This is a genomic window from Streptomyces sp. NPDC007863 (genome assembly GCF_040633895.1).
Lineage (GTDB): Bacteria > Actinomycetota > Actinomycetes > Streptomycetales > Streptomycetaceae > Streptomyces.
In genome coordinates, this window is record NZ_JBEYEI010000010.1 from 225,793 (window position 1) to 283,306 (window position 57,514).

50 protein-coding genes (2 of these 50 running past the window's edge) are annotated in these 57,514 nt (G+C 69.8%); 36 read left to right on the plus strand and 14 right to left on the minus strand.

From position 1 onward, the window contains the following. From ABZ621_RS17995 to ABZ621_RS18005, 3 genes are all read right to left on the minus strand, one after another. Nucleotides 1–292: the beginning of a branched-chain amino acid ABC transporter permease gene (locus ABZ621_RS17995; RefSeq protein ID WP_360605484.1), read on the minus strand. Its footprint begins 599 nt before the window's first position; only the first 292 of its 891 coding nucleotides appear in the window; the start codon lies at nt 290–292; the stop codon falls past the left edge of the window. Further along, on the minus strand, nt 289–1,116 hold the full coding sequence (locus tag ABZ621_RS18000; protein ID WP_360605628.1) for an ABC transporter ATP-binding protein: 828 nt from the start codon (nt 1,114–1,116) through the stop codon (nt 289–291). The genes ABZ621_RS17995 and ABZ621_RS18000 overlap by 4 nt, the downstream gene beginning before the upstream one ends. Before the next feature lie 65 nt (nt 1,117–1,181). Next, nucleotides 1,182–2,051 (minus strand): ABC transporter ATP-binding protein, encoded by an 870-nt coding sequence (locus ABZ621_RS18005; RefSeq protein ID WP_360605486.1) that lies wholly within the window; start codon nt 2,049–2,051, stop codon nt 1,182–1,184. A 360-nt stretch (nt 2,052–2,411) separates the two neighbouring features. On the opposite strand from ABZ621_RS18005, the gene ABZ621_RS18010 reads away from it, so the two are divergent. Continuing rightward, nucleotides 2,412–4,316, plus strand: coding sequence for an alkyl sulfatase dimerization domain-containing protein (locus ABZ621_RS18010; RefSeq protein ID WP_360605488.1), 1,905 nt, complete (start codon nt 2,412–2,414; stop codon nt 4,314–4,316). 21 nt (nt 4,317–4,337) lie between these two features. Here ABZ621_RS18010 and ABZ621_RS18015 read toward each other — a convergent pair whose 3' ends face one another. Further along, complete coding sequence (locus ABZ621_RS18015) at nt 4,338–5,561, minus strand: TetR/AcrR family transcriptional regulator (protein WP_360605490.1); 1,224 nt, start codon at nt 5,559–5,561, stop codon at nt 4,338–4,340. 112 nt (nt 5,562–5,673) lie between these two features. Then, entirely contained in the window at nt 5,674–6,936 is a 1,263-nt protein-coding gene (locus ABZ621_RS18020) for a helix-turn-helix domain-containing protein (protein WP_360605492.1), read from the minus strand. A 152-nt stretch (nt 6,937–7,088) separates the two neighbouring features. Between ABZ621_RS18020 and ABZ621_RS18025 the strand changes: the two genes are divergently transcribed. From ABZ621_RS18025 to ABZ621_RS18055, 7 genes are all read left to right on the plus strand, one after another. Continuing rightward, entirely contained in the window at nt 7,089–8,417 is a 1,329-nt protein-coding gene (locus ABZ621_RS18025; protein WP_360605494.1) for an MFS transporter, read from the plus strand. Nucleotides 8,418–8,514: 97 nt separating this feature from the next. Beyond that, nucleotides 8,515–9,702, plus strand: a complete 1,188-nt coding sequence (locus ABZ621_RS18030; protein WP_360605496.1) for a lipid-transfer protein — start codon at nt 8,515–8,517, stop codon at nt 9,700–9,702. Between the two features lie 3 nt (nt 9,703–9,705). Then, nucleotides 9,706–10,161 (plus strand): MaoC family dehydratase N-terminal domain-containing protein, encoded by a 456-nt coding sequence (locus ABZ621_RS18035; protein ID WP_360605498.1) that lies wholly within the window; start codon nt 9,706–9,708, stop codon nt 10,159–10,161. Continuing rightward, nucleotides 10,158–10,553 (plus strand): MaoC/PaaZ C-terminal domain-containing protein, encoded by a 396-nt coding sequence (locus ABZ621_RS18040; RefSeq protein ID WP_360605500.1) that lies wholly within the window; start codon nt 10,158–10,160, stop codon nt 10,551–10,553. Before ABZ621_RS18035 ends, ABZ621_RS18040 begins: the two co-directional genes overlap by 4 nt. A gap of 26 nt (nt 10,554–10,579) precedes the next feature. Beyond that, nucleotides 10,580–11,383, plus strand: a complete 804-nt coding sequence (locus tag ABZ621_RS18045; RefSeq protein ID WP_360605502.1) for an SDR family oxidoreductase — start codon at nt 10,580–10,582, stop codon at nt 11,381–11,383. A gap of 37 nt (nt 11,384–11,420) precedes the next feature. Next, nucleotides 11,421–12,578, plus strand: a complete 1,158-nt coding sequence (locus tag ABZ621_RS18050; RefSeq protein ID WP_360605504.1) for an acyl-CoA dehydrogenase family protein — start codon at nt 11,421–11,423, stop codon at nt 12,576–12,578. An 89-nt stretch (nt 12,579–12,667) separates the two neighbouring features. Then, on the plus strand, nt 12,668–13,786 hold the full coding sequence (locus ABZ621_RS18055; protein WP_360605506.1) for a CaiB/BaiF CoA-transferase family protein: 1,119 nt from the start codon (nt 12,668–12,670) through the stop codon (nt 13,784–13,786). 67 nt (nt 13,787–13,853) lie between these two features. On the opposite strand, the gene ABZ621_RS18060 is transcribed toward ABZ621_RS18055, so the two are convergent. Then, nucleotides 13,854–15,026, minus strand: coding sequence for a thiolase family protein (locus ABZ621_RS18060; protein WP_360605508.1), 1,173 nt, complete (start codon nt 15,024–15,026; stop codon nt 13,854–13,856). Between the two features lie 176 nt (nt 15,027–15,202). On the opposite strand from ABZ621_RS18060, the gene ABZ621_RS18065 reads away from it, so the two are divergent. The 9 genes from ABZ621_RS18065 to ABZ621_RS18105 all read left to right on the plus strand — a co-directional run bounded on the left by ABZ621_RS18065 (nt 15,203) and on the right by ABZ621_RS18105 (nt 25,596). Continuing rightward, a complete protein-coding gene (locus tag ABZ621_RS18065; RefSeq protein ID WP_360605510.1) occupies nt 15,203–16,360 on the plus strand; it encodes an acyl-CoA dehydrogenase family protein in 1,158 nt (385 codons plus the stop codon). Nucleotides 16,361–16,394: 34 nt separating this feature from the next. Next, on the plus strand, nt 16,395–17,159 hold the full coding sequence (locus ABZ621_RS18070; RefSeq protein ID WP_360605512.1) for an SDR family NAD(P)-dependent oxidoreductase: 765 nt from the start codon (nt 16,395–16,397) through the stop codon (nt 17,157–17,159). A gap of 31 nt (nt 17,160–17,190) precedes the next feature. Further along, nucleotides 17,191–17,964, plus strand: a complete 774-nt coding sequence (gene fabG / locus ABZ621_RS18075) for a 3-oxoacyl-ACP reductase FabG (protein ID WP_360605630.1) — start codon at nt 17,191–17,193, stop codon at nt 17,962–17,964. Between the two features lie 53 nt (nt 17,965–18,017). Further along, a complete protein-coding gene (locus ABZ621_RS18080) occupies nt 18,018–19,559 on the plus strand; it encodes an AMP-binding protein (protein WP_360605514.1) in 1,542 nt (513 codons plus the stop codon). Between the two features lie 14 nt (nt 19,560–19,573). Continuing rightward, nucleotides 19,574–20,356 (plus strand): enoyl-CoA hydratase-related protein, encoded by a 783-nt coding sequence (locus tag ABZ621_RS18085; RefSeq protein ID WP_360605515.1) that lies wholly within the window; start codon nt 19,574–19,576, stop codon nt 20,354–20,356. 29 nt (nt 20,357–20,385) lie between these two features. Continuing rightward, the gene (locus ABZ621_RS18090; protein ID WP_360605517.1) at nt 20,386–21,507 is read left to right on the plus strand and encodes an acyl-CoA dehydrogenase family protein; all 1,122 of its coding nucleotides are present in this window, start codon (nt 20,386–20,388) and stop codon (nt 21,505–21,507) included. Beyond that, nucleotides 21,504–22,502, plus strand: coding sequence for an acyl-CoA dehydrogenase family protein (locus ABZ621_RS18095; protein ID WP_360605519.1), 999 nt, complete (start codon nt 21,504–21,506; stop codon nt 22,500–22,502). Before ABZ621_RS18090 ends, ABZ621_RS18095 begins: the two co-directional genes overlap by 4 nt. Next, complete coding sequence (locus tag ABZ621_RS18100) at nt 22,499–24,370, plus strand: alkyl sulfatase dimerization domain-containing protein (RefSeq protein ID WP_360605522.1); 1,872 nt, start codon at nt 22,499–22,501, stop codon at nt 24,368–24,370. Before ABZ621_RS18095 ends, ABZ621_RS18100 begins: the two co-directional genes overlap by 4 nt. Nucleotides 24,371–24,609: 239 nt before the next feature. Continuing rightward, complete coding sequence (locus ABZ621_RS18105) at nt 24,610–25,596, plus strand: alpha/beta fold hydrolase (RefSeq protein ID WP_360605524.1); 987 nt, start codon at nt 24,610–24,612, stop codon at nt 25,594–25,596. A 92-nt stretch (nt 25,597–25,688) separates the two neighbouring features. Here the strand turns inward: ABZ621_RS18105 and ABZ621_RS18110 are convergent, their stop codons facing one another. The 5 genes from ABZ621_RS18110 to ABZ621_RS18130 form a co-directional block, all read right to left on the minus strand. After that, complete coding sequence (locus ABZ621_RS18110) at nt 25,689–27,395, minus strand: AMP-binding protein (RefSeq protein ID WP_360605526.1); 1,707 nt, start codon at nt 27,393–27,395, stop codon at nt 25,689–25,691. An 84-nt stretch (nt 27,396–27,479) separates the two neighbouring features. Next, a complete protein-coding gene (locus ABZ621_RS18115) occupies nt 27,480–28,244 on the minus strand; it encodes a crotonase/enoyl-CoA hydratase family protein (protein ID WP_360605528.1) in 765 nt (254 codons plus the stop codon). Nucleotides 28,245–28,287: 43 nt separating this feature from the next. Further along, entirely contained in the window at nt 28,288–29,196 is a 909-nt protein-coding gene (locus ABZ621_RS18120) for an acyl-CoA thioesterase domain-containing protein (RefSeq protein ID WP_360605530.1), read from the minus strand. 12 nt (nt 29,197–29,208) lie between these two features. After that, nucleotides 29,209–30,375, minus strand: a complete 1,167-nt coding sequence (locus ABZ621_RS18125) for a thiolase family protein (protein ID WP_360605532.1) — start codon at nt 30,373–30,375, stop codon at nt 29,209–29,211. Nucleotides 30,376–30,412: 37 nt separating this feature from the next. Beyond that, on the minus strand, nt 30,413–31,570 hold the full coding sequence (locus ABZ621_RS18130) for an acyl-CoA dehydrogenase family protein (protein WP_360605534.1): 1,158 nt from the start codon (nt 31,568–31,570) through the stop codon (nt 30,413–30,415). A gap of 190 nt (nt 31,571–31,760) precedes the next feature. On the opposite strand from ABZ621_RS18130, the gene ABZ621_RS18135 reads away from it, so the two are divergent. The 5 genes from ABZ621_RS18135 to ABZ621_RS18155 all read left to right on the plus strand — a co-directional run bounded on the left by ABZ621_RS18135 (nt 31,761) and on the right by ABZ621_RS18155 (nt 36,956). Continuing rightward, a complete protein-coding gene (locus tag ABZ621_RS18135; RefSeq protein ID WP_360605536.1) occupies nt 31,761–32,111 on the plus strand; it encodes a zinc ribbon domain-containing protein in 351 nt (116 codons plus the stop codon). Nucleotides 32,112–32,194: 83 nt separating this feature from the next. After that, the gene (locus ABZ621_RS18140) at nt 32,195–33,058 is read left to right on the plus strand and encodes a 3-hydroxybutyryl-CoA dehydrogenase (protein WP_360605538.1); all 864 of its coding nucleotides are present in this window, start codon (nt 32,195–32,197) and stop codon (nt 33,056–33,058) included. A 171-nt stretch (nt 33,059–33,229) separates the two neighbouring features. Further along, complete coding sequence (locus tag ABZ621_RS18145; RefSeq protein ID WP_360605540.1) at nt 33,230–34,687, plus strand: aldehyde dehydrogenase; 1,458 nt, start codon at nt 33,230–33,232, stop codon at nt 34,685–34,687. Nucleotides 34,688–34,716: 29 nt separating this feature from the next. Next, nucleotides 34,717–35,793: a zinc-binding dehydrogenase gene (locus tag ABZ621_RS18150; protein WP_360605542.1), complete on the plus strand. Its 1,077-nt coding sequence runs from the start codon at nt 34,717–34,719 to the stop codon at nt 35,791–35,793. Nucleotides 35,794–35,897: 104 nt separating this feature from the next. Further along, on the plus strand, nt 35,898–36,956 hold the full coding sequence (locus ABZ621_RS18155; protein WP_360605544.1) for a TIGR03617 family F420-dependent LLM class oxidoreductase: 1,059 nt from the start codon (nt 35,898–35,900) through the stop codon (nt 36,954–36,956). 9 nt (nt 36,957–36,965) lie between these two features. On the opposite strand, the gene ABZ621_RS18160 is transcribed toward ABZ621_RS18155, so the two are convergent. Beyond that, nucleotides 36,966–38,870 carry an alkyl sulfatase dimerization domain-containing protein gene (locus ABZ621_RS18160; RefSeq protein WP_360605546.1) on the minus strand — a complete coding sequence of 635 codons (1,905 nt, stop codon included), beginning with the start codon at nt 38,868–38,870 and terminating at the stop codon, nt 36,966–36,968. Between the two features lie 2,093 nt (nt 38,871–40,963). Between ABZ621_RS18160 and ABZ621_RS18165 the strand changes: the two genes are divergently transcribed. Then, the gene (locus ABZ621_RS18165; protein WP_360605548.1) at nt 40,964–41,737 is read left to right on the plus strand and encodes an AfsR/SARP family transcriptional regulator; all 774 of its coding nucleotides are present in this window, start codon (nt 40,964–40,966) and stop codon (nt 41,735–41,737) included. Between the two features lie 35 nt (nt 41,738–41,772). On the opposite strand, the gene ABZ621_RS18170 is transcribed toward ABZ621_RS18165, so the two are convergent. After that, nucleotides 41,773–42,774, minus strand: coding sequence for a DUF2156 domain-containing protein (locus ABZ621_RS18170; protein ID WP_360605550.1), 1,002 nt, complete (start codon nt 42,772–42,774; stop codon nt 41,773–41,775). A 257-nt stretch (nt 42,775–43,031) separates the two neighbouring features. On the opposite strand from ABZ621_RS18170, the gene ABZ621_RS18175 reads away from it, so the two are divergent. The 11 genes from ABZ621_RS18175 to ABZ621_RS18225 are packed head-to-tail and all read left to right on the plus strand — an operon-like array spanning nt 43,032 to nt 53,177. Beyond that, nucleotides 43,032–44,627, plus strand: coding sequence for an aldehyde dehydrogenase (locus ABZ621_RS18175; RefSeq protein ID WP_360605552.1), 1,596 nt, complete (start codon nt 43,032–43,034; stop codon nt 44,625–44,627). Nucleotides 44,628–44,657: 30 nt separating this feature from the next. After that, a complete protein-coding gene (locus tag ABZ621_RS18180) occupies nt 44,658–45,794 on the plus strand; it encodes an acyl-CoA dehydrogenase family protein (protein ID WP_360605554.1) in 1,137 nt (378 codons plus the stop codon). A gap of 9 nt (nt 45,795–45,803) precedes the next feature. Then, nucleotides 45,804–47,096 (plus strand): aminotransferase class III-fold pyridoxal phosphate-dependent enzyme, encoded by a 1,293-nt coding sequence (locus ABZ621_RS18185; protein ID WP_360605556.1) that lies wholly within the window; start codon nt 45,804–45,806, stop codon nt 47,094–47,096. Nucleotides 47,097–47,103: 7 nt separating this feature from the next. Beyond that, entirely contained in the window at nt 47,104–47,604 is a 501-nt protein-coding gene (locus ABZ621_RS18190; protein ID WP_360605558.1) for an SRPBCC family protein, read from the plus strand. After that, a complete protein-coding gene (locus ABZ621_RS18195) occupies nt 47,604–48,086 on the plus strand; it encodes a hypothetical protein (protein ID WP_360605560.1) in 483 nt (160 codons plus the stop codon). The genes ABZ621_RS18190 and ABZ621_RS18195 overlap by 1 nt, the downstream gene beginning before the upstream one ends. Then, the gene (locus ABZ621_RS18200; protein WP_360605562.1) at nt 48,083–48,634 is read left to right on the plus strand and encodes a flavin reductase family protein; all 552 of its coding nucleotides are present in this window, start codon (nt 48,083–48,085) and stop codon (nt 48,632–48,634) included. Before ABZ621_RS18195 ends, ABZ621_RS18200 begins: the two co-directional genes overlap by 4 nt. Beyond that, on the plus strand, nt 48,634–49,593 hold the full coding sequence (locus ABZ621_RS18205; RefSeq protein ID WP_360605564.1) for a VlmB-like protein: 960 nt from the start codon (nt 48,634–48,636) through the stop codon (nt 49,591–49,593). The genes ABZ621_RS18200 and ABZ621_RS18205 overlap by 1 nt, the downstream gene beginning before the upstream one ends. Beyond that, the gene (locus tag ABZ621_RS18210) at nt 49,590–50,654 is read left to right on the plus strand and encodes an acyl-CoA desaturase (RefSeq protein WP_360605566.1); all 1,065 of its coding nucleotides are present in this window, start codon (nt 49,590–49,592) and stop codon (nt 50,652–50,654) included. Before ABZ621_RS18205 ends, ABZ621_RS18210 begins: the two co-directional genes overlap by 4 nt. Continuing rightward, the gene (locus tag ABZ621_RS18215) at nt 50,654–51,655 is read left to right on the plus strand and encodes a beta-ketoacyl-ACP synthase III (RefSeq protein ID WP_360605568.1); all 1,002 of its coding nucleotides are present in this window, start codon (nt 50,654–50,656) and stop codon (nt 51,653–51,655) included. Before ABZ621_RS18210 ends, ABZ621_RS18215 begins: the two co-directional genes overlap by 1 nt. Before the next feature lie 47 nt (nt 51,656–51,702). Beyond that, entirely contained in the window at nt 51,703–51,939 is a 237-nt protein-coding gene (locus tag ABZ621_RS18220; protein WP_360605570.1) for an acyl carrier protein, read from the plus strand. Next, nucleotides 51,939–53,177, plus strand: a complete 1,239-nt coding sequence (locus ABZ621_RS18225; RefSeq protein ID WP_360605572.1) for a beta-ketoacyl-[acyl-carrier-protein] synthase family protein — start codon at nt 51,939–51,941, stop codon at nt 53,175–53,177. Before ABZ621_RS18220 ends, ABZ621_RS18225 begins: the two co-directional genes overlap by 1 nt. Before the next feature lie 71 nt (nt 53,178–53,248). Here the strand turns inward: ABZ621_RS18225 and ABZ621_RS18230 are convergent, their stop codons facing one another. Further along, nucleotides 53,249–55,510: a molybdopterin-dependent oxidoreductase gene (locus ABZ621_RS18230; RefSeq protein WP_360605574.1), complete on the minus strand. Its 2,262-nt coding sequence runs from the start codon at nt 55,508–55,510 to the stop codon at nt 53,249–53,251. Between the two features lie 295 nt (nt 55,511–55,805). Between ABZ621_RS18230 and ABZ621_RS18235 the strand changes: the two genes are divergently transcribed. Then, nucleotides 55,806–56,987 carry an acetyl-CoA C-acetyltransferase gene (locus ABZ621_RS18235; RefSeq protein WP_360605632.1) on the plus strand — a complete coding sequence of 394 codons (1,182 nt, stop codon included), beginning with the start codon at nt 55,806–55,808 and terminating at the stop codon, nt 56,985–56,987. A 149-nt stretch (nt 56,988–57,136) separates the two neighbouring features. Next, nucleotides 57,137–57,514 carry the start of a cytochrome P450 gene (locus ABZ621_RS18240; RefSeq protein WP_360605576.1) on the plus strand. It continues 819 nt past the right edge of the window, so 378 of the gene's 1,197 nt are visible here — the first part of the coding sequence; it begins with the start codon at nt 57,137–57,139; its stop codon lies off the right edge, out of view.

The window sequence follows — 57,514 nt, forward strand, 5'->3', positions numbered from 1 at the left end:
TGGTCAGGATGGTGGGCACGGCAGGACCGTTCGCCCGCGCCACCCGGCGCAGGACAAGTGCTTCGAGTGCCGCGGCGGCCGCTGTCCCGGCCGCGGCGACGGCGAGCGCGCCGGTGAAGCCGAGCGGCTCGTGCAGGACCGCGACCAGGTAGCCGCCCAGCAACAGCAGCGATCCGTGGGCGAAGTTCACCGCGCCGGACGCCTTGAAGACGAGACAGAAGCCGAGGGCCACGAGAGCGTAGACGGAGCCGAGGGCCACGCCGTTGAACAGCGTCTGGATCAGCGTGTTCATGAGGCTTCCTCCACGTGCGGGGCACCGGGTTCAGGGGCGGAATCCGGGGCGGTGTCGTCGACCGCCGTGTCGGCGGGACCGCCGCCCAGGTACGCCTGGACGACCGCTGGATCACGTTGTACGGCCTCCGGCGTTCCACCGCCGATCCGGCGGCCGAAGTCCAGGACGGTCACCTCGTCCGCCATCCGCATCACCATCCCCATGTCGTGCTCGACGATCAGGACGGAGATGCCGAGGGCGTCCCTGATGTGGGCGATGGTGCGGGCCATGCCGAGGCGTTCGGTGGTGTTCATGCCCGCCACGGGCTCGTCGAGGAGCAGCAGCCTCGGTTCCATGCAGAGTGCCCGGGCGAGTTCGACCCGCTTGCGGTCCCCGTACGACAGGAGGGCGACCGGTGCGTCGAAGAGTGCTCCGAGCCCGGTGAACTCGGCGATGTCCCGCACCCGTTCGCGGTGCTCGCGCTGTTCACGCACCACGCTCGGGAGGCGCAGCGCCGTGGCGGTGAATCCGGCCCGGGTCAGGGTCTGGCGGCCCAGCATCAGGTTGTCCGCGACGGTTCCCCGGGTGAGGACGATGTTCTGGAAGGTCCGGGCCACGCCCAGGGCGGCGATCCGGTGCGGTGGAAGGGCGGTCAGCTCGGCCTCGCCGAAGCGCACGCTGCCGCTCGCGGCGCGGTAGACCCCAGAGAGGACGTTGAAGCAGGAGGACTTGCCGGCCCCGTTCGGGCCGATCAACGCGTGGACACTGCCCGGTGCGACGGTGAACCCGACGCCGTCCAGGGCGGTCAGGCCGGCGAATCGTACGGTCACGTCCTCGACGGTCAGCGTCGGCGCTTCGTGGCTCGGGTACGTGGTGGCGGGGGAGGCGGCGTGGCGCAGCAGATCGCGGATCAACGGGACCACCTGCCCAGCGGGGCGACGGATTCCGCCTCGTCCTCGTCGCCGTCGAACTGCGGATCGTCGCTCTCGGGGCGCTCACCGAGGTACAGGCGGCGGACCTCGTCGGAGCGGGACAGCTCCGCGGCGGGTCCTTCGAGCCGGACCCGGCCGACGTCGAGCACGTAGGCGTGGTCCGCAAGCTCCAGGGCGAGGGCCGCGTTCTGTTCGACCAGCAGGATGCCGGTGCCCTGTGCGTTGATGTGCCGGACCACCTCGGCGATCCTGGCGACCACGAGGGGCGCGAGGCCTAGGGACGGCTCGTCGAGCAGCAGCAGCCGGGGCCGTGCCATCAGGGCGCGCCCGATGGCGAGCATCTGCTGTTCACCGCCGGAGAGCAGCCCGGCGGCCTGCCCGCGCCGCTCTGCGAGGACCGGGAAGAGCTCGTACACCTCGGCGGTGGCCCGGCGGGCGTCCTCGCGGCCTCGGCCGCGGACGCCCAGGCGTCCGGCCCTGAGGTTGTCGGCGACGGACAGCCCGGCGAAGACGCGGCGGCCCTCGGGAACCTGCACCACGCCGGCGGCCACGACGTCGGCCGCCGGGCGGCCTGTCAGGGGAACCCCGCCGAAGGCGACGCGGCCGCCGCTCACGGATCCGGAGTGCAGCGGCAGGGTGCCGGACACGGCGCGAAGGAGGGTGGATTTGCCGGCGCCGTTCGCGCCGAGCATCGTCACGATGCCCCCGGTCGGGACGCTGAGCGACACGTCGTGGAGCGCGGTCACCGACCGTCCGTACGTCACGGAGAGGCCCTGGACCTCCAGCGCACCGGACGACGCCGCTGTCGGAGGCGGGGACGGGGTTTGGGGTGGGGAGGACGAGCTCATGCGGCCCGCTTTCTTGTACGGAGCGAGAAGTGAGGCCGGCCGTGAACAGCTGATCGTCGCGCGGAGCCGCGGTGACGGGCTTGGTGGCGGTGGACGATCCGGGAGGGTCGCCCCGCTTCGCACAGGCCGGAGGCCCGCAGCATGCGGCGCCGGTGAGATCGGCGTCCAGGGGTACAGGGCCCCGCCACGGCCGCGCGGGCCGATCGTGTGCCGGCTCCCTCGCGACGACGGTTCCGATGGGACGCGGCACAACGTGCGGAGGCATCACGGGGTGCGGTGGCGACGGAGTGAGTCGCCTACTACCGTCCGAGTTGTTGCATTTATGACTTTTGGCGCTTCGTGTAGGGGACGGAGATCAGGGTGGCCGGTTCACAGCAGGCGTCGTCCTTCACCGCAGAGATCAACAAGGCCGCGGAAGCCGCGTACGCGATGGGGGACCGCGCCGACTTCGCCGACGTGGATCGCGGGTTCGTCGCCGCCTTCCCGGAGAAGCTGTACAGCGCCGAGGGCGACCTGCTGCGGGACGGGCGGATGCTCGATTACGTCGCGGACGACGCGCCGGCCCCGGACTCGGTGAACCCGAGCCTGTGGCGGCAGTCCCAGCTGATCAAGCGGGAGGGCCTCTACGAGGTCGTCGAGGGTCTCTACCAGGTGCGGCTGAGCGCGAACATCACGATCGTGGACGCCCCGGACGGTCTCGTCGTCATCGACTTCGGTACCGACGTCGGACTGGCGAAGGCCAGTCTTGAACTGTTCCGGCGCGAGACCAGGAACGACAAACCGGTGGTGGCCGCGATCTACACCCACACCCACTTCGACCACTACGGCGGGATCAAGGGGATCGTCGACGAGGCCGATGTCGCCTCCGGCAAGATCCCGATCATCGCACCGGGCACGATCGAGTCGTTCAACAAGCACGCGATCGGCGAGAACGTCATCACCGGCAACGCGATGTCCCGCCGCATGGCGTACACCTTCGGGCTGCTGCTGCCGCACTGCGACTGCGGGGTGGTCACCGGCGGCATCGGGTCCGAGGACGACGGCTTCCGCACGAAGTTCAGCTACATCCCGCCCACCGACCCCGTCACCCGGACGGGCGAGACGCGTACGCTCGGCGGCTGGGAGTTCGAGTTCTTCTACGCCCCGGACACCGAGGCGCCGGAGGAGATGCACATCTGGATCCCCGCGATCAAGGCGCTCACCTGCGCGGAGAACGCCAACCACACCATGCACAACATCCAGACCATCCGCGGCGCCCGCACGCGCGACGCCCGGAACTTCGCCCGCTATCTGGACGAGACCCTGGTCCGCTGGGGCGAGGAAGCCGAGGTCCACTACGGCCCGCACACGTGGCCGGTGTGGGGCAACGAGAACGTCGTGGCGTTCCTCGAGTCCCAGCGCGACATGTACAAGTACATCCACGACCAGGCGCTGCGCCTCGCCAACCAGGGCCTGACGCCGTTGGAGGCCGCCGAGATCGTCGAACTGCCCGATGCCATCGGGAAGAAGTGGTTCAACCGCTACTACCACGGCGGCCTGCACCACAACGTGCGCGCCGTCTTCCACAAGGAACTCGGCTTCTGGGACGGGGATCCGGCCACCATCATGCCGTTGCTGCCCCAGGACCACGCCAGGCGGCACGTCGACCTCATCGGCCGCGACAGGATCCTCCAGGAGGGCCGTGACGCGATCGACGGCGGCGACTACCGGTGGGCCGTCCAGGTCCTCCACCACCTCGTCTTCGCCGACCCCGACGACACCGAGGCCAGGAACCTCCAGGCCGACGCCTACGAACAGCTCGGGTACCAGGCCGAAGTCCCGCAGTACCGGGCCATCTTCCTCACCGCCGCGCAGGAACTCCGCGAGGGCGTGCGGGCGGAGGGCGGTGTCCACACCGACAGCATCGACACCATCCTGGCCATGCCCGTCGATCTGCTCTTCGACTTCGTCGGCGTCCACGTCGACGGTGCGAAAGCCGTCGACGCCGACATCCGCATCGACTTCACCTTCGCCGACTCCGGCGGGGAGTGGACCATGTGGGTGCGCAACGGTGTCCTGAACGCCCGCCCCGGCCACGCCGGCGACGCGCAGCTGACGGTGAAGGGCCCCAAGGCCGCGCTCGCCGGGCTTCTCCTCGCCCCCGGCCGTGCTGCCGAAGCCGTCGAGCGGCACGGCCTGACCACCGAGGGCGACATGGCGGCGCTCACCGCGCTCGGGGCCGTGATCGAGACCTTCGACCCCCATTTCCCGCTCGTGACCCCGTGACCGGGGGGCGCGGGAGCACCCTTACGCCCGGTCGGCGGTGCTCTCCGCCAGCAGAACGGCGGAGCCGATCTCGGTCAGTCGATCGGCGAGGTCCGGGCGATCGCCTGAAGCGCCCGTCCGCGCCGCGTTGTCGATGACGGTGAGGACGGCGACGACCGTGATCCTCGCCTCTGCCGGGTCGAGACCGGGGCGCACCTCGTCGAGGAGTCGCACCCAGAGCCCGAGGTACTCGCGTTGGGTCTGGCGTGCCGCCTTGCGTTCCTTCTCCGGCAGCTGGTCGAGCTCGCCGATCAGCAGACCGATCAGGTGGCTCTGGCCGACGGCGAAGTCGACGTACGAGCGCAGCAGCCGCTCCAGCGTCTCGTGCGGGGTCCCTGCCTCGGAGAGTGCCTGTGCCGTACCGGCGCGGCGCTGCTCGCCGCCCCGCATCACGGCGGCGACCAGCAGGTCCGTCTTGGTGGGGAAGTGCTTGTAGATGCTGGGGCCCGTCGCGCCGGCGGCCTCGCCGATGTCGTCGGTGCTCACCGACTGGAAACCCCGCTCGTCGAAGAGCCGGATCGCCTCGACGAGGATCTCCTCGCGCCGGGACATCGTGAGGCCCGCGTAACCGCCCGGCGCCGGCGCGGTCCCGGTGGCCGGGCTGGTTCCGAGCGGGCAGTGCGCCGCGGCGTACGCGAGCCGGTACAGCAGCTCCTCGAAGCGGCGGCGGGGGAGCGACGTGCGGTGCCAGGAGACGGAGCCGTACACGGCGAGGACGGACCAGGCGAGCAGCTGCCGGTCGGCGTGGCCCAGTTCGGGCCGGGCGCGGTGGATCAGCTCGCCGATCGCCTCGGCGACGCCGTTCAGCGCGTGACGCTGTTCCTTGCGGCGCTCCTCCGGCAGGTGGCGCGCTTCACGCTGCCACAGGACGGCCGACCCGCGGCGATCCTGGGTCTCGGAAGCGCACGCGCGGAGATAGGTGTCGAGGTCGGGAGCGGCCGCGACGGACGCGGCGACCGCGGCGACGGTGGACTCCACAACGTGGAGCAGCAGGTCGGGCTTGCCGCGGAAATGCCGGTAGAGGGCGGGGGCGGTGATCCCCACCTCGCTCGCCACGTCGGCCAGGGAGACGTTGTGATAGCCACGGGTACGGAAGAGACCGGCCGCGGCGGCGACGATCCGGGCCTTGCGGTCAGGAGGCCTGCGTGCGGTCCTCCGCCTGGTCCCCTCGGTCTGCATCGCCGCTCGTCCCTCGCTGTCGGTCATCTGGGAAAACTACCGCACCCGAGCATTCGGGTGATCACCTGCTCACCCTCATGTCCTACTCCAAGCCTCCGCAGGAAAGCGGATACGTACCAGAAAGTTAACCCTTGCTCACTCATGGGCTCTGTCCTTCGATGAGCCGGTGCGACTCCAGCGCGAACGCCAGGTCGACCACGTCCCGCGGGCGGGCCAGCAGCCGCCCCGTGAGCCGCTCCAGCCGGCGCAGCCGGTTGAGCACGGTGTTGCGGTGGCAGTACAGACGCTTGCCCGCCTCCTCCGTCGAGCCCTGACAGTCCAGCCAGGCCGCCAGCGTGGCCAGCAGCTGATCACGCTCCACCGGGTCCGCCTCCAGCACGGCGCCGAGGACCTGGACGGAGAACTCCTTGGCCAGATCCGGGCGGGCGAGGATGAACGCCCCGGGCAGCCGGTCCGCGAGGCAGGTGAGCTGGCCGTCCGTCGAGCAGCCGCTCAGGGCGAGCTCCGCGAGCTCCCGTGCGCGCCCGAGCTCCATGAGGCCGGACACGACGGTACTGATCCCGCCGCGCAGTCCCGGTGGCATCGCGATCGCCGTCGCGAGGTCCTCGACGGAGCGGTCACCGAGAAGGGCCACCACGGCCAGGCCGTCCTCCTGGGGACACCAGTGCAGCTCCATCCCGTCGCGCACCTCTCGGGCCGGCTCCGTCACGGAGCGCTCCGCGGTGGCGCCACGGAGCAGCACCACCGCGTAGCGGGCGTGCAGCGGCAGGCCGAGCGCGACCGCGATGGCCGACACCCGGGTGGCCTCGGTGTACCCCCTCAGCAGGATCTTCAGCAGCGGCAGCCGCTTGCGACCGTCGTCCTCGGGCAGACGGCCGGCGGCGCGCCGGTGCGCCTCGACGACCAGGGCGGTGTCGCGGTCGACCCGGCCCCACACCTCGTTGGCGGCGAACGCCATCAGATGCCCCTGCTCGGGGCAGTCGCGCATGACGAGGCCGACCAGGGTGTCCCAGATCTCGGCGCCCCCGACCCTGAAGGCGTGCAGGACGGCCTGGAGGGGCACGCCCTCCTCTGCCCGTCTGCCGCCGGTGTGCCAGGCGTATTCGCCGGACTCCGACATGCGGCTGGGGTCCACCATCCCGCCGACGAAGCACTCCAGTGCGGTGTGGGCGGATTCCCGCAGGTCGGGTGGGGACAGCAGGGGGTTCCCGTAGTAGGAGCTGACGCTGCGCAGCTCCGTCAGGGCCGATTCGGCGAAGGCGGGGATCCGGGGATGGAGCAGCGTCGCCGCATGGCGCAGCACGCGGGCGGCGCCGTCCTTGGCTGATTCGTCGGGGAGCCCGGGAGACCGGTGGGCCGGATGTGGGGACCGTGCCGGCAGGCCGGTGTGCAGCTCGTTCATCTTCACCTCCGCGCGAGTCGAACTCTGTCAAGTTAGAGAGAACTCACCCCTGCGTCCAGTGCCAGTCAATATCAAGTTGATCCCTTGTTCGCGAGAGTTAGAGGTGCTTCACTTCCAGCCACATTTGCCCAGCTGGACAAGGGAGCCCCGTCATGGCCGTCGAACAGCAGGAAGTGTCCGAGCCCCAGTCGGGGGGATCGGTCCCGGGCCGAGTGGCCTCCGTGCGCCGCAGGGCGTGGATCGTCCTCGCCCTGCTTGTCTGTCTGATGCTGATCAACTACGCCGACAAGGTCGTGGTGGGGCTGGCCGGGGTCGGCATGAAGGAGGATCTGGGACTGGACGACGCCCGGTTCGGTGTCATCCAGAGCAGCTTCTTCTGGCTCTTCGCCGTCGGGTCCGTCCTCGGCGGCTGGCTCGGGGGCAAGGTGCGGGCGCGCTGGCTTCTCGCCGGCATCGCGGCCCTGTGGGCCCTGAGCCTCGCGCCGATGGCCGCGCAGGTCGGTTTCACCACGATCGTCGCCTGCCGGGTGCTGCTCGGTTTCGCGGAGGGTCCGACCACGGCGCTCGCGATGCAGGTGGCGCACTCGTGGTTCCCTGCGCACAAGCGGGCGATCCCCAGCTCCATCGTCGTGGCCGGTGCGGGCATCGGTCCGCTGATCGCCGCGCCCGTGCTGACCTGGGTCATCCTCACGTACTCCTGGCACGCCGCGTTCGCCGTGCTGGCGGTCTGCGGCGCCGTGGTCACGCTGCTCTGGCTGGTCGGCGGCGATTCAGGGCCGGAGGACGCGCAGGGCGGCCACGGCCACGGCGCGGCAGCGGCCGGCCCGGTGCTTCCCGAGCGGGTGCCGCTGCGGCGCCTCTTCTCGACCGGAACGCTCATCGGGATGTGCCTGCTGTTCTTCGTCGCCTACGCCAACACCTCGGTCAAGGTCAGCTGGCTGCCGCTCTACCTCCGGGAGGGGCTCGGGTACGACGCGACCGCGACCGGGAGCCTGGTCGCGCTTCCGTACCTGGGCTCGGCGATCGCGGTCATCGTCGTCGGTGTTGTCTCCGCGGTGCTGACCAGGCGAGGCGTGGGGAGTCGGATGACCCGGGGTGTCCTGCCCGGTGCGATGGTCCTGGTCTCCGGGGTGTGCACCATCACGTTCTCCTCGCTGGACCGGGGTGTGCCGCACACGGTGCTGCTGGTGCTCAGCTCCTGTCTGAACTCGGCGGGGTACGGGGTCGCCTTCGCCGGGCTCGCCGACGTCGTGCCGGCGAAGCAGCGCGGCGCCGTCTTCGGGATCGTCACCGGGATCTACAGCCTCGGCGGGGTCGTGGCCCCGCTCGTCATCGGCAAGCTCGTGGACGGCGGGGCCTCCGTCGCGCTCGGCTATGGAGACGGCTTCCTGGTCCTCGGCGTGACGATGATCGTCGGCGCGATCGCCGCGCTGCTGCTGGTCAACCCCGCGCGCGATGCCGCGAAGCTCGCCGTCGAGTGAATCATCTGAATCATATGTGTCGGCCAAGGAACCCCTTGACATCAAGCATCTTGGGCAAGAAAGTGAATCTGTCATAACCTAGTGACGGGAGATTTGCATGGGTCGCAGAGTGCTGGTGGCCGGGGTGGGCATGGTCCCGTTCGCCAAGCCCAGCGCAGCCGGGACGTACGACGAGATGGGCGCCGGCGCGGTCCGGGCCGTCCTGGCCGACGCGGGACTGCCCTACGAGCGGATCCAGCAGGTGTACGCCGGGTACGTCTACGGCGACTCCACCTGCGGCCAGCGCGTGGTCTACGGCTTCGGCATGACCGGCGTGCCGGTCCTGAACGTCAACAACAACTGCGCCTCGGGGTCCTCCGCCCTGTGGCTCGCCCGGCAGGCGGTGGAGAGCGGCGCGGTCGACTGCGCCCTCGCCCTCGGCTTCGAACAGATGCCGCCCGGCGCCCTCGGCGCCAAGTGGACGGACCGGCCGAACCCCCTGACGGACTTCTCCGCCGTACTGAAGGACGTGTACGAGGTCGACCCGGCACTGCCGATGACCCCGCAATACTTCGGTGCCGCCGGCGTCGAGTACATGGAGAAGTATGGGATGCGGCCGGAGACCTTCGCCAAGGTCTCCGTGAAGGCCCGGCGACACGCCGCGAACAATCCGTACGCCGTCTTCCGCGACCCGATCACCGAGCGGGACGTGCTGGACTCCCCGCACATGGCCGGTCCGCTGACCCGGCTCCAGTGCTGCCCGCCCACCTGCGGCGCCGCCGCCGCGATCGTGTGCTCCGAGGAGTTCGCCCGCAGGAACGGTCTCGACCCGAGGGTCGCCATCGCCGCGCAGGCGCTCCAGTCCGACGCCGCCGGTCTCTTCGACAAGAAGAGCGCGATGTCCCTCGTCGGCACCGACGTGACCCGCGCCGCCGCCGCGGAGGTCTACGAGCGGGCCGGTGTCGACCCCCGCGACATCAAGGTCGTCGAGCTGCACGACTGCTTCACCGTCAACGAGGTCCTCACCTACGAGGGGTTGGGGCTCTGCGAGGAGGGCGGCGCGGAGCGGTTCATCCTCGACGGCGACAACACGTACGGCGGACGGGTCGTCACCAACCCGTCCGGCGGACTGCTCTCCAAGGGGCACCCGCTGGGCGCCACGGGCCTGGCACAGACCGCCGAGATCACCTGGCAGCTGCGCGGCGACGCGGGGGCCCGCCAGGTCGAGGGCGTAACCCTCGGCCTCCAGCACAACCTCGGCCTCGGCACCGCCGGAGTCGTCACCCTCTTCGAGAAGGTGTCCTGACCCATGCCCATCGATCCCGCCCTCATCGGCAGCCGCACCCCCGCCTTCTCGACCGGGGCCGAACGCGGCCGACTCCGCTTCTTCGCCCGGACCATCGGACAGACGGACACCGTGTACACCGACCTGGAGTCCGCGAAGGCGGCCGGGCACCGTGACCTTCCGGTCCCGCCGACCTTCCTCTTCTGTATGGAGATGGACAACCCCGACCGGGGCCGGTTCCTCGACGACCTGGGCATCGACGTCCGCACGATCCTGCACGGCGGCCAGGAGTTCACCTACCACGCCCAGGCGTACGCCGGGGACACGCTCACCTTCGTCACCGAGGTCAAGGACGTGTACGCGAAGAAGGGCGGCGCCCTGGAGTTCATCGTGCGCGACACCCACGTCACCCGTGACGGGGAGCCCATCGCGACGCTCACCGGCACCCTCGTGGTGCGCGATCCGAAGGCGGCCAAGTGACGACGACCCTGAGCCCCGGCGACTCCCTCACGATCGAGGCGCCCCGGATCACCCGCACCACGCTGGCCCTGTACGCCGGCGCCTCGGGTGACCACAACCCCGTACACATCGACACCGACGCCTGCGCGGCCGTCGGTATCCCGGACGTCTTCGCCCACGGGATGCTCTCGATGGCGTATCTGGGACGGCTGCTCACCGCCTGGGTCCCGCAGGGGCGGATCCGTTCCTACGGGGTGCGGTTCTCCGCGATCACGCCCGTCAACGCGACACCGGTCTGCCGGGGCACCGTCACCCGGGCGGAGGACGGCCTCGCCCACCTCGACCTGACGGTCTCCCTGCCCGACGGCACCGTGACCCTCCGGGGTTCCGCCGTCGTCACCGCCACCGACTGACGAACACAGTAAGGACGTACACCATCATGGGAACCCTGGACGGCAAGGTCGCCCTCGTCTCCGGCTCGGGCCGCGGCATCGGCCGCGAGGTCGCGCTCAAGCTCGCCGCCGAAGGCGCGAGCGTCGTGATCAACGACCTGGACAAGGAGCCCGCCGAGGAGACCGTCGCCGACATCGTCGCCGCCGGCGGCAAGGCCGTCGCCTGCGTCGGCTCCGTCATCGAGGACGACTTCGCCGACCGCTTCGTCGCCACCGCGGTCGACTCCTTCGGCGGCCTCGACATCATCGTCAACAACGCGGGCTACACCTGGGACTCGGTCGTCCAGAAGATGACCGACGAGCAGTGGGACGCCATCCTCGACGTCCACCTCAAGGCCCCGTTCCGGATCCTGCGCGCCGCCCAGCCGTACATCAAGGCCAACCCGACCGACTACCACCGCAAGGTCGTCAACGTCTCCTCGGTGTCGGGCCAGTACGGCAACCCCGGGCAGGCCAACTACTCCTCCGCCAAGGCCGGCGTCATCGGCCTGACCAAGACGATGGCCAAGGAGTGGGGCCGCTACAAGGTCAACGTCAACGCCGTCGCGTACGGGTTCATCCTGACCCGCATGACCGAGGCCACCGCCGACGACGAGGCGTTCGTCGAGATCGAGGGCCGGAAGATCAAGGTCGGCGTCAGCCCGCAGATCGCCGCCGCGGTCGCCCGCACCAACCCGTTCGGCCGCCCCGGCACGCCGGCCGAGGCCGCGGGCGCGATCTACCTGCTCTGCACGCAGGAGTCGAACTACATCAGCGCCCAGGTCGTGACCGTCGACGGCGGCTCCCGCTGACCACGCGCCCTCATCCACAGAGCGACAGGAACGACACATGAAGCGCACCCTCTACACCCAGGAGCACGAGGACTTCCGGGTGATGATCCGGGACTTCATCGCAAAGGAGGTGAAGCCACACTTCGAGCGGTGGGAGCGGGACAACCTCGTTGACCGCGACCTCTTCCGCAAGCTCGGCGCGCTCGGTGTGATGGGCTTCGACATCCCCGAGGAGCTCGGCGGCGCCGGCGAGACCAGCTACAAGTACCAGGTGATCATCAACGAGGAGTGCGCGCGCGCCGCCGTCTCCTTCGGCCACTACGGCGTGTCCACCGGCATCGTCCTGCCGTACCTGCTGGACCTCGCGAGCGACGAGCAGAGGAAGCGCTGGCTCCCGGGCGTCGCCTCCGGCGACATCATGCTCTGCATCGCGATGACCGAGCCCGGCACCGGCTCCGACCTCGCGGGAATCCGGACCACCGCCAAGCTCTCCGAGGACGGCACCCACTACGTCCTCAACGGCTCCAAGACCTTCATCACCGGCGCCCGCAACTCCGAACTGTGCGTCGTCGCGGCCCGCACCGCCCCGGCCACCGCGGAGGACCGCCGCCACGGTCTCAGCCTGCTGGTCGTCCCGACCGACAGCGAGGGCTTCGAGTACGGCCGCAAGCTGGACAAGATCGGGCTGCGTTCCTCCGACACCTCCGAACTCTCCTTCACCGACGTCCGGGTGCCGGTCGAGAACCTGCTAGGCGAGCAGGACAAGGGCTTCTCCTACCTCGGCCGGAACCTGCCCCGCGAGCGGCTCTCCATCGGAGTCGGCGCCGTCGCCACGGCCACGGCAGCGATCGAGTTCGCTCGCGAGTACGTCCTGGAGCGCCAGGTCTTCGGCAAGCCGGTGGCAGCCTTCCAGAACACCAAGTTCGTCCTCGCCGAGTGCGCCGCCGAGGTCGAGGCCCTCCAGACCATGGTCGACAAGGGCATCGAACTCGACGACGCGGGCGAGCTGACCGGCGCCGACGCCGCGAAGATCAAGCTGTTCGGCACCGAGGTCGCGGGCCGTGTCATCGACAAGTGCCTGCAACTGCACGGGGGTTACGGCTACATGCTGGAGTACCCGATCGCCCGTCTGTACGCGGACACTCGCGTCTCGCGCATCTACGGCGGCACCAGCGAGGTCATGAAGACCATCATCGCCAAGGACCTGGGCCTGTAGATCGCATCCCACACAGCCACCGGCCGCCCCCCATCGACCCCAGGGGCGGCCGGTTCTCCACTCCCCGCCGTCAGGAAGCAGAGCACCCCGTGAGCACCGCGCCCACCCCCGCCGCCGGCCCGCTGTCCGGCATCCGCGTCGTCGAACTCGGCGGCATCGGCCCCGGTCCCTTCGCCGGCATGCTCCTGGCCGACCAGGGCGCCGAGGTCATCCGTGTCGACCGGCCCGCCGAGGCCGGCACCGCGTCCAAGCACCCGATCCTCCATCGGGGCCGCCGCTCCGTCGCCCTCGACCTGAAGGATCCGGCGGACATCGAGGCCGTCCTCGCTCTCATCGACACCGCCGACGCCCTCATCGAGGGCTTCCGCCCCGGTGTCGCCGAGCGCCTCGGCCTCGGGCCGGACGTCTGCCTGGCCCGCAACCCCAAACTCGTCTACGGCCGGATGACCGGCTGGGGCCAGGACGGCCCGCTCGCCCAGGCGCCCGGCCACGACATCAATTACATCGCCGTCGCGGGCGCGCTCGGGGCGCTCGGTGCGGCGGACGAGAACCCGCCCGTCCCGTTGAACCTCGTCGGTGACATGGGCGGCGGCGGGATGCTGCTCGCCCTCGGCATCACCACCGCCCTGGTCAGCGCGCAACGTACTGGCGAAGGCCAGGTGGTCGACGCGGCGATGACCGACGGCACAGCCGTCCAGCTCGCCCTCGTCCACGGCCTGCTGGCGGTGGGCCGCTGGGAGGACGCGCGCGGTGTCAACCTCTTCGACGGCGGTGCCCCCTTCTACCGCACCTACCGCACCTCGGACGGCGGTCACATGGCCGTCGGCAGTGTCGAGCCACAGTTCTACGCCGTGCTCGTGGACGTCCTCGGACTGGCCGACGATCCGTTGTTCGCCAAGCAGCACGACCGGGACCGGTGGCCCGCCATGCGGGCACGTCTGGAGGAGGTCTTCGCCGGACGGAGCCGCGAGGAGTGGACCGCAGCATTCGACGGTACGGAGTCCTGCGTCACGCCGGTGTACGGCCTGACCGAGGCGGCGGCCCACCCGCACAACCTGGCGCGCGGCACGTACTACACCGAGGGCGGCGTGCTCCAGCCCGCCCCGGCCCCGCGCTTCCACGGCACCCCGTCGGGGACGCCACGGCCGGCACCGGCGGTCGGCGCGCACACGAGGGAGGTCCTGGCGGAGGTCGGCCTCGTGCGGTGACGTGACGGATGCGTGGAGAGGGGGTGCTGCCGGTCGGCAGCACCCCCTCTCCGTACGGCGTGGTGCGTCAGACCAGTTCGAGGATGGTCGCGTTGGCCATGCCGCCGGCCTCGCACATGGCCTGGAGGCCGTAGCGGATGCCGTTGTCGCGCATGTGGTGAACCAGCGTCGTCATCAGACGTGCGCCCGAGCCGCCCAGGGGGTGGCCGATCGCCATCGCTCCGCCGAGCGGGTTCATCAGCTCGTAGTCCGCACCGGTCTCCTTGAGCCAGGCCAGTGTGACCGGGGCGAACGCCTCGTTGATCTCGAAGGCGCCGATGTCGCCGATCGACAGTCCCGCGCGCTTCAGGGCCTTGGCCGTGGCCGGGGCCGGTCCCAGGGCCATGGTGACCGGGTCGACGCCGGCGAGGGTGGCGGTGTGGACGCGGGCGATCGGGGTCCAGCCGTTGCGGCGGGCGATCTCGCTCGTGGTGATGAGCAGCGCGGCGGCGCCGTCGGAGATCTGGGAGGAGTTGGCGGCGCTCACCACTCCGTCCTCCTTGAAGGGCGTCTTGAGGGTGGCCAGCTTCTCCAGGGTCGAGCCGCGCCGAACCCCCTCGTCGGTGTCGAAGACGCGCGAGGTGCCCTCCGCGTCGGTGATGGCGACCGGGGCGATCTGTGCGGTGAAGCGGCCCTCGTCGACGGCGCGGGCGGCGCGCTCGTGCGAGTCCAGTGCGTGCTGGTCGAGCTGCGCGCGGCTGAATCCGTACTGCTCCGCGATCATCTCGGCGCCGACGCCCTGGTCGAAGGTGCCGCCGCCGGGGAAGTAGCGGTCGAGGACGAGCGGGCCGTACGCCTTTCCGGCCCCCGGGACCTCGCGGGCGGAGCCCATCGGCACCCGGCTCATCGACTCGACGCCGCCGGCGACGGCGATGTCGTACTGACCGGCGGCGACGAGCCCCGCGGCGAAGTGCACCGACTGCTGGGAGGAGCCGCAGGCGCGCGAGACGGAGACACCGGGCACGGACTCGGGCCAGCCGGCAGCGAGGGCCGCGAAGCGTCCGACGACGCCGGACTGCTCGCCGACCTGGGAAACGGTGCCCCAGACCACGTCGTCGACGGTGGCCGGGTCGAGGCCGTTGCGTTCGACGAGGGCGGTCAGGACATGGGCGGAGAGATCGACGGCATGGATGCCGGAGAGGGCGCCTCCCCGCTTTCCGACGGGGGTTCGCACGGCGTCCACGATCACTGCGTCACGCATGGGCTGCTCCTGGAAGAGAGGTGGAAGGTGCGGTCGCGCGCGGGCGCGAGCCGCTTCAAGTTATTTGAACCTAACCTTGTTGTCCAGTACTTAGATTGCGTTAACTATGCCTTGACAGCACGGGAAGCGGACGCAAAAGTGAAAACCGGCTAACCCGATGCAAGAGAGAGGCCGTCATGCCGAGTACGGTATTCAACGAGGAGCACGAGGCGTTCCGGCAGATGGTCCGGGACTTCCTGGCCAAGGAAGCCGTCCCACATCTGCCGGAGTGGGTCGCGGCGAAGGCCGTCTCCCGCGACTTCTACCGCAGGCTCGGCGCGCTGGGCCTGCTCGGCATGGAGGTGCCGGAGGAGTACGGCGGCGGCGGGCAGACCGGACACCACTTCGGTGCCGTGCTCGCGGAGGAGGTCGCCCGCGCTGGGGCCACCATCGGCACCGCGATGACGCACTCCAACATCATCCTGCCGTACCTCCTGCACTTCGGGACCGAGGAGCAGAAGCGGCGCTGGGTCCCCGGCTGCGTCTCCGGCGACCTCATGCTCTCCATCGCGATGACCGAGCCCGGTACGGGCTCCGACCTGGCCGGCATCCAGACGAAGGCCGTCCTGTCCGAGGACGGCACCCACTACGTCCTCAACGGCGCCAAGACCTTCATCACCGGCGGCACGCAGTGCGACCTGGTCCTGGTGGTCTGCCGTACGTCCCCCGCCCCGGCGGACAACCGCCGCAAGGGCCTGTCGATCCTGGTCGTCGACGCCGGGAGCGAGGGCTTCGCGGTCGGCCGCAGCCTGGACAAGATCGGACTGCACGCCTCCGACACCGCCGAGCTCTCCTTCACCGACGTGAAGGTGCCGGTGGAGAACCTGCTCGGCGAGCGGGACGAGGGCTTCTTCTACCTGGGCCGCAACCTCGCGCGCGAGCGTCTCGTGATCGCCGTCCAGGCGGCGGCCGCCGCCGAGGCCGCGGTGGCCTTCGCCAAGGAGTACACCCGGGACCGCCAGGTCTTCGGCAAGCCCGTGGCCTCCTTCCAGAACACCAAGTTCGCGCTCGCCGAGTGCGCCACCGAGGTCGAGGCCGCCAGGCTCATGGCGTACGAGGCGCTGGAGCGCGACGCGCGGGGCGAGCTGTCCGCCGACTACGCGGCGATGGCGAAGCTGCTGTGCACTGAGACCGCGAGCCGGGTCATCGACAAGTGCCTCCAGCTGCACGGCGGTTACGGCTACATGCTGGAGTACCCGATCGCCCGCCTCTACGCGGACACCCGCGTCATGCGGATCTACGGCGGCACCAGCGAGGTCATGAAGACCATCATCGCCAAGTCCATCGGCCTCTGATCCACGATCTCCCTTCAGGAACGGAACCCTCACCATGCAGATCAACGGAGTCTCCGCCGTCATCACCGGTGGCGCGTCGGGCCTCGGCCTCGCCACCGCCGAACGCCTCCTCGACCAGGGCGCCCACGTCGTCCTGCTCGACCTGCCCTCGTCCCAGGGCGAGCAGCGGGCCAAGGAGCTCGGCGACCGCGCCCACTTCGTCGCCGGTGACGTCCGCAGTGCCGACGACGCTGCCCGCGCGGTGGCGACCGCCGCCGCCATGGCGCCCCTGCGCATCACGGTCAACTGCGCCGGTCTCGGCAAGGGCGGCCGGACCGTCGGCCGCGACGGCACGCCCTACGCCCTGGAGGACTTCGAGTTCGTCGTCGGCGTCAATCTGATCGGCACCTTCAACGTGCTGCGCCTCGCCGCCGCCGAGATGGCGAGGACCGACGAGGTCGACGGCGAGCGCGGCGTCATCATCAACACCGCCTCCGCCGCAGCCTTCGAGGGCCAGATCGGCCAGTGCGCCTACTCCGCCTCCAAGGGCGGCATCGTGGGCATGACCCTGCCGATCGCCCGTGACCTCGCGGCGGCGAAGATCCGCGTCGTCACCATCGCCCCGGGTCTCTTCTCCACCCCCCTGCTCAACAAGAAGCCGCAGGAGTTCCTCGACGCGCTCGGCGCCCAGGTCCCGCACCCCTCCCGGCTCGGCGACCCCGCCGAGTACGCCCACCTGGCGACCTCGATCATCGAGAACCCCATGCTCAACGGCGAGACGATCCGCCTCGACGGCGCCATCCGCATGGCCCCCAAGTAGGAACTTCCGTCCACTCTTGCCCCAGGGAGCAATCGTGTCCACCACCCCTTCCACCGCCCCGAAGGTCGCCATCGTCACCGGCGCCGCCCGTGGCATCGGCGCGGCGATCGCCGCCCGCCTCGCCCGTGACGGCTTCGCCGTCGCGGTCCTCGACCTCGACGAGGCCGCCTGCGCCAAGACCGTCGAGACCGTCGAGAAGGAGGGCGCCCCCGCCCTCGCCGTCGGCTGCGACGTCTCGGACTCCGAGCAGGTCGAGGCGGCCGTCGCCCGCGTCGCGACCGAACTCGGCGCCCCCACCGTCCTGGTGAACAACGCCGGTATCATCCGCGACAACCTCGTCTTCAGGATGACCGACCAGGAATTCGACTCGGTCATCGGCGTCCACCTGCGCGGCGCCTTCCTGATGGCACGCGCCGTGCAGCGCCATCAGACCGCCGCAGGCTGGGGCCGTACCGTCAACCTCTCCTCGTCCGCAGCCCTTGGCAACCGGGGCCAGTCGAACTACTCCTCGGCCAAGGCCGGACTGATGGGCCTCACCAAGACGCTGGCGATCGAGCTCGGCCCCTTCGGCGTCACGGTCAACTGCGTCGCCCCCGGCTTCATCGCCACCGAGATGACCGAGGCGACCGCCGAGCGGATGGGCATCACCTTCGAGGAGTTCACCGACAGGTACGCCAAGGCCATCCCCGTCCGCCGGGGCGGCCGCCCCGAGGACATCGCCCAGGCGGTCTCCTTCTTCGTCCGCGAGGAGGCCGGGTTCGTCAACGGCCAGATCCTCTACGTCGCCGGCGGCCCCAAGGGTTAGTACAGCCGCCATCCCCCTGCCCTTGCCAACGACGACGATGGAGGGACCCCTTCATGGGCCTGCACCTGCCCGACGCCATCCGCCTGCACGCAGCCGAGCGCGGCACCTCCGCCGCGCTGACCTGTGAGGGGAACACCGTCGGCTATGCCGAACTGGACCGCCGCAGCAACCGGATAGCCCGCGCGCTGCTCGCCGAGACCTGCGTCGGATCGCGGATCGGGTTCCTCGCCCGCACACGCAACGAGGCCGGTGAGATCCTGGTCGGCGCGGCCAAGGCAGGCGTGGTGACCGTGCCGCTCAACTGGCGCCTGTCCGTGGCCGAGTTGACGGCCGTAGCCCAGGACGCCGAGCTGACGTTCCTGCTGGCGGAACCGGAGTTCCGGGCCGCGGCCGACGCCGTGTGCGACGCCGTGCCAGGTCTGCGGCTGGTCGTCATCGGCCCCTCCGAGGAGCCCGGCGTTCCCGCCTACGAGACCTGGCTCGCCGCCCACCCCGACGACGATCCCGGCCGGGGCACCGGCTCGGACGCCGACGAGGTGTTCCTCCAGATCTACACCTCCGGCACCACCGGCGTTCCCAAGGGTGTCCTGTTGACCCACGGCAACTTCTACGCCGACACGACGGAGCTGGAGGAGTACCTCTGGGAGTCCGGGTCGGTCGCGCTCAACGCCCTGCCGATGTTCCACATCGGCGGGCTCGGCTGGCTGCGTGTGGCGCTCACCGCGGGGGCCAACAGCCTGATGTTCCCGGACTTCGCGCCCGACGCGGCGGCCGAGACCATCGAGCGGGAGGGCGTCACCCACGCCTTCCTCGTTCCCTCGGTCCTGCACATGCTCACCGAGCTGCCCGGCATAGAGAAGCGCGACTTCTCCCGCCTCACCCTCATCACCTACGGCTCCGCGCCCATCACCCCGGTGCTGCTGCGCCGCTCGATGACCCTCTTCGCCTGCCACTTCATGGGCAAGTACGGACTCACCGAGGGCGGCGGCACGGTCACCCAGCTCCCGCCGGAGGACCACGTGCCCGACGGCCCCCGACGGCACTTGCTCACCTCGGTCGGCAGGCCCCGCCGCGGAGTCGACGTCGTGATCGCCGACCCCGAGACCGGCAGGCCGGTCCCGGCCGGGACCGCCGGCGAGATCCGGATCCGCTCCCGCCACAACACCCCCGGCTACTGGAACCGGCCCGAGGAAACCCGGGCACTGTACGACTCCCAGGGCCTGCTGTGCACCGGGGACGGCGGCTACCTCGACGCGGACGGCTACCTCTTCCTCACCGACCGCATCAAGGACATGATCGTCAGCGGCGGCGAGAACGTGTACCCCACCGAGGTCGAGTCCGTGCTCGCCGAGCACCCGGCGGTGTCCGAGGTCGCGGTCGTCGGCCTCCCCGACCCGGTGTGGGGCGAGGCCGTCACCGCCGTCGTCGTCCTGCGCCCCGGCGCGGACCGCCCGACCGAGAAGCAGCTCGTCGACTTCACCCGGGACCGGATCGCCTCGTACAAGAAGCCCCGCCGCGTCCATTTCGTCGACGCGCTGCCCCGCAACGCCAACGGCAAGGTCCTCAAGCGCGAGCTTCGCGCCCGAATCCACTAGAGAAAGGGACGGCGATGGCCGATCTCGAATACACGGTCCGCGACGGGATCGCGACCATCCTCCTCAACCGCCCCGAGCGCAAGAACGCCTTCACCATCGACATGGTGCACGCCTGGGCCGACGCACTGACGGACGCGCAGGTCGACCCCGCCGTGCGCGTCATCGTCGTCACCGGTGCCGGCGACTCCTTCTGCTCCGGTGTCGACCTCTCCGCCTTCAAGGGGGAAGAACGGGCTCCGCTGGGGGAGAAAGAACTGCTGACGCAGAACGTGCACAGGGTCGCGCTGACCCTGGAGGACGTCGACAAGCCGGTCATCGCCGCCGTCACCGGCCCCGCCGTCGGGGCCGGGATGGATATGGCGCTCCTCTGCGACCTGCGCTTCGCCGGTCGGAGCGCCCGCTTCTCCGAGGGCTACATCAAGGTCGGCCTCGTCCCTGGCGACGGGGGCTGCTGGCTGTTGCCCCGCGCCGTCGGCACCTCCACCGCGCTGCGCATGCTGTGGACCGGCGACTTCGTCGGCGCCGACGAGGCCCTGCGTATCGGCCTGGTGGACGAGGTGCACGAGGACGAGGACCTGATGGACGCCGTGTACGCGTACGCCGCTCGGCTTGCCGAGCGACCGCCGGTCGCGATCCGCACCATCAAGCGCGCCGTCCGCCAGGGTGCCCGCCACGACCTGCGGACGGCACTGGACCTCATCTCCTCCCACATGGCCGTCATCACCTCCACCCAGGACTCGCAGGAGGCGTACGCGGCCTTCCAGGAGAAGCGTCCCGGCGTCTTCACCGGCCGCTGACCCCACCACGTACGCCCGGAAAGGCCACCATGGACCACTCCCCAGGAACGGACTCCTGCGCCGAACTGCGCGCACAGGTCCGCGAGCTGACCGCCGCATGGCGCGACGCCGGACGCTACACCCCGCGCAGCGACTCGTGGCTGCGCTCCTTCGACCTGGAGTTCAGCAAGGAACTCGCCGCCCGCGGCCTCATCGCCATGACGTACCCGAAGGAGTTCGGAGGCGCCGGACGCACCAACGTCGAACGGCTCGCCGTCACCGAGGAGTTGCTGCGCGCGGGCGCGCCGGTGGCCGCGCACTGGATCGGCGACCGGCAGATCGGACCGGCGGTCCTACGGCACGGCACGCGCGAACTCCAGGAGGAGATCGTGCCGAGGATCGCCTCCGGTGAAGCCGTTTTCTGCCTGGGCATGAGCGAGCCGGAGGCCGGCTCCGACCTGGCCTCGGTGAAGACCACCGCGGAGCGGGTCGAGGGCGGCTGGCTGGTCAACGGCCACAAGATCTGGACCACCCAGGCACACCACGCGACGCACGCGTACCTCCTCGCGCGCACCTCGCGAGGCGAGCGCAAGCACGAGGGGCTGACCGAGTTCGTCCTCGACATGGACGCCGAGGGCGTCTCCGTCACCCCGATCGTCGACCTGGCCGGCGAGCACCACTTCAACGAGGTCCGCTTCGAGAACGTCCTCGTCCCCGCACACCGCGTGCTCGGTGAGGCCGGCCAGGGCTGGAAGCAGGTCGTCGAACAGCTCTCCTTCGAACGTGGCGGCGCCGAGCGGGCGCTGTCCAGCTATCCCGTCCTCGTCGAGCTCATCACCGAGACCGCCCGGCAGAAGGGCGACCGCGAGCTGCACGCCCTGCTCGGGTCGTTGGTGGCCAGGCTCGCCGTACTGCGTCGGCTGTGCTTCGAGGTGGCCGGAGCCATGGACGCCGGTCAGGCCCCCGTCCAGCAGGCCGCGGCGCTGAAGTACCTCGGCAACGCCTTCGAGCACGACGTCATCGAGGCGCTGCGCCGCACCGACCTGTGCCAGGAACCCGCCTTCGACGGCGTGTTCGGCCAGGCGCTGCTCGCCTCGCCCGCGTTCAGTCTGAGGGGCGGCGCGGCCGAGGTCCTGCTCTCCCTCATCGCCCGCCAGGAGGCCCGCTCATGAGCCAGTTCGCCGACGAACTGCGGAAGCTGATCGACGACCTCGCCGCGTCCGGCAGCCCCGACCTGTGGGTCAGCCTCGTCGAACTCGGTCTGCCCCGTATCGGTATCGCGGAGGAGAGGGGGGGCTCCGGCGGATCGCTTGACGACCTGCTCGTGGTCGTCGAGTCCCTCGCCGGGCACGGCATCGGCGTACCGATCGTCGAGGCGTCCACCGCCGACTGGATCCTCGGCCACACCGGGGCGCTCGGCGACGGACTGACCACGGTCCTGCTGCTCGACGAGGCGCCTGATGCCGAGTCCGGCACCGTCACCGCCGAACTGACCTCCGTGCCGTGGGCCCGCGACGCCGCGCACCTCGTGCTGTGCGCCCCGGGATCCGCGCCCCTCCTGGTCGACCTGGGCGATCCCACGGTCACCGTACGGAACGTCGACAACATGGCCGGCGAGCCCCGCGACACAGTGGTCCTGGCCGGCACCCACGTGACCGCGGTGGGAGGCGCGCCCGCCTATGAGGAGGTGCGAGAACGCCTCGCCCTCCTCTGGTCGGCGGCCGTGCTCGGCGCGGCCCACGGCGCCTACCGGCTCACCAAGAAGTACGTCTCCGAGCGCGAGCAGTTCGGCGGCCCGCTGCTGAAGATCCCGGCCGTCGCCGGCAACCTCGCCCGGATGCGTGTCCAACTGGTGCAGGCCGATGCCGCGCTCTCCCTGGCACGCGAGGCGCGGGGGCTCAGCGGCACCGTGGAGGTCGTACGGATCACCACGGCCGTCGCGGCCACCGAGATCGCCCAGATCGCCCACCAGCTGCACGGCGCGATGGGCATCACGGAGGAGTACCCGCTGCACCGTCTCACCCGCCGCCTGTGGTCCTGGCGAGACGCCGTCGCGTCCGAGCGCCGCTGGGCCGAGAGCCTCGGCCGCCGCGCGGCCGAGGCCGGCGAGACGGGCGTCTGGACGCGTATCACCGCCCCCACCACCGCCGAGAGGACTGATCGATGACACCCTCCACTCCCGAACTCGACTGGGACGACACCACCGACCAGGCCAACGCCACCCGCGGTCTGATCGACCGGCTGGAGCCCTGCGTCGTCCGCAACGACGCGGGCCGGGTCGTCTGGGACAACGACCGCTGGGACTTCCTGAACAAGGACGAGTGCCCCGGCACCGTGCACCCCAGCCTGTGGCGGCAGAGCCGGCTCAACACGGCCCAGGGCCTCTTCGAGGTCGCGCCCGGGATCTACCAGGTCCGCGGCCTCGACGTCTCCAACATGACGATCGTCGAAGGCGAGGGCGGCGTGGTCGTCGTCGACCCGCTGACGTCGAAGGAGGTGGCAGCCGAGGCCCTCGCGCTGTACACGCGGAACCGAGGCGAACGCCCGGTAAGGGCCGTCATCTACACGCACAGCCACGGCGACCACTTCGGTGGCGTCCTCGGCGTCACCACGCACGAGGCGGTCGCGGCGGGCGAGTGCGCGGTCATCGCGCCCGACGGGTTCATGGACCACGCCGTCAGCGAGAACGTCTTCGCGGGACCGGCGATGCTGCGCCGCGCCGTCTACATGTACGGCCGCTCGCTCCCGGTCGGCCCCGAGGCGTCCGTCGGCTTCGGCCTCGGACAGGCCCTCTCCACCGGCACCGTCGGCCTGATCGCGCCCACGGTGAGCATCACCGCCACCGGCCAGGAGCTCGTCCTCGACGGAGTGCGGCTGCTCTTCCAGCTGACCCCGGACGCCGAGGCCCCCTCGGAGATGAACTTCTACCTGCCGGACCACCGCGTCCTGCTCATCGCCGAGAACGTCAATCACTCGCTCCACAACGTCCTCACGCTCCGCGGCGCCCAGGTCCGCGACGCCCACGCCTGGGCGTCGTACATCACCGAGTCCATCCGGCTCTTCGACGAGGCCGAGATCCTCATCGGCTCCCACAACTGGCCGACCTGGGGCCACGACGCGGTGACGCGCGTGCTGACGCAGCAGCGCGACGCCTACGCCTACCTCCACGACCAGACCGTCCGGCTGATGAACCAGGGCCTGACAGGCCCCGAGATCGCCGAGGAGATCCAGTCCTTCCCAGGCGAGCTGGGCCGGGCCTGGAGCGTGCGCGGCTACTACGGCTCCATCAGCCACAACGTCAAGGCCGTGTACCAGCGGTACATGGGCTGGTACGACGGCAACCCGGCGCATCTGTGGCAGCACCCGCCGGTCGAGCAGGCCAAGCGGTACGTCGCCGCCATCGGCGGCGCGGACGCCACCGTCGCCCAGGCCCGCGAGGCGTTCGACGGGGGGGACCTGCGCTGGGCCGCAGAGCTGCTCAACCACGTCCTGTTCGCGGAGCCGGAGCACACGGCGGCCCGCGAGCTGCAGATCGTCACGTACGAGACGCTGGGCTTCGGCCAGGAGAACGGCACCTGGCGCAACATCTACCTCACGGGCGCCAAGGAGCTGCGGGAGGCCGGCCAGGAGAAGCGTGGCAAGGGCGCGCCGCGCACCGAGAGCGTGGACATGCTGGCGGCCCTGAGCACCGGGCAGATCTTCGACTCCATGGCCGTGCGGCTGGACGGCCCGCGCGCCGCGGCCCACCGACTGTTGCTGCGCTGGGAGTTCACCGACACTGACGAGGTGTGGACCCTCCTGGTCGGCAACGGAGTGCTCACCCCGATGCGGGGCGACGCACCGGGCGGGGAAGCCCCCCAGCTGACCCTGTGCCTGGAGCGCGCCACACTTGATCTCGTCCTGGCCCAGCGGAGCTCCTTCCCGGAGGCGATCGGCTCCGGGGCGGTCACGGCGGAGGGTGACATCGGCGTGCTCGCGACCTTCCACGGCCTCCTTGAGACGCCGAGGCGCAACTTCCCGATCGTCCTTCCGTAAGGGTCTCCCCAGCTGATCCCCCCGTACCGGGGCCCCACCACAGGGGCCCCGGTACCCGCGTTCCTCCCTCCGGGCGACGAGCGGAGGTGTGCCGAACGGCCCCGTCGAAAGGTCACTGATGTGTCGCGTCACACGATGTCGGCCGAGGGGACGGCGGGGGTGCGGGGGAGCTTGTTACGCCGTGGCCGCCCCGGTCATGGTGAACCGCCAACATCAGCATCGGTCCCCAGGAGCCGTCCGTGAACAGATGGTGGAACACCTTGATCCAGCGCGGGAGAGCCCGGACGTCCGGCGCCGCGCTCGTGGCCGCGTTCGTCGCCGCCCTGCTCGCCCCCGCCCCGGCCGCCTCGGCCGCGGCGGAGCCGTCGCTGAACACCCCCGCCGCCACCCTCGACGCCGCACTGAAGTGCCCCTCCTCCTTCAACCATCCGAACCGTGAGCCGGTGCTGCTGGTCCACGGCACCACGTCCACCTACGAGGAGAGCTGGGGCTGGAACTACGCCCCGGCCCTTCGCGACGCGGGCTACGACGTCTGCGGCGTCGAGCTGCCCAACAGGTCTATGGGCGACATCCAGGACGCGTCCGAGTACGTCGTCCATGCCGTCGACAAGATCTACGCCGTGACCGGGCGCAAGGTCGACGTCATCGGCCACAGCCAGGGCAACATGCAGATGCGCTGGGCCGTGAAGTGGTGGCCGCACCTGCAGAGCCGGGTCGACGACATGGTCTTCCTGGCCAACCCCGGCCACGGAATCACCGGCGGCAACCTCTTCTGTATCGGCTGGTGCGCGCCGGCGCTGCACCAGTTCAACATCGGGTCCCACTTCAACGCCGCCCTCAACAGGGACGACGAGACCCCCGGCGGCATCTCCTACACCAACATCTACAGCCTCACCGACGAGGCGATCACCCCGTTCACGACCGCGCCTCTGAACGGTGCGAAGAACGTCCTGATCCAGGACGTCTGCTTCGGCCGCGTCGTCGCCCACTTCGGCATGCTCTACGACGCCGTCACCTACAAGCTGGTCGTGGACGCCCTGTCGCACGAGGGCACGGCCATCCCCAGCCGGCTGCCGTTCGGCAAGTGCCTGGACGTCAACCTCCCAGGGGTCTGGCCCCACGAGGTCGTGGCGGGCACGGCGGTCACCGCCGCGAACTTCACCGGCGAGATCCTCAACGCCACGAAGGTCCCGGCCGAGCCCCCGCTGCGGGCCTACGCCCAGTAGCGCGGACCAGCACACAGGTGTGGCCGGGCAGAGTGTCCACTCTGCCCGGCCACACCGGACACGCCGCCCAGAGCAGAGCCGGTGACCGGCCCTCAGGAGCCGGTCGCCCGCCGGCGCAGCTCCGTCTTGAGGATCTTGCCGGTGGCCGAGAGCGGCAGCTCGTCCACGATCACCACGTCCCGGACCCTCTGGTACGGAGCGACGCGCTCGGCGACGTAAGCCATCAAATCCTCTGCCATGGAAGCTGGTTCACGCCCCGCAGCCTCCTCCTTCAGTGAGACGAACGCGACCGGGATCTCGCCGTGTTCCGGATGCGGACGTCCCACGACGGACGCCTGGGCCACCGCCGGGTGTTCGCGCAGGATGTTCTCCAGCGGACCGGGGTACACGTTGTACCCCTTGTAGATGAGCATGTCCTTGGCCCGGCCCACGAGCGAGAGCCATCCGTCCGCATCGAGCGTGCCCAGGTCCCCCGTACGCAACCAGCCGTCGACGTACTGCTCCGCCGTGAGTTCCGGGTGGCCGTGGTAGCCGTCGGTGACCTGGGGGCCCCGGACCCAGACCTCGCCACGCTCGCCCCGGGCGGCGGGAGTCACGCCGTCCGGCTCCCGGATCTCGACCTCGGTGTCGAAGAGCACCAGGCCGGTGCTGCCGGAGGGGCGCGGCATCGCGCTGTCCAGCGGGCTGATCGCGACCCCCATGGTGGCCTCGGTCAGCCCGTAGCCGTCACTGACGACGGCGTTCGGGAAGATCTCGGAGAGTTCCGCGACCACGGCCGGGTTGATGGGCGCGGACCCGCTGCTGACCACGCGTACGGACGACAGGTCGCGCTCCCGGACGCCCGGTACGGACAGCAGGGCGTGGCAGAGGGCGGGGGAGCCGGTGATCGCGTGGACGCCCAGCTCCTCGATGGCGTCCAGGTACCTGACCGGGTCGAACCGGCCGAAGACCTTCACGGTGATGCCGGCGGCGGCGAAGACGCTCTGGCTGACCATGCCCATGCCGTGGAAGAGCGGGGCGACGGAGAGGCCGGTGGCGGCGGCCAGCGGGATGTGGTGCGGGGTCCGTGCCGCGGGCACATGACGCAGCACGATACGGCCGCGGTCGTCGGCGGCGGGGACGGCCGCGCTGCGCCAGCACGCCACCTGGAGCACGTTCGTGACCAGGTTGCGGTGCAGGACCCGGACGGCCTTCGGGACGCCCGTCGTCCCGCCGGTGAAGGCGAGGTGGGCGACCGCGTCGCCGTCGACGCCGGTCGCGGGCGCGGCCTCCGCCTTCATCAGTTCGTCGAACGCGACCGTGGCGACCGGGAACGCGACGGTGGCGGGGGCTTCGGCGGGGCCCGGGGCAGCGGCCGTCGTCGGCGTGACGCAGACAAGGCGGACGGACGGGGAGCCGTCGACCGCCGCGCTCAACGCCTTCGCGACGGCCGGATGGGTGAAGACGGCGACCGCGCCCGAGTCGTCGAGCTGGCGGCGCAGCGCGAGCGGCGGCTGGGTCGGGTTGACCGGCACCACCGCGGCTCCGGCGAACAGGATGCCGTAGTAGGCGACCGTGAACCAGATCGTGTTGGGCAGGTGCACGGCGACGGCGTCGCCGGGGGTGATTCCCTGGTCCCGCAGTCCCTGCGCGACCCGGAGCGCCCTCTCGTACAGCTCCGCGTAGGTCAGCCGGTCCTCGCCGTCGATCAGCGCGGTACGGTCCGCGTAGGCGTGGGCGGATCCGGCGAGGAGATCCGCGATCGTGCCCGTGGGGTAGTCGAGGGTGCGGGGCAACCCGTCGGGCCAGGTGGTGGTCATGGCGAACTCCTTCGTCCGGTCATGCCCGAGTGGTGTCTCGGGACGGTAGCGGGGATCCCCCTGAAAGCCGGAGCGGCGCGGCGGTCAGTGCCCAGCCCAGCGAGGGGCGCGCTTCTCGGCGAACGCGCGCGCGCCCTCCTTGGCGTCCGCCGAGGCGAAGACCGGGTCGCAGGCGGCCCGGTTGCGTTCCCAGACCTCGTCGGCCTGCCAGTCGGCCGAGTCCACGACGATTCCCTTGCTGGCGCGCACGGCCAGCGGGCCGTTGCCGGCGATGTCCTTCGCGAGGGCCAGGGCACTGGCGAGCGCCTCGCCCTGCGCGGTCAGCTCGTTGACGAGGCCGAGCTCGTAGCCGCGCTCCGCCCCGAGGAAGTCGCCCGTCAGCGCGTACTGCATGGCGATGTTGTACGGGATCTTCCGGGGCAGGCGTACCAGGCCGCCGCCCGCCGCGATGAGGCCTCGCCGGGTCTCCGGGAGGCCGAACTTCGCGGTCCTGGCGGCGACGATCAGGTCGCAGGCGAGGGCGAGTTCGGTGCCGCCGCCGAGCGCGTACCCCTCGACCGCGGCGATCAGCGGCTTGGCGGGCGGGGTCTCGGTGATCCCGCAGAAGCCCCGGCCGGGGATGCCGGAGCGCTCTCCGGTGGCGAGGGCCTTGAGGTCGGCGCCGGCGCAGAAGGTGCCGCCGGCGCCCGTGATGACACCGACGACGAGGTCGTCGCGGGCGTCGAGTTGGTCGATGGCCTCGGCGACGGCGTCGGCCACCGCCCGGTTGACGGCGTTTCGGGCCTCGGGGCGGTTGATGGTCACGACGGCGACGCCGTCCTCGAACGAGGTGAGGACCAGGTCGGACATGGGATTCCTCCGATGAGGCAGGGAAGAGGCGGGCGGTGGGGTGTCAGCGGCGGTGCGTCCGCGAAGGGCGCACCACCGTCTCCTGCACCACATGGGCGATGAGCCGGCCGTCGAGACTCCAGACGTCCGCGAAGGCGAGGCCGCGGCCGTCCACCGACGTCGGGCTGCGCTGGGAGAACAGCATCCACTCGTCGGCGCGGAACGGCCGGTGATACCAGACGGAGTGGTCGAGCGAGGTGAGGAAGACCGACGAGGGCTCGTCGCGCAGCATCCGGGGCAGTTGGTGCCCCAGCGCCGCGGCCGGCGCCAGGAAGAGGTCGGAGACGTACGTCAGTGCACGGGTGTGCACCACGGGGTCGTCGGGCAGCCGCTCGGTCGCCCGGATCCACAGCTTCTGCTCCGTCAGGCCGGGCGTGTTCGGCTCGGGTGGTCCGGGGACGTAGCGCATGTCGAGGACCCGGCAGAACTCCGCCTGCGCGAAGTCCTCGGGGCTGTTCGCCGCCCATGTCTCGTACATGTCGGGCAGCTCGTCCGGCCCGGGGACCCGCGGCATCGCCGGTTGGCGGTCGTCGGCTGTCTCCGGCCGCTTGAACGACGCGGTGAGCGTGAAGACGGGCTCACCGCCTTGCACGGCGGTGACGCGGCGGGACAGGTAGGAGGAGCCGTCCCGGACCCTCTCCACGGAGTAGTCGAGGGGGCGTGCCGTGTCGCCCGGGCGCAGGAAGTGGCCGTGCAGCGAATGCGCGGTCCGGCCCTCGGGCACGGTCAGGGCGGCGGCCGCGAGTGCCTGGGCCGCCACCTGACCACCGAAGGCGCGCGAGGGCATCCCGTCGTGGCACCACCCGCGGAACACGTCCCGGTCCAGCCGCTCCACGCTCAGGAGTCCGACGAAGCCCTTGCCCAAGGCCCCGCTCCGGCGCTGTCCCGTCTCACTCTCGGGCAGTACGGGCATCGGTGTTCGTCCTCACAGGAGTTCGAGGATGGTGGCGTTGGCCATGCCGCCGCCCTCGCACATGGACTGCAGGCCGTAGCGGATGCCGTTGTCGCGCATGTGGTGGACGAGGGTGGTCATGAGGCGGGCGCCGGAGCCGCCGATGGGGTGGCCGATGGCCATCGCGCCGCCGAGCGGGTTCATCCGCGAGTAGTCCGCGCCGGTCTCGCGCAGCCAGGCGAGGGTGACGGAGGCGAAGGCCTCGTTGATCTCGAAGGCGCCGATGTCGTCGATCGCCAGGCCGGCCTTCGCGAGCGCCTTGGCGGTGGCCGGGATGGGGCCCTTGAGCATGGTGACGGGGTCGGTGCCCGTCACCACCGCGGTGTGGACGCGTGCCAGCGGCGTCCAGCCCTGGGAGGCGGCGTACTCGCTGGTGGTGACGAGCAGTGCGGCGGTGCCGTCGGAGACCTGTGAGGCGTTGCCCGCGGTGATCGTCCCGTCCTCCGTGAAGGCGGGCTTGAGTCCGGCGAGCTTCTCGATGGTGGAGCCGCGGCGTACGCCCTCGTCGGTGTCGAAGACCCGCGCGGTGCCGTCCTCGTCGGTGACCGTGATCGGGGCGATCTGGCCCTTGAAGCTGCCCTCGTCGATCGCCTTGGCGGCACGAGCGTGGGAGTCCAGGCCGTGCTGGTCCATCTCGGTCCGTGTGATGCCGTACTCGTCGGCGATCAGCTGGGCGCCCATGCCCTGGTTGAAGCGGATGCCGTCGTAGCGGGCGAAGACATCGGGGCCGAAGGGCTCGCCGAGGCTGCCGTCGCCCCGGGTGGTGCCCAGCGGGAGCCGGCTCATGATCTCCACACCGCCGGCGACGGCGACGTCGTACTGGCCGGAGATCACCCCGGCCGCGGCCTGGTGCACGGCCTGCTGCGACGAGCCGCACTGGCGGTCGACGGTGACGCCGGGCACGGACTCCGGCCAGCCGGCCGCCAGCACGGCGGCGCGGCCGATGCAGCCGGCCTGCATGCCGACGCCGGAGGCGCAGCCCCAGATGACGTCGTCGACGACGGCGGGGTCGAGGCCGTTGCGCTCGGCCAGTGCCTTGAGGACATGGGCCGAGAGCGAAGCGGAGTGCAGCCGCGAGAGCGAGCCGCCGCGCTTGCCGACGGCGGTACGGACGGCGTCGACGATCACTGCGTCGCGCATGGGGTCCTCCTGAGGGGTAAGTGGGGTGGGAGCGGACTCAGAGCCCGAGGTCCTTCGCGATGATCGTCTTCATGACCTCGCTGGTCCCCGCGTAGATCCGGTTCACCCGGGTGTCCGCGTAGAGGCGGGCGATGGGGTACTCGAGCATGTATCCGTAACCGCCGTGCAGTTGGAGGCACTTGTCGATGACGCGGCCCGCTACCTCGGTGCAGAAGAGCTTGGCCTTGGCGGCGTCGGCGGCCGTCAGTTCACCGGCGGCGTGCTCCGTCAGGGCCCGGTCGACGAGAGCCTGTGCGGCGGCGACCTCGGTCGCGCACTCGGCGAGGACGAACTTGGTGTTCTGGAACGCCGCCACCGGTCTGCCGAACACCTCGCGCTCGCGCACGTACTCCGTCGCGAAGCCGATCGCCCCGGCCGCGTTGGCATAGGCGTTGATCGCCGCGCCGAGGCGCTCCACCGCGAGGTTGTGCGTGAGGTAGGTGAAGGCCGCGCCCTCCTCGCCGAGCAGGTTCCCGACCGGGACCCGCACGCCGGCGAAGGACAGTTCCGCGGTGTCCTGTGCGCGCAGGCCGATCTTGTCGAGCTTGCCTCCGACGGCGAAACCGTCGCTGGTCGTGTCCACGCACAGGATCGACAGTCCGCCGCGACGGTCGCCGGGGTCGTAGTCGGAGGTCCGGCAGACGACCAGGACGAGATCGGCCTGGGCGCCGCCGGTGATGAAGGTCTTGGCGCCGTCGAGGACGTAGTGGGTGCCGTCGTCGGAGAGCCGGGCGCGTGTGGCGATGGCCGCGAGGTCCGAGCCGGTACCGGGCTCGGTCATGGCGATGGCGGTCATGATCTCGCCGGAGAGGAAGCCGGGCAGCCAGCGCCGCTTCTGCTCCTCGTTCCCGAACTCCAGCAGGTAGGGCAGGACGAGGCAGGTGTGCACCGACTCGGCGCCGAAACCGACACCCGCACGGCCGCACTCCTCCCGGATCACGGCCTGGTAGGTGAAGTCGGTCACGCCCGCCCCGCCGTACGCCTCGGGCACGTTGATGCCGAAGACGCCCAGTTCGCCGAGCTTGCGATAGAAGGCGCGGGGGACATGCCCCTGGCGTTCCCACTCGGCGTAGTGCGGGGTGACCTCCTGGGCGATGAAGTCCCGGACGGCCGTCCGGAATGCCTCGTGGTCCTGGGTGAACACGCTGCGGCGCACGGTCGCGGTCCCTTCCTCGTATGCCTGGCGGTTTCGTCGAACGGCGCCTAAGTTAATCTTCCGTAACCTCAGTGTCTAGGTTCTGAGTGAAGGATTCTCCAAGGTGGAAGGGGAATATCGTGTCTCGTGGTGATGTGGCGCTTGCGTGGTGTCGATGAAAACCGGACGGCGGACGCCGGGAGTGGCCCCCGTGGGCGGCGGGCTCGTCTACCAGCGCTGCGGCTGGTGCGGCACGGCGAATTTCCGCAGGCTCCTGTGTCCGGTCTGTGCCTCCGCCGACCTGGCTCCCGAGCGCAGTGACGGCCAGGGCGTCGTCGTCCGCTCGGGCGTGGAGCAGCGGTACCGGAGGGCGGCGCGCAGTGAGTCGGTCGTTCGCTTCCCTGAGGGTTTCGAGGTCCGCTGCCGCGTAGTCGGCGCCCCACCGCACCTCGTGCGCGCGGGTACCCGGGTGCGCCTGGCGTCCGGCGCGGATCCGAAGGCGGGCGAGCTCGTCTTCGAGGTGTTCGGGGTGTGCGACACGGACGAGCGGGACCGGTGGTGACCGTGGCGCCGAGTCGACCGGTGACCGGCCCCTCCGTCCGGCACTCCCATGTCCAGCAGGCAACAGTGAGAGGACTTCGACGTATGCGTGGATTCAGCCGGATAGGGGTCGTTGGCTGCGGCCTGATGGGCTCCGGAATAGCCGAGGTCTGCGCGCGCGCCGGCCTCGACGTCATGGTCGCCGAGCGCGGCGCCGAAGCCCTTGCGGCCGGCCGGTCCCGGCTGACCTCCTCGCTCGACCGCGGGCTCCGGGGCGGCAAGCTGACCGAGGAGGAGCGTGAGACGACGCTTCGCCGGCTTTCGTTCACCTCCGACCTCGACGGCTTCGCCGACCGCGATCTGGTCATCGAGGCAGTCGCCGAGCAGCGCGACGTCAAGGCGTCCGTCTTCGAACAGCTCGACCGCGTTCTGGCCGGTCGCGAGGCGGTCATCGCCTCCAACACCTCGTCGATCCCGATCATCGACCTGGCCGCGGTGACCGGACAACCGCAGCGTGTCGTCGGCGTCCACTTCTTCAACCCCGTACCGGTGCAGCGGCTGGTCGAGGTCATCCCCACCCAGCTCACCGCCCCGGAAGTCACCGCGGACGTGACGTCCTTCATCGAGCGCACGCTCGGCAAGACCGTCGTCCTGGCCCGCGACCGGGCGGGCTTCGTCGTCAACGCCCTGCTCGTCCCGTACCTCGTCTCCGCCGTACGGATGCTCGAGTCCGGGGTCGCCTCGGCCGAGGACATCGACGCCGGCATGGTGCTGGGCTGCGCCCACCCCATGGGGCCACTGCGTCTTCTCGACCTCATCGGCCTCGATACGGCGCTGTCGATCGCGGAGTCGATGTACGAGGAGTTCAAGGAGCCCCTGTACGCGCCACCGCCGTTGCTGCGCCGCATGGTCGCGGCCGGCGCCGTCGGCCGCAAGGCGGGGCGCGGCTTCTATGTCTACGCAAGCTGAGCCGACCCTGGACAGCTGCGTTAGTGTGGATTAACTTATTCCCATGAATCCCTAGAACCCGAGCGGTCGCTGACTGTGGATGGATCAGGGGATATTCACTTTCGTGAGGTCGTCGGGTCGTGAGGCGGCCGACCGTACGGCCCACCCCGCAACGAAGCGAGGACTCCGCACATGACCGACATCCTGGAACACCGCACGCTCTTCATCGGCGGCCGCTGGGCCGAGCCCGCCGGCCCGGACACCATCGAGGTGGTCTCGCCGGTGACCGAGCAGGTCGTCGGCCGCGTGCCTCACGCGACGCCCGAGGACGTGGACCGCGCGGTGGCCGCCGCTCGCGAGGCGTTCGACCACGGCCCATGGCCCCGCATGACGCCCGCCGAGCGCATCGAGATCGTCACCCGGATCAAGGACGGTCTCCTCGCCCGCCACCAGGAGCTCGCCGAACTGATCACCCTGCAGAACGGCTGCCCCATCACCGTCTCCGTACGGGCCCAGGCCCTCAGCGCCGTCGCCACCTTCGGCGCGACCCTCGCCGTCGCCGCCGGCCTCGCGACGGAGGAGGAGCGGCCCGGCCTGACCGGCCCCCTTCTGGTCCGGCGCGAGCCGGTCGGCGTGGTCGCCGCCGTCACTCCGTGGAACGTGCCGCAGCTGACCATCGCCGGGAAGCTGGCGCCCGCCCTGCTCGCGGGCTGCACCGTCGTCCTCAAGCCGTCCCCGGAGACGCCCCTGGACGCCTACCTCCTCGCCGAGGTGTGCGAAGCCGCCGGGCTGCCGGAAGGCGTGCTCAGCGTTCTCCCGGCAGACCGGGAGGCCAGCGCCTACCTGGTCGGGCACCCCAATGTCGACAAGGTCGCCTTCACGGGATCGGTCGGCGCCGGCAAGCAGATCATGGCCGCCGCCGCCCAGAACCTCACCCGCGTCACCCTGGAGCTCGGCGGCAAGTCCGCGGCGATCCTCCTGGAGGACGCGGACCTCGACGCCGCCCTGCCGAGCCTCGTCATGGGTGCCTTCGCCAACAGCGGCCAGGCGTGCGTCGCCCTGACCCGCATCCTGGCCCCGGCGAGCCGTTACGACGAGATCGCGGCCAAGCTCACCGCGGCCGTCGCCTCGCTCAAGGTCGGTGACCCGTCCGACCCGGCCACGGTGATCGGTCCGATGGTCACCGAGCAGCAGCGACAGCGGAACCTCGACTACATCCGCATCGGCCAGGACGAGGGTGCCAAGGTCCTCACCGGCGGCGGCATCCCCGAGGGCCTGAGCACCGGCTGGTACCTCGAACCCACCCTGTTCGGCGACGTCGACAACGGGATGCGCATCGCCCAGGAGGAGATCTTCGGCCCCGTCATCTGCCTCATCCGCTACGAGGACGAGGACGACGCCGTCCGGATCGCCAACGACTCCCCCTTCGGTCTGGCCGGCACCGTCTGGGCGGGCACGGACGAGCACGGCACCGAGATCGCCCGGCGCATCCGCACCGGCACGTACTCCGTCAACTGCCAGCGTTTCGACGTCGCCGGCCCGTTCGGCGGCTACAAGGACTCCGGGATCGGCCGCGAGTTCGGCCCCGAGGGCTTCGCCGCGTACCAGGAGACCAAGACCATCCACCTGCCCGCCCCCACCCGGGCCTGAGCAGCTTCCCCAGCCACGAGGAGCACATGATGCACGCAGCAGTCCTGCACAAGACCGGTGACGAGACCCTGGACGTCGTCGACGTCGAATCGGTGTCCTTCGGCCCGGGACGGGTCCGGGTCAAGATGCACAAGGCGGGCCTCTGCCACTCCGACCTCTCGGCCATGAGCGGTGTGCTCACGCACCCCGCGCCGTTCGTCCCCGGCCACGAGGGCGCCGGCGAGGTGATCGAGGTCGGCGAGGGCGTCACCCACGTCAAGCCCGGCGACCGTGTCATCGTCTGCTGGATGCCGCCGTGCGACGTCTGCCCCTCCTGCAAGGCCGGCAACGGCCACCTCTGCCGTAGTGGCTACCGCAACCTCGCTCACCTCAACTTCCGCAGCGGGGAGACGGCAGTCCCCGGCATGCTGGGCGCCGGAACCTTCGCCGAGGAGACCGTGATCGCGGCCTACGCCGCCATCCCGATCCCCGACGACGTTCCGTACGACATCGCCGCCCTCATCGGCTGCGGCGTCACCACCGGCATCGGCGCCGCCCTCAACACCGCCAAGGTGAAGCCCGGCTCGTCGGTCGTCGTCATCGGTCTCGGCGGAGTGGGCATCAGCATCCTCCAGGGCGCCAAGGTCGCCGGTGCGGCCCGGATCATCGCCGTCGACCCGACGCCCAACCGCCGCGAGTGGGCGCTGAAGTTCGGTGCCACGGAGGCCATCGCTCCCGAGGAGCTTGCGGAGACCGTCAAGCGGCTCACCGGAGGCTTCGGCGTCGACTACGCCTTCGAGGCCGTCGGGAAGGCCGGCACGCTGCGCGCCGCGTACGACGCCACCCGCCTCGGCGGCACGGTCTGCCTCGTCGGCGCAGGCTCGCGCACCGAGATGACCGACATCAGCATGGCCGAACTGGTCCTCAACGAGAAGGCGATCCTGCCCTCCTTCTACGGCGGCGACGACATCCGCCGCACCTATGCCACGATCATCGACCTGTGGCGCGCGGGCCGCATCGACCTGGAGTCGATGATCACGCACCACGTCCCGCTGACGGACATCAACGAGGCGATCCGTCAGATGCACACCGGCGAGGCGCTGCGCACCGTCATCGACATCGCCTGAGCCGACCGGCCGCCGCATCGCGGTGGCGCCGACCAGCGGGCCCGGGGCCCGCTGGTCGGCGTATCGGCGTACACGCGTCCCGTACCCCCGAGGAGAATGGCCACGTGACCGCACCCACCACCCCCACCGGCCGCCTCCGCCTCGACGTCTCCGCCCCCGCGCATCCGGGCCGTATCCTCGCGGCCGCCCGCGACGCGGAGAGCCGGGGCATGGACCGGCTGACGGTCGCCGAGACCTCGCACAACCCCTTCCTCCAGCTGGCCAGGGCCGCCGACCGGACCTCCCGGATCGAGCTGGCCACGGGGGTGGCGATCGCCTTCGCCCGTACGCCCATGACGCTCGCCTACGAGGCGTGGGGCCTGCACGAGGCGTCGGGCGGCCGGGCGGTCATCGGTCTCGGCTCCCAGGTCAAGCCGCACATCCAGCGCCGCTTCGGCATGCCGTGGGACCGCCCGGCCGCCCGCATGCGGGAGTACGTCCACGCCGTCCGGGTGATCTGGAACAGCTGGCAGACCGGCGAACGGCTCACCTTCCGCGGTGACTTCTACACCCACACCCTCATGACCCCGGTCTTCGCACCCGACCCGGTGCCCGGCGGCGCCCCGCGCATCCTCCTCGCCGGGGTGGGCCCCTTGATGACCGCCACGGCGGGAGCGGTCGCCGACGGATTCCTCAGCCACCCCTTCACCTCGGTCGAGTACCTCACGAGCAAGGCCCTCCCAGGAGTCCGCGAGGCCCGTGCGAAGGCCGAGGCGGCCGGCGCGGCCTGGACGGCCCGCCCCTTCGAGGTGGTGGGCAACGTCCTGACCGCGACCGGCCGCACCGAGGAGGAACTACGGGCCAACCACGTCGCCGTACGCGAACGGGTCGCCTTCTACGCCTCCACCCCCGCCTACCGACCCGTCATGGAGACCCACGGATGGGCCGCACTCCACGAGGAGCTGCACCGGCTGTCCGTCCGGGGCCGGTGGAGGGAGATGGGAGAGCTGATCGACGACGAGGTGTACACCACGTTCGCGGTGTCCGGTGAACCGGACGCGGTCGCCCGCGAGATCCACCGCCGCTACGCCGGCGTGGTCGACCGCCTCTCGGTCAGTGGCGCCCGGGACGCGGACCCGGCGCTGATGACGGACGTCCTGACCGCGATCCGCGCTCTCGGCTGAGGGGGCACGTCAAGGGGTCACGACGGCGAAGTCGGGATCGAAGGTGTCGAGGAGCCCGGCGAGGGTGTCCAGGGCGCCGGCGTCACCGTCCAGCTTGACCTTCCCGGCCTCGACCAGATTCGCGGCGCTGCCCGGCTCCAGCAGCACACCCACGAGCGCGGGTTTCGAGCCGGTGACGGTGAGCTGCGTCTCTGGCGAGGCGCCCCGGCGGGCGTTGAGCACGCCGCGTGCGATCCACATCGTCCAGGTCTCGCCGTTGTCCGTGAACGTGAAGTCGATGCGCACCTCGGCCGACGCCGCCTTCTCGCCGATCACGTGGACGGCGACGAAGTCGAAGAGGATGCCGACGGGCATGGCGAGGATGGTGTCCGGGCTCGCGGTGGCGAAGGTGGCGGCCTGGACGCCCTCGCGCAGCTCCTTCGCGGCGGTGAGGAAGATGCCGCGCCACTGCGGCCCCTCGGCCTGGTAGCCCATCTGCTCGTACGCGTCGGCCTGGAGCCCGCGGGCGGCGTGATGGTCGGGCTGGGCGAAGACGAGCGTGTGCAGGATCTGGGCCGCCCAGCGGTAGTCGCCGGCGTCGAAGGCGCGCTGCCCCTCGGCCATGACGCGCTCGGCTCCGATCAGCTCGACGAACCGCCGGGCGGACTCGACGGGCGTGTGCGAGTGCAGGGAGACCGGATCACCGTCCCACATCCCGAGTTCCTTGGTGAACACGGCCCGTACGTCATGGTGGAGCGTGCCGTGGTAGCCGCGGTTGAACCACTTGCGGCCCAGCTCCTCCGGCAGCTCGATCACCTCGGCCGCCTCCAGAGGCGTGTACCCCTTGTTCGCGAGCCGCAGAGCCTGGTCGTGGATGTACTTGTACGTGTCGCGCTGTGACTCCAGGAACGCGGTCACGGCCCCGTTCTCCCACACAGGCCAGGTGTGCGGCCCGTAATGCACCCGAGCCTCGTCGCCCCACCGCTCCAGCGTCTCGTCGAGGTAGCGCGCGAAGTTGCGGGCGTCACGGGTCCGCGCGCCGCGCAGCGTCTGGATGTTGTGCAGCGAGTGGTTGGCGTTCTCCGCGCAGGTCAGCGCCGCCAGCTCCGGGATCCAGATGTGCATCTCCTCGGGCGCCTCGGTGTCCGGCGCGTAGAGGAACTCGAACTCGATCCCGCCCAGTTCACGCCTGGACCCCGTCTCCGTGATGCCGTCCGTGGGCGAGATGTACGAGACGGTCACACCGGGGAGCGACGTGATGCCGATGCCGCAGGTGACACACCCGGTCGGACTCAGGTCGAGGAGACTTCCGAAGGCGTAGCCGGCCCTGCGTGACATGGCGTTGCCGGCGATGACGTTCTCGCCGATCGCGTGCTTGTCGAAGGAGGTGATGGTGCCGGGCGCGATGATCGGCACCTTCCCGGAGGCCACGTCCTCGGAGCTGACGACGCCCTTGACCCCGCCGTAGTGGTCGATGTGGGTGTGGGTGTAGATCACTGCGGCGACCGGCTTGTCGCTGACGTGCTCACGGATCATCGCCATGCCCTGCGCCGCTGCTTCGACGGAGGACATGCAGTCGACGATCACCAGGCCCTTGTCGCCCTCGACGACGGTGAGATTCGCCAGGTCGTTGTTGCGTACCTGGTAGATGCCGTCGACCACCTGGTACAGGCCGCCCTTGCGCATCACCTGCGACTGCCGCCACAGACTGGGGTGCACGGTGTCCGGCGCGGAGGCGTCCTCGGCCAGGTAGTCGAACCGCGCGGCGTCGAAGATGAGGTGCCCGTCCGCTCCGTAGAGCTTGTCCGGGAAGGGGGCGATGAAGCCCCGGTCCGCATCGGCGAAGTCCTGCCGATCATCCATGTCGTACCGGGCCACGGCCTCACTGTTCGCGGCAGCTGTGGCGGGTGTGGCCCGCTTGGGTATGTAGGCCATGACGACCCCTCCTGATCCGCCGCAGCCGCCACCTGATCCCTCGACGCGACCGCGAACCGTTCGACACTTCCCCACAGCCTCGCCGCGGAACCCTCGTGCGGCGCTGCGGACAGGGCCGAACGGGTGACGAAAGGTGTGCTCAGTGAGCAAAGCCCGGGTCAGCTCCCCGTTCGATCGGAGTGGGGGGCTCCTTCGCGGCCTCGGCGAGGAACTCGCCGCGACTGTCGGCCTGAAGAGGGGAAGTGGCCGCGTTACGTGATCGGGTGTGAGCGCACCCCGACGGACGGCCAGGTTCGTCATGCCGGCACTGTCGCCCTTCGCGGGAGACCTGGCGGCGTACGCGCTGGGGAGCGGATGCGCGCGCCTGGCTCCGAGGCGCATCCGTTGTCGAGAGAGGGGCAGGAGGAGGGCGGCCGCGCGGCTCTCTGTGACTGGACACCGTGCGACGGACAAGGGGGGGCTGCGCCCGAACTTCACGATGGCCACACGGCTGCGAGGGGAGATGGGCATGGTGCTCTCCTCCGTATCGGATGTCAGGATCGTGGCGTGACCCGGCTGTGCCAGGGCCGTGGCGCAGAACAGCGCGTCGGTGGCGCACATGTGGCCACGCAGTGCAGCCTTGCCCAGCAGGGTGGTCGCAGACTGAGCGAGGGGCAAGTGACCGGTTCGACCCGCGGCCGGCGCAGCGCCCACTTCGGGGCGGCGTGGTTGATCCGAGGGCTGATCGCCTTGACGAGAGCACCGCGACCGAGGTGATCAGGGGAACGTCGGCGCCGCGGGCGGCCAACGGCTCCGCAGCCGGTTCCCCCGCGTGGAACCTCGGCCGAGCACTCCCTCCCGAACTGCCGAATCATCACACCGGCCCCACCCGACCAGGAGGGTTCAACAAGTCGCGTTTCGAGCCTTATCGCGCTGAATGGGCATAAACGAATGCGAAATCCGTAGGGCTGTCGGCGGGCCCAGCGTGACTGGCGCGCGATGTTTTGTCCGTGCGGAAGTTACGGAACGCGCACCTGGGGTCACCGTCCGGCATCGATGGGTGATGCTGTGACCCGTCACAATGCTGCTTGGATGCGACCGGAACTCCTCCCGGCGGCACGTAGGGGGCAACGTTCACCAGCCTGGCTGGAGTCATGGCTCCCGCGCCGCCCCTGGGGAGCCTTCCGGGTGGGAAGTGCCTGAGGGTGCCGGGACGCGCGCCCGAGACAGGCGGAGGAACACCCTGACGGCTGGTCGGTCCTGCGTGAATCTCCTGGTGGAAGCCCCTGGTCCGGTGGTGTCGAGGTCGACGGAGGGGGCGGCCCCAGCATGCGCGGCGTACGGGAGCCAAGTCCACGGCGGGGGGCGGCCAGGTTCGAGATCTCGGGAGAACGTGTGTGCTGTCCCATCGGGTGTCCGCAATGTTTAGGCATGCGCACATCGCATGGAGCGTCGCTGGTGTGCTTCGGCGGCGTGCCGACCGCCTACGCCGAGCTGTGGGGCCAGCGGTCCCACCCCGAGGTCCCCACGCACGGGAGTCCTCGCGGTGTAGCGAGTTAGTTACTGCTGATTAACTTAAAGTTCCTGTAGGCGAGGCTACACCTGTGATAGTTGTGTGGAATCGAGTTTCATCTCGTACACTTGATCGCGTGTCGGGGTCCGTCGTGACGTCTGCCGGCCTTCGGCTGGCGCCGCCTGACCCCCGCGGGACGGGTTGCTGTACGGGAAGGTGATGTCGTTGCCACCGCGCGTTCTTGCGTATTCCTTTGAATCGGCCCTCGAAGTCGGAGGCAAGTCGATGCGCCGGCGAGTCGATATGCTGTATCGCCTGGTCATGGCGGGATCCGGTATCCGCTCACTCGCCCTCTGCATCCCGAATTCCTCAGGTGAGGCTTGTTGTGGGAGTCAGCCCACGTGTATGTTCTGGCGTCGTCCAGGGGGCGACCCGATCGGCGTGTCCTTCGCGAGGCCTTGACTCGTAATCTCCTGGGAATCTCAGCTTTCTGCCATGCGTCCTCAACGCGTTCGCACGGCAGCAGTCCGTTTCCCGGAGATCCGGTCATGCGCCTTTGTTGTGCGCGTTCGTCTATTCATTACGAAGTCTGGGGGATGGCATGGAGATCGGTGTCCTTGGGCCATTGGCGGTTCTGGATGGCGGCGTCCCGATTGACATCCCCGGAGAGAAGGTCAGGGCCATCATGGCGACGTTGGCCCTGTCTCCAGGGGTGACGGTTTCATCTTTCGATCTGCTTGGCGAGTTGTGGGGTGAGCGGCCCCCGCGGAGCGCCGCGAACTCACTTCAGGGGCACGTTGCGCGCCTGCGGCGGGCGCTCGTCCAGCACAGTGGGAAGGAGACGATGCGCGGGCTGATCCGGACTTCGGGGACCGGGTACATGCTCGCGCTGTCGCCCGCCTGCGTCGACGCGTCGAGGTTCGTGGCCGACGTGGAACTTGCGGGCCGGCTGCGTGGTAGCGATCCGGGGAAGGTTGTCACTGTCCTCGCGGAGGCGTTGGCCACGTGGCGTGGCCCGGCGTTGCTCGACACCGGACACGGCATGATCTGCCGTACGGCTGCGGCCCGGTTGGAGGAGACGCGACTGATGGCGAGAGAGTTGGTCATCGACGCCCGGCTCGCGTTGGGGGCCCATCATGAGGCGGTGCCGGAGCTTGAGGAGCTGCTGTCACGTCATCCGCTCAGGGAGCGCCTGTGTGAGCAGCTCATGACCGCTCTGTACCGCTGTGGCCGTCAGGCGGATGCCATCAGCACGTTTCACAGACTGCGCCACCGCCTCACCGCGGAGCTCGGTCTTGAACCGAGCCCGGCCCTTCAGGGAACCCTGGCCGCGATCCTCCGCCAAGAGGCCGCCCTTCTCCGCGGGCCAAGCTGAGGCCCGGGCCGGCCCGGCGGCCAGGTTCGGCGTCGTCAGATGGACTTGGTCACCCGGAGGATCTGCCAGATGGCCCCGAAGCTGGCACCACCCTCGAACGCCAGGTACTCAGGCAGGACCAGGTGCGGTCCCCACTTCTCCTTGTAAGCCAGCTGGGTGGCGGCCGGATAGACCGATCCGCCCTTCTCCGCCAGGAGCCTCATCAGTCTGCCGGTCAGTGAGCTGTTCCCGGGGAGCTCGCACGCGGGGTCGAGTCCGGTGAACGGGGTGAAGCCGAAGTGCAGCCACTCGGCACCCTCCTCGATGAACTTCTGGACCGCGGCAGCGTTGATCGCCTCCATGACACCGGGCATGGCATGGGGCAGTCGCCGGCTCAGATCGTGAAGCCAGCCCGGCCGAGCACCGTACGACGGCGAGTAGGAGATGTAGGCCACGAGCTCGTCGTCGACGAAGCCGGCGAACAGTCGGCGGTGACGCTGTGCCGGGCCTCCCAACTGCCCCACCAGGAACTCGATCTCCTTCACGTGCCTGCCCTTCGACCGAAGCCAGGCCCGGTCGACCGCTTCGATCCGGTTCTCGGCGTCGAGGTACGAGACCTCTCGCACGTCCAGTCCGCTGCGTGTCGCTCGCGATATCTTGTTGCGCAGCTTCACGAACCGTGTGCCACGCAGAGTGAAATCAGGAAGATGGACGGCGTACGACGAGCCGACCTGGTTCACGGTGAAACCCTCGGAGCTGTAGAGCTCGGCGTCCGCCCGCTGCAGCTGGATACTCACCACCTTCCTGCGTGTCTTCCGTGCGTGCCCCAGGAAATCGCGTATCGCTGAACGCTGCTGTTCGGGGGGTCCGAAGACTCCGCCGAACTGAATCAAGTACCTTCCGGCGGCTCGGTAAGCGATAACGCATCCGTCCCCGTGGTGGAAGTACTCGTTCCCCTCATTGACCGCGAGGAAAGCGCTGGGATTGTCTCCATGTTCTCCCACTGCTTTCAGAGCCGATCCCAGAATTTGCTCTGACGGCTCCACCGACTGACTCATCAGCGCACTCCATCGTCATATCCCAAGCAGGTTTCGCGAACGTAACAGTAGGCGGCGGCAGGGTGCTGACAGCTTCGTATCAGTGGGATCTCAGCCGCCTTCAAGACGGCTCTGGAATCATCCCGACGAGGTCAGCGTCGTGAGAATCCGAACCGTGAGGAGCATTCGTGGGCAGTACACAGCTGTCTCGCCCGGTGTCGCAGCGGAGATCCGATCCACCTCGAAAATCCGACCCTCTGCGCACTTATCACTCCTATGTGAAGGGGGAGCCGCTGGAGGGTGCTGACTGGGTCTACGTCCTCGACTCCAGCGCGCTGCTCGATGACGTCTTCTCGAGTCTGACCCTCAAGCGCAAGCTGGAACAGGGGCTCGTCACCGTCGCCGACCAGCGCGGTGCCGTCGTGGGACGGGTCGCCAAGGCGGATCGCGTGACGATCCAGAAGGCGACCGACGCCGCGGCGGAGGCCGCGCCCAGCTGGGGCGCGTACCCGCTCGACGTACGGATCGACCGGCTTGGCCGGCTCATCCACCAGAGGCTCTCCGAGCGCGCCGAGGAGATAGCGGAGATCCTCGTCGCAGAGGGGCATCCACTGATGCTCGCCCAGTGGCAGGTATCGGGCATGCTGGAATGCTTCGGCTCCGAGTCCATCGCCTTCTACCGGTCCCAGATGCTGCAGGAGTTCCACCGAGGGGAGCGGCGTCTGCTCGTTCGGCGGCAGCCCGATGGTGTGGTGTGTCTCAACCCACCGCAGAACGCGCCGCTCTCCAGCGCTCTGCTCGGCGTCACCGCTGTCATGGGCGGCAACGCGCTGATCGTCCGTGCCCCGCGCAGCGGCCCACTCGGCGTGATGTACGTGATGCAGGAGATCGTGGCCCCCGCACTCGACGAGGTGGGCGCTCCTCCGGGAACCCTGAACGTGGTCTGCGGAGACCCAGGGCCCATGCTCTCTGCCTGGTTGGCCAGTCCGGAGGTGAACGACATCATCTACTTCGGCAGCAGCGAGAACGGCACCAAGTTCGAAGCACGCTGTGTGGCGCAGGGCAAGAAGCCGATCCTCGAACTCGCAGGCAACGACGTCGTGACCGTCTGGAAGGACGCGGACCTCGACCTGGCCGCGGAGGCCCTGACCGAGAGTTTCTACGGTTCCGGGCAGCTGTGCATGATCCCCAACCAGGTGCTTGTGCACCCGGACGTGGCTGACGAACTGATCGCCGCACTCGTGCGCAAGGTCGGCCACATCCGGCCTGGCTACCCGACCGAGCCTGACGTCCTGCTCACACCCGTGCTGCGCAACGAGAAGTTCTTCACGTTCCTCGGTGACGCGGTGGCCAAGGGAGCCGAGCTGGCCTGTGGCGGTCACGCCATGCAACTGGACGAGAGCCGCGACCCGAACGGGATCTTCCTCGAACCGACGGTGATCGTCGTCCGAGGCCTGGCAGCGGCCCGCGAAGTCGACGCGGTACAGCACGAGACGTTCTTCCCCCTGCTTCCCATCGTGGTCGCCGAGCAGGCGCCCGACGAGGAACTCCTCGAGCGGTTCATCGACTTCGTGAACTCGAACGCGTACGGACTGCGCAACTCACTGTGGGCCAAGGACGCCAAGACGGTCGACCGGTTCGTGGCCAGAGTGAGCAACGGAGGACTGCTCAAAGTCAACGACTCCCACATCGGGTTCCTGCCCTGTCTGCCCACCCACGGCGGTACGGGGCTCACGGGCGGAGTCTTCGGCGAGGCCAACTACCCGATCCTGCGGACCTCTCATGTCCAGGGCGTGAGCATCAGCACCGGATCCCGCCCGCGTGACGCGGTCTTCGGCGCCTGGCGGACTCTGCGCGACACGAGGAACCCGTAACCTTCCCGCCCCCTGCCAAGGAGTCTCTCCATGCGCGCACTGGATGCCGCACGCCAGACCTGTGACCGCTATCTGCCCGGATTGCTGGACGCCCTCGGCGAACACTCGCTGGAAGACCTGGAACGTCCGGGCAGTCCGGCGATCGACCTCTTCCGTACGCATGGCGGCCCCGGTCTGGTCATCCCCAAGACGTACTCCGGGCTCGGCGCCGGACCGCTGGAAGCGATGGATGTGACACGGGCTCTCGCCGCGACGTCACCCTCGCTGGCCGTGGCCACCACGATGCATCACTTCTCCGTCGCCACCCTCTTCTCCCTCGCGGACAGCCTGCAGAGCAGCGGAGTCGAATGGGTACTTCTCGAGGGAATCGTGGAGCAGAACCTTCTCGTGGCGTCCGCCTTCGCGGAGGGTCGGCCGGGAAGCGGCATTCTCACCCCGGCGATGCGGGCACGGGCGGAGGGGAAGGGCTTCCGTATCAACGGCTCGAAGAAGCCGTGCAGCCTCTCCGCCTCCATGGACCTCCTGACGGCCAGCGTCGCACTGCCGAACGAGGACGGAAGCAGCGACATGGCCGTGCTGCTCGTTCCCCGCCAGACCGAAGGCCTGAGCGTTCACCCCTTCTGGTCGAGCTGGGCCCTCGCGGGCGCGGAGAGCGACGAAGTGCGGCTCACCGACGTATTCGTCGACGAGCAGCAGGTCATGCGCACCGAACTGGGCGACAGCGGCGAGTTGGACAAGCTGCAGACCGTCGGCTTCATCTGGTTCGAGATGCTGATCAGCGCCTCGTACTGCGGCATCGCCGGCGCGCTCGCGGAGCGCGTGATCAAGGCCGGCCGAGGCTCGGTCTCCGAGCGGGCCCAACTGGCCACGAGGCTCGAGTCGGCCTCCCTCCTGCTGGAGGGAATCGCCCGGATGATCGCGGCGGGAGAGAACGACAACACCGCTCTCGGCAAGGCTCTCGTGGCACGCTACGGCGCGCAGGACGCCATAGCGGACGCCGTGCGACAGGCCGTCGAACTCCTCGGCGGGATGGCGTTCATCAGCAGCGGCGACATCGGCTATCTGGCGGCCGCGTCGAACGGTCTCTCCTTCCACCCCCCGTCGCGTTCCAGCTTCGCCGCACCCTTCGTCGACCATGTGGCCGGCCAGCCGTTGCGGCTGGCGTGAGGAAACCAGATGACCAACTCCTCGGATCCCCCCTCCTACGACCGCGATCACATCGGCCGGCTCTACCGGGCGAACCTCAGCAAGGGCCGTGCCACGCTGGGGGAGCTCTTCGGTGGCCACATCGAGACCCTGTCGCAGGGAGCGTGGATCACCACCCATGACGGCCGTCGGTTCCTCAACTGCGGCAGCTACGGCGTCCTGATCACCGGCGCCCGCCATCCCACGGTCGTGCGCCACGTCGCCGAGCAGCTCGACCGGCACCCGGTGGCCAGCCGTGTCTTCCTCGAACCACAGGCCGCGCTCGCGGCGCAGGCACTGGTGGCCAAGGCCCCGGAGGGCCTGGAGCGGGTCCACTTCGCCTGCTCGGGGGCCGAGGCCGTGGAGACCGCGATCAAGCTCGCCCGCACGCTGGGCAAGGACCAGCTGATCGCCACGCATCACGGCTACCACGGCAAGACCATGGGCGCCCTGAGCATGACCGGCAAGGACGTCTTCCAGGAACCGTTCCGACCCCTCCTTCCCGGCGTCCACCATGTGCCTTACGGCGATGCGGCGGCCCTCGAAGGCCTTCTGGCGACCATGCCGGGCCGGGCGTGCTTCGTTGTCGAACCCGTCCAGGGCGAGGCGGGGGTCGTTCTGCCCCCGTCCGGATACCTACGGGAGGTGCGGGCCCTCTGCCGCGCCTACGACGCGTTCTTCGTCCTGGACGAGATCCAGACCGGCCTGGGTCGGCTCGGTACCTGGTGGGGGGCCGACGACGAGGGCGTCACTCCCGACGCCCTGCTCGCGGGCAAGGCTCTCGGAGGCGGCATCATGCCGGTCTCCGCCGTACTCGCCACCCCGGAGGCGTTCACCGCCTTCGACAAAGACCCCTATCTGCACACCTCGACCTTCTCCGGAACACCCCTTGCCATGGCTGCCGTACGCGGGGCCCTGACCGCCATCGAGGAGGAGGGCCTGGTGGCGCGTGCCCGCGAACTGGGCAGCGACATGCTGGGCGTCATCGCGGGTATCGCCCGTGAGCACTTCGGGGAGATCGTGCGCGAGGTACGAGGACGCGGCCTGCTGATCGGCATCGAGTTCGCCGTCCCGGGACCGGCGGGAGATCTCCTGATCGAGTTGATCTCGCACGGAGTTGTGGCCAACCACTCGCTCAACTCGCACCTGGTGCTCCGGCTCACACCGCCCGCGATTCTGAACGCCGCGGAAGTGCAGTTCCTGTACGAGGCGTTCGACCGCGCATGTCTCGCGCAGGCAGCCCGATACGTTCCGACTTACGAAGGTGGCTCCGCCCATGCGTAGTGTTCACGTGGCCGTCGATCTGCCCGGCATCTCCGCGACTGCCGGTTATGACCAGGTGGGGCAGTTCGCCCGGTACCCCGAACTCGTGCCCGTGGTCCGTTCCGTGACCGTCCACGAGATCAACGCCGAAATGGAGACCAGCGAATGGGAGGTGTACTTCCGCAACGGCATTCTGCGCTGGACCGAGTCCGACCACTTCCGGCCGGAGGACCTCTCCATCGTCTTCAACCAACTGGAGGGGGATTTCGACGCGTTCGCGGGCAGTTGGCAGATCTCCGGGACAGCGGATGGATGCCGGGTCGACTTCCGGGCCGAGTTCGACTTCGGTATCCCCAGCCTTGCCGGAATCCTCGACCCCGTTGCCCAACGAGTCATCAAGGAGACCATCGCGCGGGTCGTCATCGGACTCTTCGGAAGGGGATCCGTCGTCGGCGACGAAGCCCTCGCCCTGGCCGTGGCACAGCCTCCGGCGGCGCCGCCCTCCCTCGCCGACGCACAGGTGAACTGATGGACACCAAGAACCTGTTCATGACACCCACGACCTTCCGTCTGATCCGGGCGGAGTACGGCCTGGGGCTCGTGGTGTGCGTGGTGCTCTTCTTCGCCCATCTCGACGAGGTTCGCTGGTGGCCGGCCATCGGACTCTTCGTCTACATCGACCTCATCGGCTATCTGCCCGGAGCGGTCCGGTTCCGGCGACGGGGCGGCCACGGAGTGCCGAAGACGTACTACGTGCTCTACAACACGATGCACAGCCTCGCCATCCAGGGCCTCGTCGCTCTCGCGTGGATCTGGCTGTGGGGATTCGAATGGGCGCTGCTGGCTCTGCCGATCCACCTCTTCGGCGACCGGGCGTTGTTCGGCAACTACCTCAAGCCCTTCGGGCTGCGCTTCGAGCCCGAGACCCACGAGGCGTACCGGCTCTTTCGCACCCAGTACCGGGCCGGCGCCTCAACGGGCGGCGTCGCCTCACCGAGCACACCCGCATGACGAGCGCTGCCGTCGGCCGGCCGTCACCACGGGCGACCACCGCTGATCCCGCACTGCACCGCACCGTGCGGAACTTCGTCACCGGTGTGGCGGTGCTGACGTACGGGAGCGCGGAGGCGGCCGAGGGCATCACGGTCAGCACACTGATCGTGATACCCGGTGATCCGCCCATGGTCTGTGTCGCGCTCCGGTGCGGCAGTCGCGGCCTGAGCTCCCTCCTCGCGGCATCGACCTTCATGGCGAACGGCCTGGCCGCCGAACACGAGTACCTCGCTCGCCATTTCGCTCGTCGCCACCGGCCCCGAGGGTTGGACCAGCTGCCCCCAGAGGCATGGGCAGAGCCCAGGACCTGCGCGGCGCCCCGGCTTCGCGGCGCCGTTTCCTGGCTCGAATGCCGAATCGTCCGGACCGTCGGTGTCGGCGGTCACGAGCTCGTGATGGCGCGCGTGCTGTCCGGTGCCGCCGGATCCGGAGCTCCCCTGGTCAACTTCGCCGGCGCGCTGCTCGCCGGACCGTCCTGTACACCGCACACGGAAAGGAAACAGTGATGACGTCAGCGCACATCCCCGTCGAAGCGGACTGGGACCAGGCGCCCTCGCTCATGGAGGGGGCGCTGAACCTCGAACTCTCGGCCGCGACATGCGACCTGTCCTACTGGCTCAACGCCGTGCCCCAGGGAACCCTGCGTGGGCGCGTGCTGGGGCACTCCGACTCCGTCCGGCCGCTGGACGTCGTCCGCCAGGAGGGTCCCCTCAACACCGCCTTGAAGCAGGAGCTGGCCTTCCGGTCCCTCGCCGAGGAGAAGGCGACCCGGGCCATCGGCCACCTGGTCGCCTTGGCCCCGGACAACGACTGCATGGAGTTCTATGCCACCCAGCTCATCGACGAGGCCCGGCACGCCATGGTGTTCCGCAGCCACCTCCTTCAGCTGGGAACCGCCGAGCGCGAGCTGTCCGCCGAGATCGACCGACTGGCAGCCGACGACCGGGACGCCATCCTCGTACCACTGGAGGACTTCGGTCTGCGCGTGCTTCGCGACGAGCGGGACTTCATCGGCGGCGTACTGATCCTGACGGTACTCGTGGAGGGTGTGCTCGCCCCGGCCGCGGAGCTCAGCGAGCGGAAGTGGCGGGTCTTCGACCCCGCCGCGGCCGACATCGAACGGGGTGCCGGCATCGACGAGATCCGCCATCTGACCGTCGGCAGCTCCATCCTGCGCGAACACCTCCGTAGGCGGCCGCAGGACAAGCCGAGGCTGCTGGAGCTCATGGCGGAGGGTTACAAGCTCTGGGGGAGGCTGCCCACCTCCGAGCAGCTGCTACGCCGGGAGAACCTGTTCCAGCAGGGTATCCAGGAGCACGGTCATCTGCTGGGCGACTACGAGGCATGGCCGGGACGTCGCCTCAAGGACACCACTCCTCAGGAGCGCATGGAGACGGGGCAGGACTGGGCCCATCGCATGCAGCGCACCCGACTGGCGTTCATGGGACTCGAGGAGGCGGTATGACCACGACCAGCGGCGCCGCCGGCCCCGTCCCGGCAAGCTTCGACGAAGTCTCCCGCCTGGTCAGGCGTGAGGGCCTGATGAACCTGCAGCCCGGTTACTACACGTTCAAGATCATCTGTAATGCGCTTCTGCTCGCCGCCGGCTGGGCCGCCTTCGCCCTCCTCGGGGAGAGCTGGTGGCAGCTCGCCGTCGCGGCCTTCCTGGCCTTGTGTTTCGGTCAGACCGATCTCATCGGCCACGACGCCGGACACCGGCAGATCTTCCGTAAGCGCCTCGGCGGCGACGTCATCGGCTACATCCACGGCAACCTGCTCACCGGGGTCAGTTTCGGCTGGTGGGTGGGGCACCACACGAAGCACCACAACTACCCCAACCACCTTTCCCGCGACCCCGACATCCTTCGGCGGCAGGTCATCTTCGACCCGAAGGACAGGGCGAAGAAGACCGGGGCGCTCGCACGGTTCATCGTGCGACACCAGGCGTGGATGTTCTATCTGGTGATCATGGCGGAAGGGCTGCGCATGCACCTCTCCGGGTACATCGCGGCCCGCAAGGGGGCTCTGAATCAGCACGTGGCGGTGGACCTCGGACTCCTGACGCTGCACATCGTCGGCTACCTCGGCGTGGTCTTCGCCGTCCTGTCGCCGGCGAAGGCGCTGGCGTTCATCGCGGTGCACCAGGCGCTCTTCGGCTTCTACATGGGGCTGCTGTTCGCGCCCAACCACAAGGGCCTGCCCGTGCGGGACGGCAAGGAGGAGGAGCTGGGCTGGCTCACCCGCCAGGTGGTGACCTCTCGCAACATCCTGCCCCACCGCGTCACCGACTTCTTCTACGGCGGACTGAACTACCAGATAGAGCACCATCTGTTTCCCTCCATGCCACGCCGCAACTTGCGCCGGGCCCAGCCGCTGGTGAAGCGATACCTGCTGGAACACGGCATGCCCTACGTGGAGGTATCGCTGTTGCGGTCCTACCTGGACGTGTCCGACTATCTCGGCGACGTCAGCAGCCAGGTGGCCGAGGCCGAGCGGACCGCGAAGTCCCGTGTGGGTGAAGCCTGATGGGGCACGCCGCGGTCCTGTGCGGCCTGGGCACCTGGCTTCCCCCGCACGTGGTCACCAACGAGGACCTGGCCCGGGAGCTCGACACGTCCGACGAATGGATCCGCAGCCGCACCGGGGTCGGACAGCGCCACGTCGCCGGCCCTGGTATGGCGACCTCGGACCTCGCGGTCGAAGCCGGCCGGCGGGCGCTGAAGTCCGCGGCGACGGATTCGGTGGACGCCGTCATTCTGGCGACGACCACTCCCGACCGCCCGTGCCCGGGCACGGCCCCCTCGGTGGCAACCCAGCTCGGTCTCGGCAACGTGCCCGCCTTCGACCTGGCAGCGGTATGCACGGGTTTCCTGTACGCACTCGCGGCCGCCGGCGGTCTCATCGCCGCCGGGACAGCCGGCAGCGTGCTGGTCATCGGCGCGGAGACGTACTCCAGCATCCTTGATCCGCAGGACCGTTCCACACGCGCCATCTTCGGAGACGGAGCCGGGGCCGTCGTCCTCCGTGCGGGTGACCCCCATGAGGCCGGAGCCCTGGGGCCGCTGGTGCTGGGGAGTGACGGCACGGGGAGCGAAATGATCAAGGTCCCCTCAGGCGGAGCGCGCGACCCCATCCGCGCCGAGACCATCGCCACGGCCGACCCCTACTTCCGCATGTCGGGTAGGCAGGTCTTCCGCCATGCCGTCGAACGCATGACGGATGCCTCGGTCGAGGCCGCGGCCCGGGCCGGGTGGGAGCCCTCGGACATCGACGTCTTCATCGTCCATCAGGCCAACGTCCGCATCATGCACGCGGTTGCCGACCAGCTGCGGCTGCCGCGAGCGCGCTTCCCCGTGCACCTGGACCGGGTCGGCAACACCGCTGCGGCGTCCATCCCCCTGGCGATGGCCGATGCGGTCGGAGCGGGCACGCTGCGGGCCGGGCACCGCACGGCGATGGCCGCCTTCGGCGGCGGGCTGACCTGGGGCGCCTCCACCCTGACCTGGCCCGACGTCACTCCGAACTAACGCCCCCACACCATCCCTCACCTACCTCGACAACAAGGAGCGACATCATGAACACCTACGACCGGCTGGTCCAGCTGCTGGTGGGGAACTTCGGCTTCGAGGCCGAGGAAGTCAACCCCGCGGACACCTTCAGCAAGCTCGAGCTCGACTCGCTCGCCCTGGTGGAACTCACCCTGGTGGTCCAGCAGGAGTTCGGTATCAAGCTCTCCGACGACGACCTGGAGGCCGACGAGACCCTCGAGCGGGCCGCGACCGTCATCGAGAGCAAGCTGGCGGTGGGCTGATGCCGGACTCCGTCGGCAGGTTCAACGTCGCGGTCACCGGCATCGGCATGGTGACCGCGGCGGGGGTCGGCACCAGGACCGCCTGGAAGGTGATCAAGGACCCGGAGGGTACGGCCGCGGCCCCGGTCCCGGCCCTCGCCGGCATGCCGGCCGAGATCGGTTGCTGGATCCCGGAATTCGACGCGGCCGCCGTGATCGGCAGACGCAAGGCATGGCGGATCGACCGCAGCAGCCAGTTCGCGATCGCCGCCGCCGCCGAAGCGGTGGCGGACAGCGGTCTGAACCCCGCCGGCTGGGACGGCACCCGCGTCGGCGTGGTCCTCGGCAGCGGCATCGGAGGTGCCGCCAGCTGGGAGAAGCAGCACCATGTGCTGCTGGACGAAGGACCACTGAGGGTCTCGCCGCTCCTGATCCCGATGCTCGCCGTGAACATGTCCGCCGGATATGTGGCTATGGAACACGGAGCTCGGGGACCCAACCTCGTCACGGCAACAGCATGCGCGTCCGGCACCACCGCCATCGGTACGGCACGCGACCTGCTGCGGCAGGGCGTATGCGACGTGGTCATCACCGGGGGTACGGAGGCATGTCTCATCCCCTCCATCATCACCGGCTTCAGCCAGATGGGAGCGCTGACCGGTCGGCACACCGACCCTCGCGCCGCCTCCCGCCCCTTCGACACCGACCGGGACGGATTCGTACCCGCCGAGGGAGCCGCCGTCCTCGTGCTGGAACGGACGCACGACGCTCGGGCCCGCGGAGCCAGGGTCTACGCGAACATATCCGGGTACGGAGCGTCTGCGGACGCCCACCATGCCACCGCTCCGGAACCCGAGGGAACGGGAGCCGAACTCGCCCTGCGGGCAGCCCTGCACGATGCGGGCATCTCTCCGGACTCCGTCGACCACGTCAACGCACACGGCACCTCCACCCCCCTGAACGACGCCATGGAGTCGAAGCTGATCCGTCGAGTCCTCGGCGATCGTCCCGCGGTCACGTCGGTCAAAGGAGTGGTGGGGCACTCGCTCGGCGCCGCGGGGGCCATCGAAGCGGCCGTCACCGCTCTCACCATCGACCAAGGCCTGATCCCGCCCACGGCCAATCTCGAGAACCTCGACCCACAGATCGAGCTGGACGTCGTCTCGAAGGCCCCACGTGCCGCGGACGTACAGGTCGCCGTGAGCAACTCCTTCGGCTTCGGCGGGCAGAATGCCGTCCTCGTGTTCACGAAGTCGTGACGCGCAGGGCTCCGCCCTGCCTGTGAGCGGTCACGGGCAGGGCGGTGTCATGTCTGTGACCGTCCACATCCTCACACTCGGACCGGCTCTCCTTCTCCGGCCGAGACTTCCACCGGCACGGCGTTGAAGACGGCGTTGCCCGACAGCGGGTCCACGACCAGCTCGTCGGTCAGCGCGTTCACGTTCACGCCCGGCTCCTTGGCCGCGTACGCGAGACGGGTTCCGACGCGGCCATGACCCCAGCCGTGCGGCAGGCTCACCACCCCGGGACCGACCCTGTCGGTCGGCTCGGCCGGAACCACGACCGTGCCCGCCCGCCCCCGCACCGTCACATCGTCGCCGGTCGCGACGCCGAGTCGCCGCGCGTCCTCCGGGTTGATCTCAAGTGTGCAGCGGTTGCTCCCGCCGGACAGCGCCGCCGTGTTGTGCGTCCAGCTGTTGACCGAGCGCAGGTGGCGCCGGCCGATGAGCAGGAAGCCGTCGCCACGCGCCCGCTCCCCCGCCAGCCACCGTCTCAGCCGGGGGACGTCGCCGGCCAGCGGCGCGGGGCACAGCTCCACTCTTCCCGACTCGGTCACCAGGACCTCGTCGAGCCGGGGGCGAAGCGGTCCGAAGTCCACCCCCTGCGGCCGCGCACGCAGTGCGGCGAGATTCACTCCGTCCGGGCGGACCCCGAAGCCATCCCCGAAGGCACCCAGCCGGAGCATCATGTCGATCCGCAGCTCCGTGCTGTCCTCGCCGCTCAGCAGAGCCCTGAGCTCGGCTGGATCGCGGCCGTGCAGAGGTGATCCAGGCATGCCCACCACCGCGGCGAGCGTCTTGTCGATGATCATCCCGTCCAGGGTCGCCGGGTCGGCCCCCGGACCCGCTCCGGTGATGATCAGCGTCAGTTTGGCGAGGATCTCCGCCTCACTGGGACGACCCTCCGGCCGCTGGACCAGCGGGGGTGAATAGCGGGCGATCCGCCGAACGGCCAGACGTGACAGCACGATGTCGAAGTGCCCTGATTCGACCACCCGGGGCGGCGGCAGGATGACGTCGGCGTGCCGCGTCGTCTCGTTCACGTACGGATCGACGGCCACCATGAAGTCCAGATCCGCCAGCGAGCGATCCAGCCGCTCGCCGTTGGGCGCGCCCAGCACCGGGTTGCACGCGATGGCGATCAGCCCACGCACCTGCCCCTGGCCGGGGGTGTCGATCTCGTCCGCGAGCGTGGCCACGGGGAACTCGCCCAGGACCTCGGGCAGCCGACGAACCCGGCTGTGCCAGCGGCCGAGTGTCAGCGGTCCCATCGGGCGCATGGCGTTGTGCTGAGCTTCGCCGAACATCGCGCCGCCGGGACGGTCCAGATTGCCGGTGAGGGCGTTGAGCACATCCACGAGCCAGCTCGTCAGGGTGCCGAAGGCAGCCGTGCTGGTTCCCAGCCGCGTGTACACGGCGGCGGCGCCGGCGGCGGCCAGGTCGCGGGCCAGACCCCGGATGGTCTCGGCGTCGGTGCCGCAGGCTGCGGCCACCGCTTCTGGGGCGAAGTCACCTGCGGCTAGGCGTAGTTCTTCGACACCGGCGTACAGGTGGGAGTCGAGGGGCGCCGTCAGCCGCTCGTCGAACAGCGTATGCACGATCGCGAAGAGCAGGAGAGCATCACTGCCAGGACGAATCGCCACATGCTGGTCCGCGGCGTCCGCGGTGCGGGTGCGTCGCGGATCCACCACGACGAGGCGGCCTCCGCGCGCCTTCAACGCCCGGATTCGGCCCGGAAGGTCGGGGGCGGTCCACAGACTGCCGTTGGATACCAATGGGTTGGCACCCAGGATGAGCAGGTGGTCGCTCCGGTCGATGTCGGGCACCGGAATGGCCCAGGGGTCACCGAACATCAGACCGCTGGAGACGTTCTTGGGCATCTGGTCGACCGTGCTGGAACTGAAGACGTTCCTGCTTCCGAGGAACTCGCGCAGTACCGCCACGTGCAGGGGTATGCCGACAGAGTGGATCACAGGGTTGCCGTAGAAGAGCGCCAAGGCGTCCTTGCCGTGCTCCGCCGCCACACGGGCCAGACCACGCGCCACCTCGTCGAAGGCCTCATCCCAGCTCACCTCGGCGAACGAGCCGTCCGGCTGCCGCACCAGAGGCACTTCGAGCCGGTCCGGGTCCTGGTCGATCGCGCCCAGGGCGATGCCCTTGGGGCACACGTAACCCTTGCTGAAGACGTCGTCCTGGTCGCCGCGCACCTTGACCACACGGCCGTCCTCGATGTCGACCCGTAGCCCGCATCCGGCCTCGCAGAGCGGGCATATGCGGTGATGAGTGGACGGTGCGGCATGAGGGCTCACCATGGGACTGACATCTCCTCGCGACCGCCGACCACCGCGCTCTGCCGCCAGGCAGATCCTCGGCGTCGACGGTCGGTGGCTGGGTGGGGAAGTGGTGCGAGTCAGGTTCCACGCTTCCAGAGGCCCCTGGCAGGGTCCTTGCATATCGCTGAGACGCGCGTCTCAGCAGGCTCTGAGAGGGCGCTACCTAAGCTCTGGAAGGCCTCCCAAGGCGGTGGCTCTCACCGCACCGGCACATCGAGCGGTGACGGCCGGCCTGCAAGCAAGCACGCACTCACTCACTCCTCAGGCGGGATACATGCCAACGTCAGTGATCGTCTCGGGCGCGCGTACTCCGATCGGCCGACTCAACGGAGCTCTCGCCTCACTCAGCGCGGTGGACCTCGGGGCCCATGCGATCCGCTCCGCGCTCGGCCGGGCCGGCCTGGCCCCCGAGCACGTCGACTACGTCGTCATGGGGCAGGTGCTCCAGGCGGGCAGTGGCCAGATGCCGGCCCGACAGGCCGCGGTCCAGGCGGGGATTCCGCTCGTGACCCCCGCGGTCAGCGTGAACAAGGTCTGCTTGTCCGGGATCGACGCGGTCATCGCTGCGGACATGATGATCCGGGCCGGCGAGTTCGACACGGTCGTCGCCGGGGGCATGGAGTCGATGACCAACGCCCCGCTGCTGCTGCCCGGCCTGCGAGCAGGTTACCGACAGCCACCCACCCTGCTCGACTCCGCCCTCCACGACGGCCTGACGGACGCATCCGAGCAGATGGCGATGGGCGCGGTCACCGATCGGCACAACGCGAAGCTCGGCATCAGCCGTCAGGAACAGGACGCCTACGCCGTCGAGTCCCACCAGCGAGCCGCCCGGGCACAACAGGATGGTCGTTTCGAGGAGGAGATCGCACCCATCCAGGTCCCACAGCCTAAGGGTCCCCCGCTGACCGTGAGCAGGGACGAAGGCGTCCGCCCCGACACGAGCCTTGAGCGACTCGCACAGCTCCAGCTCTCCTTCGATGCCGGAGGAACCATCACGGCGGCGACCTCCTCGCCGCTTTCCGACGGCGCCTGCGCGCTGGTCGTCATGAGCCGGGACAAGGCTGTCGAACTCGGCCTGGAATGGATCGCCGAAATCGGCCCGCACGCTCGGGTGGCCGGCCCCGACACCTCACTGCACTCCCAGCCGTCGCAGGCCATCCTGCACGCATTGGGCAAGAGCGACGCCGGCATGGCCGATCTCGACGTGATCGAGATCAACGAGGCCTTCGCCGCCGTCGCGCTGCAGTCCATGAGGGACCTGGGCATCGGGCCGGAACGCGTGAACCCCGACGGCGGGGCCATCGCGCTCGGCCACCCGATCGGCATGTCCGGCGCCCGCCTGGTCCTCCACCTCGCCCTCGCGCTGCGGCAGCGTGGCGGCGGCACGGGAGCCGCCGCCCTGTGCGGTGGCGGCGGACAGGGTGACGCCCTGTTGCTCACCGCCGCCCGATGAGCCGGAGGAAGCGTCTGGTTCGGATGTGCCGCCCCGCGCACCACCGACGCCGTTCGCCGATCCGTTCCCGGCGCCTCCCCGTGACTCCCGAGACCGCTACGGGACACGCGCACTTCCGACCCGGCCCCGTATGAAGGGACAGCACCGTCATGACCTCAGCCGTGCCCGAACTCGACTACCCCGTCCAGCGCGAGCAGCCGCTCCATCCGCCGTGCCAGTACGCTCGATTGCGCGAGGAGCAGCCGGTGTGCCCCGTGAAGCTGGTGACGGGGCACACGGCGTATCTGGTCACCCGGTACGAAGACGTGCGGCGGGTGCTGTCCGACGCCAGGTTCAGCCGGGAGGCGCTGTTCCAGGACGGCGCGCCGCGCGCCCAGCTGATCGAGCCCGACTCCGACAGCCTGATCAGTATGGACGCCCCGCGGCATACTCTGCTGCGTCAGCTGATCAACCGTGAGTTCACGCCGCGCCGTGTGGAACTGCTGCGTCCGCGGATCGCCGCGCTGGTCGACGCACTCCTGGACCGG

Excerpts from the sequence above, each read along its gene's own strand:
- ABZ621_RS18005 (WP_360605486.1), bottom strand. The coding sequence starts at position 2,051 with ATGAGCTCGTCCTCCCCACCCCAAACCCCGTCCCCGCCTCCGACAGCG.
- ABZ621_RS18015 (WP_360605490.1), bottom strand. The coding sequence starts at position 5,561 with ATGACCGACAGCGAGGGACGAGCGGCGATGCAGACCGAGGGGACCAGG.
- ABZ621_RS18020 (WP_360605492.1), bottom strand. The coding sequence starts at position 6,936 with ATGAACGAGCTGCACACCGGCCTGCCGGCACGGTCCCCACATCCGGCC.
- ABZ621_RS18025 (WP_360605494.1), top strand. The coding sequence starts at position 7,089 with ATGGCCGTCGAACAGCAGGAAGTGTCCGAGCCCCAGTCGGGGGGATCG.
- ABZ621_RS18030 (WP_360605496.1), top strand. The coding sequence starts at position 8,515 with ATGGGTCGCAGAGTGCTGGTGGCCGGGGTGGGCATGGTCCCGTTCGCC.
- ABZ621_RS18035 (WP_360605498.1), top strand. The coding sequence starts at position 9,706 with ATGCCCATCGATCCCGCCCTCATCGGCAGCCGCACCCCCGCCTTCTCG.
- ABZ621_RS18045 (WP_360605502.1), top strand. The coding sequence starts at position 10,580 with ATGGGAACCCTGGACGGCAAGGTCGCCCTCGTCTCCGGCTCGGGCCGC.
- ABZ621_RS18050 (WP_360605504.1), top strand. The coding sequence starts at position 11,421 with ATGAAGCGCACCCTCTACACCCAGGAGCACGAGGACTTCCGGGTGATG.
- ABZ621_RS18060 (WP_360605508.1), bottom strand. The coding sequence starts at position 15,026 with ATGCGTGACGCAGTGATCGTGGACGCCGTGCGAACCCCCGTCGGAAAG.
- ABZ621_RS18065 (WP_360605510.1), top strand. The coding sequence starts at position 15,203 with ATGCCGAGTACGGTATTCAACGAGGAGCACGAGGCGTTCCGGCAGATG.
- ABZ621_RS18070 (WP_360605512.1), top strand. The coding sequence starts at position 16,395 with ATGCAGATCAACGGAGTCTCCGCCGTCATCACCGGTGGCGCGTCGGGC.
- ABZ621_RS18080 (WP_360605514.1), top strand. The coding sequence starts at position 18,018 with ATGGGCCTGCACCTGCCCGACGCCATCCGCCTGCACGCAGCCGAGCGC.
- ABZ621_RS18085 (WP_360605515.1), top strand. The coding sequence starts at position 19,574 with ATGGCCGATCTCGAATACACGGTCCGCGACGGGATCGCGACCATCCTC.
- ABZ621_RS18090 (WP_360605517.1), top strand. The coding sequence starts at position 20,386 with ATGGACCACTCCCCAGGAACGGACTCCTGCGCCGAACTGCGCGCACAG.
- ABZ621_RS18095 (WP_360605519.1), top strand. The coding sequence starts at position 21,504 with ATGAGCCAGTTCGCCGACGAACTGCGGAAGCTGATCGACGACCTCGCC.
- ABZ621_RS18100 (WP_360605522.1), top strand. The coding sequence starts at position 22,499 with ATGACACCCTCCACTCCCGAACTCGACTGGGACGACACCACCGACCAG.
- ABZ621_RS18110 (WP_360605526.1), bottom strand. The coding sequence starts at position 27,395 with ATGACCACCACCTGGCCCGACGGGTTGCCCCGCACCCTCGACTACCCC.
- ABZ621_RS18115 (WP_360605528.1), bottom strand. The coding sequence starts at position 28,244 with ATGTCCGACCTGGTCCTCACCTCGTTCGAGGACGGCGTCGCCGTCGTG.
- ABZ621_RS18120 (WP_360605530.1), bottom strand. The coding sequence starts at position 29,196 with ATGCCCGTACTGCCCGAGAGTGAGACGGGACAGCGCCGGAGCGGGGCC.
- ABZ621_RS18125 (WP_360605532.1), bottom strand. The coding sequence starts at position 30,375 with ATGCGCGACGCAGTGATCGTCGACGCCGTCCGTACCGCCGTCGGCAAG.
- ABZ621_RS18140 (WP_360605538.1), top strand. The coding sequence starts at position 32,195 with ATGCGTGGATTCAGCCGGATAGGGGTCGTTGGCTGCGGCCTGATGGGC.
- ABZ621_RS18145 (WP_360605540.1), top strand. The coding sequence starts at position 33,230 with ATGACCGACATCCTGGAACACCGCACGCTCTTCATCGGCGGCCGCTGG.
- ABZ621_RS18150 (WP_360605542.1), top strand. The coding sequence starts at position 34,717 with ATGCACGCAGCAGTCCTGCACAAGACCGGTGACGAGACCCTGGACGTC.
- ABZ621_RS18160 (WP_360605546.1), bottom strand. The coding sequence starts at position 38,870 with ATGGCCTACATACCCAAGCGGGCCACACCCGCCACAGCTGCCGCGAAC.
- ABZ621_RS18165 (WP_360605548.1), top strand. The coding sequence starts at position 40,964 with ATGGAGATCGGTGTCCTTGGGCCATTGGCGGTTCTGGATGGCGGCGTC.
- ABZ621_RS18170 (WP_360605550.1), bottom strand. The coding sequence starts at position 42,774 with ATGAGTCAGTCGGTGGAGCCGTCAGAGCAAATTCTGGGATCGGCTCTG.
- ABZ621_RS18180 (WP_360605554.1), top strand. The coding sequence starts at position 44,658 with ATGCGCGCACTGGATGCCGCACGCCAGACCTGTGACCGCTATCTGCCC.
- ABZ621_RS18185 (WP_360605556.1), top strand. The coding sequence starts at position 45,804 with ATGACCAACTCCTCGGATCCCCCCTCCTACGACCGCGATCACATCGGC.
- ABZ621_RS18195 (WP_360605560.1), top strand. The coding sequence starts at position 47,604 with ATGGACACCAAGAACCTGTTCATGACACCCACGACCTTCCGTCTGATC.
- ABZ621_RS18200 (WP_360605562.1), top strand. The coding sequence starts at position 48,083 with ATGACGAGCGCTGCCGTCGGCCGGCCGTCACCACGGGCGACCACCGCT.
- ABZ621_RS18205 (WP_360605564.1), top strand. The coding sequence starts at position 48,634 with ATGACGTCAGCGCACATCCCCGTCGAAGCGGACTGGGACCAGGCGCCC.
- ABZ621_RS18210 (WP_360605566.1), top strand. The coding sequence starts at position 49,590 with ATGACCACGACCAGCGGCGCCGCCGGCCCCGTCCCGGCAAGCTTCGAC.
- ABZ621_RS18215 (WP_360605568.1), top strand. The coding sequence starts at position 50,654 with ATGGGGCACGCCGCGGTCCTGTGCGGCCTGGGCACCTGGCTTCCCCCG.
- ABZ621_RS18220 (WP_360605570.1), top strand. The coding sequence starts at position 51,703 with ATGAACACCTACGACCGGCTGGTCCAGCTGCTGGTGGGGAACTTCGGC.
- ABZ621_RS18225 (WP_360605572.1), top strand. The coding sequence starts at position 51,939 with ATGCCGGACTCCGTCGGCAGGTTCAACGTCGCGGTCACCGGCATCGGC.
- ABZ621_RS18230 (WP_360605574.1), bottom strand. The coding sequence starts at position 55,510 with ATGGTGAGCCCTCATGCCGCACCGTCCACTCATCACCGCATATGCCCG.
- ABZ621_RS18235 (WP_360605632.1), top strand. The coding sequence starts at position 55,806 with ATGCCAACGTCAGTGATCGTCTCGGGCGCGCGTACTCCGATCGGCCGA.